Source organism: Xanthocytophaga agilis, assembly GCF_030068605.1.
Lineage (GTDB): Bacteria > Bacteroidota > Bacteroidia > Cytophagales > 172606-1 > Xanthocytophaga > Xanthocytophaga agilis.
Genome location: NZ_JASJOU010000025.1, coordinates 1 through 57,671, shown reverse-complemented (window position 1 = coordinate 57,671; position 57,671 = coordinate 1). Strand labels below are relative to the sequence as shown.

Sequence of the window (57,671 nt, the reverse complement as noted above, 5' to 3'; positions counted from 1 at the left end):
CCACAGGTGGTTAAACAATCATTATTCCTACCTGATCAGACTTTGCTGTCAGTCGGCTATAACCCAATCATAAAAAGTTTATATCTCAAATTGAGTGCTTGCCTTTAAAGTGGCCCACTGAAACATAAAGAGAAATGATTTTATTTATTTTACATTGCTGGTTTGTATGAACAGATGAATTTTGCCGAATCTCAGATTATCTATATTCTTAAACTATAGAAAATTCTCAGGCTGGAGCAATAAGGCTAGACTGTTGTTTTGGATGCAAGAGAAAATGGGAGATATAATTCGTATCTGGTTCATTTGCTTCCTTTCCATAATTGGAAAATCTTAAATCAACAGCACGATTAACTACAGCACGATTAACTACAGCATGATTAACGATGGATGCATAGAAGATGGAGTATGTCCACTTTGGTAATCTATCCTATTTCTTATAGACAAAAAATGAGACATCTGTATATGCAGCTATTACTCTAAGTGGGGATAGTATAACTTTGTATTCAACTATAACACAGCAATTATAACACAGCGTTTGGTATAAGTTACATTTCTTAATTAGTTGTGTTGGAAAAGTTGCTGTATGTTAGAGCAACTTTTTTGGAAAACGGGTTTATGAATAATTAAGCTCATCTAGCTTCTTAGAAAGAATACTGCATCTTGTGGTATTCTTTTTTAATCCTTCTTTTTCAACTCTTATTATGCCAAATGAATCGTAATAAAATGTATCTGGCAAAATATGGTTTGAGACAATTATCTTAGCCAAAAGAAGGAGAAATGCGCTAGCGAAAAATGTTACATTATCTGTTTCTGTATAAGAAAGTTATACTAGATTTTAGTTGAAAAGTCACAGGTATAAATTCGTTATCTTACTTTTAGCCAGTAAGAGAAAACCCTGTCATCGCCTTTTGAGTAGTATCTGATTTCTTTACAATTATTTGTCAAATATGCCATATCTAGTCTTTCTAAAAGATAGTCAGCAATTCTACTTGTATACAGACTATACCTTTGTAGGAATTCCCCAGGAGAAATTATACTGGCATTTTATTAAACGAAAACCAGATGTAATTACAGTATTAAATGAGATTGGTTATAAGGTAAGTCCCTCAGGCAGCAAAAAAACAATAATAAAGACATCATTCTTATTTTATACAAAATTATATGTCACTCTTTATGATCAACAGAACCAAAAAGAGATTTGTGTAAGCTCTAATTCCTGGCTTTGTGCTTTAAATAAACTGACTACACAATTATCAGCTTTTATTTAACTACTGTTTACCAAAGAAATAGGAAAGCTGCTCCTTAAAGAATACTCCTTAAAAAATACTCTCTGCATGGTTGGCATAGTCCTGCGTGGTTTTCGTATGTAAGAAAAAGTAAAGACAAGTTATGTCTGTGTTGCTTTTATATTCCTCTGAAAAGTATACATCCTGAAAGTTACATCCAGCAGATGGTATACATACAACACAAACAGATTGAATCAACTAACTGCTTAACTATTAACTAAAGTTATTTACTATAGAGCCATTAATGGCTACTAAAACAGTAAGTGAAGAAGTGGACAGTAAATGGACAGTCTTACACTAACATCTTGATTCATGGTTTGCTCAAGAGCTACCTTGTAGACAAATAACACTTGTCTCTGTATTTGTCCTGCATTACTTATCCTGTTTCTAGTGCTATTCACCTAATTTTGTCAGGTTCGGTTTTCGCTTAAACAAAAACTGGTATTATCAACCTGTCTTTGGTATTATCAGTAAGAATGAACCCTGTATAAGCAGAAAGGATCCCGTATAATGTCCCGTATAATGCCCAGATCTGGTTGGTAAGACTCTAGAAAATGAAGCATCTTACCAAGGGTAAAAGGATGCTTTATTACCACTTACATTTAATCTGCGATTTTTACTTCCATACTATCTATCAATGATTAATGGTAGTAAAATCGTTTTCCCTCAAGAAAAGGAGTTGGAATATATAATTCTGAACTATATAGTTCTGCCTGTCATATGGCCTTCTTTAAAGCAGGAGTTATGCACAGAGCCAATGTGCTTACAAATAGAATATACCTTGTTAAAGAGCATAATCCAGGCAGGACACAGTTTTATAAGTTAGATCGGAAGATCTGTCAACTTTCTGATAAAAGCGATTTGATCAGACTTGCCACTATGCAACTTTAATTGATTATTCTAACTATACACCTTTTATCAGAATCTACTATACAATAAATCTACTATACAATAAATCTATTGTACAGATTTACTGCCAGAGAACAGATACAATTTAATACCATAAAAGACAAGCAGGTTACTTTGGTTTGGCGCATTAAATTATTATTAACCCCCAATATGATGAACATGTTTACAATTATTAAATCAAATCAGTTAAAAAGACTTTATTCAGCTTCAGAACAACTTACAGTAGCTCAAAGCCAAATTAGCAATGCGCTTCGATTTATTAAAGCCATACAGGAAGGCAATCTTACACTTGCTTATCCTGGTTTAAAAGATGATAAAACCGATTTTCCTCAGCAAGCCGATTCATTGGCTTGCTCACTGATGCAGATGCGGGAACAAATGAAAGCTATCGCCCTGCAGGAGAACCAGAGGAAATGGGCAAGTGAAGGACTAGCCTATTTTACAGACATTTTGCGTGATCAACAAAATAATGCCTCCTTGTATGATATACTGCTGGCCAGTCTGGTAAAATACATAGGGGCCAATCAAGGTAGTTTGTTTGTTGTGGATATTGAGCAAAATAGGCCAGCTCAGTTTTTAAGACAGGTGGCCTGTTATGCCTATGATCGTAAAAAATACACAGAACAGACAATACAAATCGGAGAAGGGCTTGTTGGGCAATGTTATCTGGAGGCTGAAAGCATACATCTGACTGATATCCCTGCTAATTATATATCGATAACCTCTGGCTTGGGAGATGCAAACCCACGTAGTTTGGTATTGATTCCTTTCAAGCTTAATGAACAGGTTCTGGCTATTGTAGAACTGGCATCATTTAATCTATTTTATTCCTATCAGATCGAATTTATTGAAAAGCTGGGAGAAAGTATTGCCTCCAGTATTTCTTCAAACCGGGTTCATCAGCAAACTCAACAATTGCTGTTGCAATCTCAACAACAAACCGAAGAATTAAAAGCACAGCAGGAAGAGCTCAAGCAAAACCTGGAAGAACTTGCTGCCAGCCAGGAAGAAGTCAGGCGGAGAGAAATAGAATCTCAAAATCTGCTCCTGGCTTTTCAAACTGTTACCAATACATTTGCCAGCATCGAATTTGATATGCAGGGAAATATACTGGAGGCCAATGAAAACTTTCTTCTGGCTATGGGCTACCGCTCAGAAGAAATCAGAGGAAAACATCATCGGATCTTTGTTGACCCGCTGTATGCACAATCGGCAGACTACATCCAATTCTGGCAAAACCTTCAAAACGGTAATGTCTTTATGGGACAGGTAGTTCGCTATTCCAAAGATCAACAATCAATCTGGATGCAGGTCTCTTATGCTCCTGTGAAAGACAGGGATGGAAAGTATACAAAAGTGATTAAACTGGCCAATGACATTACCCGTCAGAAAGAACTTGAAATTTTTTCTCAACAACAAGTAGAAGAGTTGCGTGCTCAGGAAGAAGAGTTGCGGCAAAACATGGAGGAATTAGTTTCAACTCAGGAGGAAATCGAACGACAGAGCAAGCAGCTGCACGCATTATCTGCAGCAGTTAACTCAACGCTTGCTACCATTGAATTCGATAGGAATGGCTATGTTATTTCTGCCAATGATAACTTTTTACATTTAATGGGGTATACCCTCTCACAGATTCAAGGTAAACATCACCGGATTTTGGTCAATCCCGATTACAGGCAAACAAAAGAGTATACTCAGTTTTGGGAAGAGCTCAGACAGGGAGTAGCTCAGGTAGGGGAGGTAGAACGTATCACATATGCCGGGGAATGTATGTTGTTAAATGCCAGTTATACACCTGTATTCGATCTGGAGAATACAGTAGTACGGATTATTAAATTTGCCCAGAAAGTCACTGCATTTTCTAGTCAGTCCTGAATAATTACTCAGAAATAATTACTCGGATTTAAAGTTGGTATTAGTTACGTAGTTAAAATGAGAGAGTAAAAAAGGTATAGTTTATGACTATACCTTTTTTATGGTATAGCCAAAGGATTTACTTTTTACTACCTTTTAATGGGAAATATCTCTATAATCACAAGCTTTTCTAAACCTTGGAATACATTCAAATGCTATCAGGGTCTTATCATCTTTCAGGTTTTCTTGTGCCAGACAGATGATAAGCAACGCTTTTATAGCTCGTAAATTAATCCTGCAGGATTGGATCTCGAAGATAACCTTTTACGTTATTTCCGGCCTAGTTAATATACCCCTAGTTAATATACCCCTAGTTAATATACCCCTGATTCATACTAACTAGCAGATATTCCCGATAAAATCCTACTGATTCTTTTGCCGGTATCACACTGCAGGAGTAAGAATATCAGAGTATCTCAACCTGGAAATCCATGACATAACGTCTACGGTTCTTTGTTGACATTTTATTTATTCAGTTACCGGAGTTTTTGCATCAAAAAAATCAAAACTGAAGAAGATCAATCTGGTAATAGCTCTAATCTGCTTGATAGAATTGTACTAAAAACTATACCTTATCCAATAGCTCTGCTCTACGCAAGCACTAAATGATCAGTTGCCAACGAAGCTAGTGTCTTAACTTTTTTACTTACAACTCATAGTGCAATGATAAGGAATAGTGTATTGATAAAGTATTGTAGTTGAGAAGCCTACTGATGATTTGTTTCTTATACTCAGGTTTGCTTGAAAAATCGAATAGGATTAATTACAATCTGCTATTATCTCCTTATAGGAAGCGAATTTATACATCCAAAGCTATCGCTCTTTTTATAGATCCTTGCTGGTTTATTTGCCATTATTTGTTGTTGGAAAAACAAGTTGATACCTCATTTGGGTAAGATCTATAGACTCACTTGTAAATAACTGAAAACGACTAAATAAAAGAAGACTAAAACAGGGACATACTGTGTTGCTATCATAAAAAGCCTTTATGTAAGTATTCTTTATGTTTGGACTTTTAAACTAAAGCAAGGATTGTGTTTTATTATATGAATATGTGTTTATAGATGTTATTTATAGTTATTTTTTTAAATGTATATATTTCTCTGTGATATATAAGGTTGATAAAATAAGTCAGATAATGTCTCACATCTAATAGAAGCATACGTTTGAATAGCCAGCTCATTGACACTGGATTTACAAGCATAGTGCTTTTTATCAGAACCAAGTGCTATAAAAGTAGTTCCTTTCTATAGTTCTAATAGATCTGCTTATAATACGTCAGATGGAAGGATGTTCTTAAATAATCTAATCAAAAGCACAATTTTCAAATTGACTCTGCTATACATCTTAGAACGACAGATCATGTAATATTCTGATTAGATGTGTAAGTTAAGAGAATGTGCTTAAAAATCTGACTACCTCAATAAGTACATTATAGATGTATATATGTGTTTTTAATGTGCACATTGTCAGGTTTATACATTACCTCCGCCAGGTGTCTACACTTTTGTCTTCATAGGGGAAAAGAGTCTGATTCGTGATCTCTATAACTTTGTTACTCCTTATGCTTTTTGTATTTCTAAACGAGCTTCGGAAGTTGTGTTTCCTTTTATACTCTACAATTCTTTTTCACCAGTGGTATGTTTGATCTTTTTACAAATAGTGGACGAAGGTTTATACTTTTCGTTTTATTTCTGATAGCAGATGCATTTGCCATGCTAACAGCTTCTGCCCAGACCACCTATAGTTGGAATGCGGCAACCCTCAATTCTGATTGGAATGAACCTGCCAACTGGACTCCTGCCAGAAATTCGCCAGCTAGCAGTGATATTATTCAGTTTAATGCAACACCTGTTTCGCCTATTATTAATGTGTCTGCTGATTCCATTGGAAGAATTATAGTCAGGAGCGGTGTTAAAGTGAGCTTGACTGCCAGTACAAATGCTAATGGAAAAACATTGGTGGTAACTGCTGGTAGTGGCAATAGCATTGATCTTAATCCAAATTCCTCTTTAACTTTTCTTGGAACGTCCAGGCTTAATCTGTCTCTGGCTGCAGATCTGAGCATTGGCAATGGAGCCATACTGGTTTTTAATGCCCAGGCTACACAGACTGTAACGGTAACTGGAAATTTATTGGCATCCAATGGAACAATTGATATCAGTAGTGGAGATTTAGATCATATCCTTAACCTGGCAGGCACATCCAATACAGTAGGCATTTTCACTACCAGCGCTACTTCCAATAGTACGGTTATCTACAGTGGCAATACTAACCAGATGGTGTTTGCCAGTAGTAACTATATTAATGTAAGCACGCTTGGTAGTAATACCAAAACTCTTCAGGGAGATACACAGATAAACGGAGATCTATCCATTGGAAAAAATACTACAGTAGATGTTACTACCTACAATCTGAATATTGTTGGCAATACTGTCATTGCAGGAAATTTTAAAGATATACACAATCAGGGTGTGAATACCTTTACAGGTACAGTAAATATTACCAACACAGGCTCATTCTCAATAACAGGTAGTTCATCCCTTATTTTTAAGGGAGGTATCACAAACAATGGTACCTTCTCAACTACTGGTTCCCAACTTACTTTTTCTGAAAAAGATCAGACTTTATCCGGCAGCAAATCTCTCTTAATTGGAGGCAATGTGCTCATTGTTGGCTCCATCAGAGTTACCAATCAAATTACTGAAGCTACAAGTGGGGTAAGTATATCGGGTATGTTGAATGGAAACGATGCCGGATCTGTCTTTGAAAATAAGACTTTACTTGTTTACAGAAATAGTATAATTCCTATGTCAACAGGAAGCCTTCTGGCAGGTTCCTGTCTAAATACAGTCCAATATCAAGGATCAAACCAGAGCATAAAGGCTACAACCTATTGCAATTTGTTTTTAACTGGAGCAACAAAATCCCTTACCGGTACAACAAGCATAACAAATGAGTTAACCGTTTTCAACAATACAGCTTTACAAATTGGAGGAAATGACCTGACTGTGTTTGGTAGGACTTCGATACCCTCTTATGGAAAATTACTTGATAATTCATCTGTAGGTATCACTAATCTTACAAATTTGGAGATAAGCAGTGGCAGTAGTATTGACAATGGAGGAGGAAGTGAAGCTGGTGTTATTAATATCAGCGGAAAATTTATTACTTCTAGCCAAGCTATTACTCTTGGTTCGGTTACTCTCACTGTCGGTGGAGAAACTATTATTCAAAATGGAGGGCTTCAGTTCACCAATGTTTTGGGAGCAAAAGTATTTAATAACATTACTTTGTCAAGTCCTTGGCTTGATAAGATCGGATGGAATAATAATGTCAATGAATCTATCACAATTACAGGTAATCTGACAATTAATGCAGGGGTGTCCTTCGCTGCGGGTACAGGAGTCTATACTTTTACAGGTACTAATAAAATCATTACCTCAAACATTATTTTATCCATTCCATTTGCTACTTTTAGTGGATCCTATACAGCCAGTAATGGCTCTGCGGTAGGAGCAGATATTCTGATTGCTAACCCAGTTATTGCTCCTGGTGGTAAATTTGTCAATGCCACAACTTCCTACCCGTTAACTGTTGCCAAGTCCTATACTGCCAGAGCGTTTAACAATGAATCGAGGGCATTTTTTAACAAATTTGATCGTCTGAGTGCAAGCGGTGATGAAGGCAACACTGTTAGTGCTACAAATACCACTAATTTTACTTTTACTCATTCTGGGTCAGGAGAAGTGTATGCACTTCGTAGCCGGGATCTGAGTCCGGTGCCGACGACAGCTATTGTACGATTTAGCCTACAGGGTACTACAAGTAGTGCCAATGGTAGGGCTCAACTACTTTTGGGAAGTAATATGGAAGATAATACCTCTTCTGTTAATGCCATTGCCGGACTTGTATTTAATCTTAAAAATAATAATACCTTATCTATTAGTTCACTTAATGGAAATTATACAAGTGGGGATTATACTAACCCAGATAAAGAGTTCTGGTGGGTAGTTAATCGTAGTGGAGCTGACCAAACCTACACAGGACCCAACGGAAACTCGTATCCGATAAACAGTAATACCTCAGACTTATGGTATAATGGAGCTATTGTAACTACAGGTATAGCTATTACAGCTGGTTCTAACCCTATTGGAGAAGTAAAGTTTGCTCTAACAACGGGAATTGCGAGCATCAAGCTGAATGATTTACGAATCAATCCTATTGCAAAACTAAGTATTTCCCCTATATGCTGGTATGGAGGGCAGCCTGTCGCTATTCCGGTGACACTAAGCACTATCGGCCCAGGTGGAGGATTTAATGCAGGAACTGTTTTCAAAGTACAAAGGTCTAACGCAAATGGAGTGTTTAACCAAGATCTTACACAGGATATTTATGGAACCTTAACCCCAGCTGATCCAACTTCTTCGACAGTTTTTACTATCAGTACGACTTTTCCTGATAAATATTCAGATGTAGGGATAAAAGATCTGGGTAACAATTATCGGTACCGGGTAATTAGTACGGATTTGCTGCTAGTAAGTGCTAATAATGATTATCCCATGTATTATATAGCTAATCCCGGACCTGAATCCATTGACCCGAACTTTCCGACTCTGTCTGTTGTCAGGGCTTATGAATCAGGGAAGTATGTTACAGCCTACTGGGGGTATACCTATGGCTCTACAGATACTAAGATCATTAAAATACCCTCTGCATCAGGGAATAGTTACACTCCCAGATTATCAGATTTTCCCGGTACGGGAGAATATTATCTGGTAGCCGTAAGTACATCTGGTTGTATGAGTAATGCAAAAAAGATTGTTGTCAATTGTTCAGGCACTGGCAATCTGATTAAAAATGGTGATTTTAGCAAAGTGGGCAAATATGGTGTGGGTAAAGGCATTAATGATATTAATGGAAACGGAATCATTGAATTTGATCAGGGTGATTTTGAATCTGAATTTAACCAGCACGATCCTAATGCTCATTCGTATGGCTGGCCAATAGGAGACTATACCGTTAGTACCAATCCAAACTGGTACTATGTTGGCTTTTGTGACATGAATAATGGCAACAGAGCTCCAACAAAAGATAGTAATGGAAAAACGATTGACGGAGGAAATATGCTTATCGCCGATGCACCCACTTCTGGGTCTGCTATTGCCTGGCGACAAACCATAACCAATCTGAAGCCATACACCAATTATGTTTTTACCTTTTGGGCCGCAAGTCTGGACCGGTATTCGCAAAATACACTTCAGTTTGCCGTGTATGTAGATTGCTACCGAATGGGAGATGATATTGTGGATAACTATGCTTCGTCCTGTAACTGGTCAAAATATTCTGTACAGCTCAATACGGGCAATCAGACCCAACTCACCTTAGGGATAGGAAATATCAGTGCATCGGGTTTGGGAAACGATGTCGCTTTTGATAACATAGAGCTATATGAATGTAGTAGTAAAACCAGTACTGGAAACAACTTTGCTGTAGTGAATAAATTTGTCTGGAAAGGATATACGTCCGATTGGTTTAATTCTGATAACTGGGGCGTGTGTGCTCCCAATCTGCCTACTTGCGGTGATGATGTGGTCATTCCGGCTACCCTGCCTGGTGGCAGGGTGTATCCGGTAATTAGTAAAAACTATCAAACACGCTCTCCTTCTTCTATTAATAGTTATGGGGGGACTAATATCAACAATAGTTTTACTGGTTCATTACCGAATACTGCAGCACAGGTACGAAATATTACCATAGAGACAGGAGCCACTTTGACTGTTAATGATTCCTATATGCTGCGTATTTGTGGTAATATGAACAACAATGGATCGGTCATTACCAATACCACAGGCACTATCGTTTTCTTTGGAAATGACATACAGAATATCTCCGGTAGTGGTGTGTTTAATAATCTGGCCATTGATCAGGGAAAATCTACTGATCAGGCAAAGTGGGCAACAACTGTGGTTAGTCAAACTAGTGCTATTACTGTCAATGGACTTTTGGATATTAAAAAGAGCTCGGACAAATTGGACATAAATGGTAACACACTTTATTTGAATGGAACCCTTTCTACCAGCTCGGGTACTATTAAGGGCAGTAATACCTCTTCCATTGTTGTTGGTGGTAGCGGAGATACAGGGGGGCGGCTCCTTTTCTCTCCAGGTGCACAGCAACTTAAATCCCTGGTAATAGACCGTGCTGGTGGACAAATTATATTAGGAACACCATTACAATTAGTAGGTGGTATAAATGCATTAACATTGACAAATGGAATCATTACTACCGATAACAGTAATTTATTGACGTTAGATCAGACTTCTACGGTCAGTGGTGCTTCTGAACATGTTTCCGGAGGGTCAAATGCGAGCCATATAAATGGTCCAATGGCTAAGATTACAGCAGGCACAACTGCATTCACCTTCCCTGTTGGTAGCAGTGGGGCACTTGGAGAGATTGGCATACAACCTTCTTCATCAAACTACAACACCTTTAAAGCTCAATATTTCAGGCAGAATCCGTATGAGTTAGGCAGGGTAGTCCAACTCCCTCTTGGCTATATAAGTGCTTTGGAATACTGGCGTATGGAACGTGTTTCTGGCACTAGCAAAGGTAAAATTTCCTTGCACTGGTCGTCCTACAGTGCTGTTTCGCCCCTTGCTGCTGGTTGGAAAGATCTGCGCGTGACCCGTTATAGCGCCCTTCCGGATACAACACAGGAAGGTATATCGCCTGCTGCAGGGATTTGGCAAAGCCGGGGCAATAGTGCTATTGGAGCTGGGGCAACGAAAGAAAATGGGTATATAACTTCAGCTGAGATTGGTTCATTCAGCCCTTATACATTTGGGACTGTGTCCGGATACAATCCACTACCTGTACAGATGCTTACCTTTACAGGTAGCATAGAAAAGCAGACAGTACACTTGAACTGGTCAACCACAAATGAAAAAAATAGTGCTTACTTTAATGTGATGCGAAGCAGTGATGGAATTCATTTCTCTGTAATCGGGAAAGTTCCTGCTCAGGGAGAATCTTCGTCTGCATATAGTTATGCTTTCGTCGATCAAAATCCAATGGCAATTAATTACTATCGTCTCGATCAGGTAGATACCGATTATCAGACTACTTTATCGAAAGTAATTTCCATTCAGTTAACTCTTTCTGAAATCAAAGTGGATATATTCCCTAATCCTTCCGATGGTAAACAGTTGTATCTGTATACAAACTATCAGGGTAAGGTGCAGATTAGCATAACCAATCTGCTTGGTGTAAAATTGGGAGAGCAAACAGTAATGGCTAATGGCAACACCTTAGATATTTCTCCATCAATTATACTTCCTGCTGGTTTGTATGTAATTACTGTGCAGACAGGTACAAAGGTTTCTTTACATAAGATTGTCATAGAGTAATTCATTGCTTTCTAAAGCAAAAAATAAATTCTTACTAGAATTTGCTCTTAGTTGGTCAATGCTCTTAGTTGGTCAAAAATAGTGGTTCATAATCCAAAGGGGATGTATGAGCCACTTCCCATTTCTTAATTATTATTATTGGTTTCTATCTATTATTCCCTACTTGTTTTCAACATACTTGGGTTGCCGAATATGATCACTCTAAAAATACGTCTTCAAACCATACAGTTAAAAATCAAAACGCGCACCATTCTCTTACTTCTAGGTTTTCTGCTATATAGTTTTCAGCCTCTTTTCGCCTCGGATACAAATATGTCAGGCTATTGGATTTCCTCATTATCGGAAAAAAGTGATAAACCCAATACCTGGATAGCCTTTCGTCAGGATATCATTTTGCCAGCGAAACCTAGTCAAGCAATAGCTATGATAGCTACAGATACAAAGTACTGGCTTTGGATTAACGGACAGCTTATCCTATTTGAAGGTGGGCTTAAACGCGGCCCCAATCCACAGGATACGTATTATGATAAGGTTGATCTGGCCCCTTACCTGAAAAAAGGAAATAACCAAATTGCTATCTTAGTCTGGCATTTGGGAAAAGATGGATTTTCACATCTAAACAGCGGACGTGCCGGACTTTTTTTCTCTATGCAAGCAGACAAAGTAACCTTTTACAGTGATAACAAATGGGTATGTCGGATTCATCCCGCTTACAGCACAACGGATGAACCGTCTCCTAACTTTCGGCTTCCCGAATCAAATATTCGTTTTGACGCCCGAAATGATATGGGCTCTTGGCAAACAATGTCGTTAAATTCCTTACCTGATTTTAAAGCAGCCCAACAGATTGGCCGGCCCGGCGATGCACCATGGAATGGTTTAGTAGAGCGTCCGATTCCCCAATGGAAAGATTTCGGAATTAAAAAGTTGTCCTTTAAACGGCATCATGGAAATGGGATAGATACAATTTTCGCTCCTTTGCCCTACAATATGCAAATGACCCCAATTATTATTGTAAAAGACAATACAGGTGGGCATAGGATTGGAATTAGTACAGATCACAGTGTAGCTGGTGGAACCAATAACTTACGGGCAGAATATATAACAACCAAAGGCTATCAGGAATATGAGTCATATGGCTGGCTAAATGGTGAGAAAATTTTGCTTACTGTTGCTTCTGACATTGAGGTCATCGCTATCAAGTATCGTCAAACAGGATATAATACAGAACCTGTTGGTAGTTTTACATGCAGTGATGAATTTTATAATCTGTTTTGGAAAAAGGCACTGCGCACCTTATATGTCAATATGCGTGACAACTATTTTGATTGTCCAGACAGAGAACGCGCGCAATGGTGGGCAGATGCAGTATTACTTATGGGGGAAAGCTTTTATACCTATTCTACCTCTACCCATGCGTTGATGCGTAAAGCCATACATGAACTGGCAGCCTGGCAGCGAACAGAAGGAGAATTATTTTCTCCGATCCCCGGAAACTTTAACAAAGAACTGCCTGATCAGATGCTTACCAGTATTGGATACTATGGTTTTTGGAATTACTATCTAAATACAGGTGACCGCAAGACAATAGAAGAGGTTTACCCTGCTGTAAAAAAATATCTTTCCCTGTGGAAAACTGATGATACAGGCCTTACCGTATTGCGTCAGGGAGATTGGCTTTGGGGTGATTGGGGAGATAACAAAGACATAAGACTGATTATAGCTGGCTGGCACTACCTGGCCTTAGATGGTGCGGCAAAAATGGCAGACCTGCTTGACAAAGATATAGATGCAACTGGCTATCGGTTGATTATGGCACAAGTAAAAGCCGGATACAACAAATGCTGGAATGGCTATGCCTACCGTCACTCTTCTTATCAGGGAAAAACCGATGACAGGGTACAAGCCATTGCAGTCATTTCCGGAATAGCTGATTTATCAAAATATCCTTCTATCCTTGCTATATTAAAAACACAGTTTCATGCCAGCCCATATATGGAAAAATATGTAATGGAAGCATTATTTGTGATGGGGCAAGGAAAATATGCCTTGCAACGAACGAAGGAACGTTTCTCTGAAATGGTGAAAAATCCGGATTACACGACTTTGTTTGAAGGGTGGGGGATAGGCGAAAGAGGATTTGGTGGAGGCACAACCAACCATGCTTGGAGCGGAGGCGCGCAGATTGTAATCGCCCAGTGCGTTTTTGGTGTTAAACCACTACAAGCAGCTTATAAGACCTTTCTTGTTGAACCCAATCCTGCTACCTTTACTTCAGGATCGCTTACAGTTCCAACTGTGAAAGGAATGATTAGTGTGTCATTTGAAAAAGAAATCAGCGAGTTTCAATTAAAATTAACTGTCCCGACAGGTACAACAGCAATTGTCCGTTTAGGTAAGGATGTAAAAGTTTATGTGAATAAGAAGTTGCTCACAGAAAGACAACTCTGTGTAGAAAAACAATGGCAGAAAGCCTCTTTCACAACTTTTAAGCTTTTCGCTGGTGAATATTTTATCACAACGAAAAAAGGAGTATAATCTTCTCTGTAGACAAGTTAAAAAGTAAAAGATTGCTCTACGAGAACTTTTCTAAGGTAATGATGCTGGTAAAATAGGCCGGAGATTTTCTTTATTCATCCTTTGTTTAACGTTAGATCTGGATTGTATAAAAGGTAAAGGATTGAGAAGAAACTGGTTTTGCTTTGTTCAATTAAAAACACAGGTAACTCAATCCTACTTGCAAAACCCAATTAGTGAAAATCAACGATCAAAGTTAATGGTTTAATTACCAGCTTCCAATCTTACTAAAATAGCCGCAATTAGGCCAACTTAACAATTAGACCACCTTAGCAGTTTTTATACTATAAGGCACTTTGACATTTGTACAATCCGGTCTGCTTACCCGCTTGTATTTTATCAAAAGACCTTCTTATACTCGTTTTCTGGTTTTGCCCGAAAGTGTCTAGGGTCCAGTAAAGTGTATGCTCTAGTGTGGTATTTGCCACAGGTCATAGTTTATTTTGGAAAAGATGTTTCTATTGTTGATCAACACCCTCGATGAGCTAAACATACTGTACTATTGGTCCGGGCACTACGGCTGTCAAGTTTGTTGACATCTCTATTCTTTTATTTATGATGCTGTAACAGCTCTTCTGTGTGCATTATTCCATTGTCCATACTCATTATCTTTATTGCCTCTTGCTCTATGACAGCAGACAAACCTCCCTGATTGGCTTTTACATATTTGATAAGAGAAGTCAGAATCTAATCATAGAGTTATTGTATTTCTGTTTGTATATCTGCATGGTGTACAAAATATCTACAAACTGCGTAAGCCCTTCAGTAATCCAGATGCATTGGTTTTTTCTGCCCCCGCATGCTCTCGCATTTGTATCAATGCCTCAGCAAGTGCCTTTTGAGGTCGTTATACTCTCTACCTGAATCCAGCCAAGATACGCTTCAAAATATCTTGTCAATGCTAAATAAAAAAGAACGCATATAAAGAAAATTCAGCCGAGAACAATACAATTTCAATCAAAGAACCCTACCAAGTATGATACAGAATGCTATGTCCCAAGATAGTATAGAGGTATAAAGGAAAATCTATAAGGGAAATATACTTATCGGATTAAAACCCAACCACACACAAGGAGACAAAAACAATGACTATTTTAAAGCTGACCTATATATAGCGAGAAGGAATAGTAAAGCTAATGTTGATAAATATCTATTACAAATACCTTGTAATGTATTGATAATGAGATAATTGTGTGCGTGAGGGTAGATCCATATTTTTTATAGCTTGTTTATATTCCTGTTAAAAAATCAATAGGGATATAAAGTTTATTCTCATATATATCTGATACCTATGCCCTTTTTTGTTATTCTCTTTACAAAGATTTATTGTCCTCATTTTTGTCTAGATGGAAAATCCAAGAGTACAAACCTATACTTTTAGCTTTGTATCATCGATTGCTAACAATCTGTTCGCTACATTATACTATTTCATATTTAAAATTAACAACCAAACCACTGCACCTACATACGATTACACCTACATACGATTACATTTTTGCCCGGATCCACTAATGGTGTTATTGCTTTCCCGCCAAAAGAAAATTATCCCTACTGATTAATTATCCAAACTGGCCTAAAATGAAGACTATACTAACCATTAATTTACTTTACTAAGTATAATTAATGCAGAGTTGATTGTGCTATTTCGGAGCAAATGGAATCTCGTTGGGCAATCTATGTGACTGATTTGTGTGATAAAGTTAACTTGTAATGCGATAAATTATACTGAAGATCAGCTTGAGAGCACAACCCTGACCCTGAGAGCACGACCCTACAGATTACTATTGAAATAGCGTAGTTGTGTGAGGATAGTCATCTTGTGCAAAAACGTAAAAAAATCCTATATTTCTTAAATAGTTAGATTCACCCTATCCGAATGTCTCATTTTCATACATTTGATTTCTTCCTGAGAAATTTCTTTGGACATCCTATTCCTTCACAGAAGCGAGCAGGTAACCAATTCAGAACCATTATAACATTTCAGTTTACTTTAGTTTGTACAGGTGTTTTCTTACTAGCTGCTATTCTTGATTTTATAGTTGCCGAATATATGTTGGGATATGCAATCCTGATGGGCCTTTGTATTTTTTTATGGATTTTGTGTGTTCAGGATGAAGGGTATTATACCTTTACTTCGACATTATCTATTCTGATTATTAACGCACTTATTTTTGTACATGATGCTCGGTATGGTATACAGGCTGGCGTATATTTCTTTTATTTTCCATTGGTATTTGCAATCTTTTCCACCTTTTCCTATAAAAATAAACTCTTTATAATTTGCCATCTGCTAGTCACAATTGCAGGATGGGGAGTAATGGAATTGACATACCATTCACTCTATTATTCAAAAAAACATGGTTATGAAACGCTGCACGGACTTTTTATTTTTTGCATGGTTACATCATTGTGTATTACAATCGTATTTGTGTATTTGATCCTGCAACAAATACGGACGAGTTCTATCGTACATGAGCAGGAAAAGCTAAAATCAGTCTTGGATAGTAACAATCAGATGTTGATGCTGATTAACAAGGAGAGGAAGATAGAACTTTTTAATCGGCGGTTTTTTGATTATTGTCAAACTGTATATGGAAACACGTTGCAGATAGGAGGTAATTATCCAGATTATGGAAATCCACAAAATCGGGAAATGGAAGCAGATGCTTTGGATAAAGCATTTTCTGGCCAGACTATTCAAAAAGATATGTTGGTGATGATGGGAAATGTTCCTACCTGGATGAGTTTGAATTTTGTTCCTGTTGTAAACAAAAGAGGCGAAATACATAATGTAGCCTTTTCTGTTTTAGATATTTCTGAGCGTAAAAACTATGAAAAAAATCTTAGTGAGACAAATGCGATTCTTACCAAGTTAAATCATGAACTGGATCATTTTATCTATCGGTCTTCACATGATATGCGAGCTCCGCTAGCATCTGTATTGGGGTTGGTCGAATTATTTCAGACGGAGGAAGATGAATCAGAACGGGAGGAGTATATAGCAATGATTGGTAAGAGTGTACATAAGTTAGATCAGTTATTAATTGACATTACTCAATACGCCAAGAATAGAAAACTTGAAATCAGAAATCAGCCATTGTATTTTTCAGAAATAGTTAATGAATTAATAGAGTCATTGCGATTTGCTAAAAATGCACAAAGTATTGACTTTAAAGTAACTATTATCCAGGATAAAGCCTTCTATAGTGATGAAGAAAGAGTGAGGTCAGTGATTGGTAATCTGTTGTCTAATGCTGTACGGTATCGTTCCTTACAAGTGGCCTCTTTTGTAGAAATAACAGTTGTTGTCAATGATGATAAGGCAAAGATTACTATTACTGATAATGGTATTGGAATAGAACCAGAATATCTGAGCCGGATTTTTGATATGTTTTTTAAGGTTTCTCACAAATCAGTGGGATCTGGACTAGGCCTTTACATTGTAAAGGAAACAGTGACTGCTTTAGGTGGCTCTATACATGTGAAATCCGTAGTTGGATTGGGAACAACATTTATAGTTGAATTAAGATAGTTCTGAGAATGGGATACAAAACTTGTCATAGCATTTGTATGATTGTGACATAGTGCTATTTAAAATATAGGGCTAATTTCAAAAGTGAAATAAATCTCATACGTTTATAAACCGACTCAAAACATTGCTTCCTGATAGATAAAGAGTAAAGGTTCAAAAGATGTACTATAGTTAATTTCCTTTTAAAAATTTTAAATTATTGCTATTATAGTGGTGTACTTATAAGTAACTCGATCGAGTTGTCCATAAGTACACCACTTTTTTGCTTTTAGCACCTTTTATTTTCTGTTCTCCTACTATTGACTCGTCTATCCAATCCAAAGCTCACAAGGTAGTAGCCGTCGATATTGGCTCAAAGTCTACCAGCAGCTAGAAGATACCAGCAGCTAGGCTCTGCCAGCAAATCCACCCAAAAATTTAGCATCGCCCGTTTAACCTTACAGCGATGGGTCAAACCAGAGCAGTAGAAGGGATTGGAAGACTTATCCCGTAGACCCGATTACCTGTCCAGATAAAAATGGGGAAGATGTATGTAATTGAAGACCAATTTCAAAGTGTGCGTACAGTTTTATTGTGCCAGATTTCACTGTGTTATATTGCGCCTACTATTGGGAACAGTCTCAAAAAAGGGGACTATTTCAACTTAATCCCACGTCAATGTCTCCTTTTTTGTCTATGGCCAGAATTAACCTTCTACACTAACTTACCCATAACTTTGCCTCACCCTTCCACTTACCGAAATCTTTTGTCTATCCAGTATAGATAAGACAGTTTAAAAATTAAACATAATTTCCCTTATAGCATTATCTGTATTTACAAAGTCAATCCTTTTTTACTGAGTTTGCACTCTAAGGATGGTAATCCTCTACCGGGTCAGGTACCTATTCGGAAATAGTTTACTTAGTTTCCATTCAAATTAGTTTCCATTCAAATTAGTTTCCATTCAAATTTCTATTATGAGAGAGTTTCTCCAACGCTTTACTGTGGCCCGTCGGCTTTCTATAACACTATTTATTACCCTTTTCTTTTTCTGCGTAATCGGAATGCTACTTTATCATATGTCTGTACGCAATCAACAACTCAGACAACATATTATCTCTTATGGAAGTTTTAGCAGAGACATTTCCGAAATCAGAGGTATGTACAACTCGATGCGAGGCGATTTTGGTTTTGCTTTTATTATAAGCTCGGAAACTGATCCGGTAAACTCTGTCAAACTTGTCGATTGGTTTACTTCACGCAATCAGAGTCTGGTTCGTTTTATACAAAGGCTTAAAGGATATACGGATTTACCTGTCAATCTTTTGCAACAAAGAGATAGTTTTCTGATCAGTCTGGAGCACTTCCAACAATTGAATCAAAGTAAATTTGACCAGGTCTTGTCAGTAACTGCTGCAGATTCGAGCACAACTAATTTTATTGAACTGAAGAGCTTTCTTTTTGACCAGTACACTACTTCGTTTCAAGAGTTGACAGATCAGTCAAATAAACTTGAACTGGCGTTAAGCAGACAAAATGAGATATTAATTAAAGACGCAGATCATAAGAGCAAACAAATTCTACTGTTAAGTGCCATTTTTATCGTCTTGTCAATAGTAGGAATCGTTTTTTTCTTCAGAATAATCACGCAATCAATCGTTCAACCTGTACATAATGCCAAAGATTGTCTCCAACGCCTTTCCTTAGGAGAAATACCTTCTATTCACATGGTACATGGAAAAGATGAAATTTCAGACATGTTACGAGCCTTATTGGTATTACTAGACAACCAGAAAAGACTCGTCCGCTTTACAGAAGCTGTGGCACAGGAAAACTTTGGTGTGGAAGCAGACATGTTTGGTGGCAATGGTCCGGTAGTGGCATCACTCATACGTATGCGAAACAGTTTAGAAGAGTCTGCTGTGCAGAATGCTAACAAGAACTGGTATAATGAGGGCATATCTAAGTTAAGTCTGATTTTACGAAAAAAAGAGGAAGACTTAAACCAAATGGCCTTTTCTGTGCTTCGGTTTCTGGTTAAATATGTGGGAGCTAATCAAGGATCGTTCTTTATTATCAATAGTTCCGATAGTGAACAGGAATTGGTATCTGTGGCAACATACGCCTACGATCGTCAAAAATTTGGGCATACACGCATACAATGGGGGGAAGGATTACTTGGTGCAGCTTGTCTGGAAAAGCAGATGATCTATATGACTGAAATTCCGCAGGGATACACCCAAATTACCAGCGGCTTGGGCGAGGCTACTCCTAGTTGTTTGATTATTTTACCACTTTTGTATGAAAATCAGGTCGAAGGAGCCATAGAATTAGCCTTGTTTGAAACGTTGAATGAGCATCAGGTCAACTTTCTCAATGACGCTTCCAATGTAATTGCTTCAGAGCTGAACGGTGTAAGAACCAATTTGAAAATTCGACTGCTACTCCAGCAAACACAACAGCAAACAGAAGAACTCAAAGCTACGGAAGAAGAAATTCGACAGAACATGGAAGAACTTTCTTCAACGCAAGATGAGATGTCTCGCCAGCAGAAACAAAATAACGAACTACTCCAGCGGTTTGATCTGGCAGCTAAAACCACCACCGAAGGTCTGTGGGATATGCGTGTTCCGGCAAATTTAGAATTTACCGATGAGACTCATTTTGAATGGACTGATAATTTTCGCAGAATGCTTGGGTATGTCAGTGTAAGCGATTTTCCCAATAAACTCGGATCATGGTCAAACCTACTGCATCCAGATGATAAAGAAAGAACGTTAACTGCCTTTTCTGCACACTTGCTTGATTTTACTGGAAAGACGCCTTATGATATAAAATATCAGGTAAAAACACGTACAGCAGATTACCGTTGGTTCCGCGCAGTAGGTAATACACTACGGGATGAAACAGGAAAACCCCTCAGGGTTGCGGGTACACTAATTGATATTCAGGAGCAAGTGGACTTACTAGGGTTATCGGCTGCTATTGATTCAACGCTGGCTACTGTTGAAATCAGTCATGAAGGTATAATCCTTTCGGCAAATCAAAATTTTCTCAACTTGCTTGACTACCAATTAAATGAAATCCGAGGTTGCCATCACTCATCTTTGATTGAGAGTGAGTACAGTCGTAGCCTAAACTATAGTGAATTTTGGGAATCATTAAAAAAAGGCATCTCTCAAGTTGGTAAACTTGTCCGAATTACTCACAGTGGTGAAGAAAAATGGATAAGTGTAGTTTACTCACCTGTATTTGATTTTCAGGGAAAGCTAGTTAAAGTGATTGCCTTTTCTCCTATGCTCCATTCATTTGAGAATTAGTAAAGTTCTTTACAACTATAATAGAAGTGGTCGAAGTGTCTCATTGATGCGGAACCTGACAAAGCGCATATAAGCTATTTTTTTAGAAAAGTTCATAGCTGACCTGTCTTTGGCCGATCCATTCTTTGACTGATCGAATGTAGAGCGTATAACCTGTTATTCTTCTAATGGATAAAGAATAACAGGTTACAAATAACAGGTTATAGACAACAGGTTACAGAAAAGTGCTTTTTGATAGACAAAGAAGAGATATTCGTTACGTAACTATGGGCTCTAACGATGTAAATAGTTTTGCCCTACAACTTTGCTGAAAAAACACGCAAAACAGACTAATTAAAATAACTAATAATAGTAACTACTAAAGGTATACAATAAGTTAAATCGTCAGCGTTTAATACAAGCTTTTAGTAATGTAGGCTTCCCTATAAAGTGAGCCAGTGAAAAATAAAGAAAAATGGTTATTGACGTCCACCCAAATTTAAGACCGGTCAGAAGTGGAAAAATCGGTGGTATTGAACACTTGCGATTGTTCTTCTATCTGGCAGGGTGTAAGTCCAGCGTCTCAGCTCAGATAGTGAACTATGAGGTCTGATTTTTTCTTAACGGCATCACCCTTTCCATTCGATGATTGGCTGACCGATTACGAGCGTCTCAGTTGTGATCGGAGGTTTGTTGCGAAGATTCAGGCCTTCTTCCTTGTATAACCGATACACTCGTTTAACAGATCGGATATGATCTGCATTATCACGCCATCCTTCACGACGTAAAAGAGTATAGATCCGCAGCATCTCTGCGAAGTCATATCCATCTCTAATCCGCACAGCTGCTACGGATCAGAGATGATCCGCTCCTTGATCCGCCTTTTGAGTACTGTATCGTCTAGCTGCTACGTGAATAAAGCAGATCTGCTTCATAACATCGGATTTGCGTTTTTTCTTTTGATAGTACCACACTGACCGCTGCAAGCCTAGCACTGAACAGGCTCTGCGGGATGAAATGCGGTAACGGGTATGTGAGAACATCGTCCATCACTTGGGTACCCAGCTTACGCAGCTACTTTGCGAAGTCAAGCTGGTTTTAAAAATTTTTTTTACCGGAGCATCTTTGATCCGTTCACATCCTGTAGCATTTGTTTGTCCAGGCTCGCATATCAGAGATGATCCATCGGCTACCAGTTGCTTGAGTTTGGCATTTTCTTCTTCCAATTGGCGCAGATGGCGTAATTCAAGCCCATGTGGTCCCAGCCAAAACGCTTTGAAGGTATCAGATTGAAACGCCTAACCCACCAAACTTCTTCTTCCAGTTATAAAATGTGGCATGTGAACCAGATACGGTTCATTAATACCCATTTTTCGACAGACTTCTTCAACTGAGACCCCTCTCTCGGCCTGCTTCAATGCAAACGCGATTTGTGCTTTAGTAAACTATTGGATCTGAGATGATTGTTTATCTGAGATGATCTGGTTTTCATGGCGATTTTCTTTATGTGTACACTAAGTAAAATCACTTATTTTTTCTACTTCCCTATGAAATAGCAGCGTAGGTCCATTTTTATGGGGGGAGGCCAATGACTTTAAGCAATCAAGACTTAGTCACTGAAAAGGGAGTTAATGGTAAATAGGAATATTTCTTTTGTAAAAAATCGAGTTCCTCACGCAATTTGAGGATTTGTTTTGATAAGCGTTCGTTTTCCGTTCTAGCAGCAAATAGATTTACTTGTGAATGCCTGATCATAGTAAGTATTTAATCAGAAATCGTTTATATTAAAAAGGTCTTTTGTTCTTATTAGATGCGTCAATACAGACAACTAGATGAGTTTATACCCAAAAACTTAGTACTTACAAACTTATTATTCAAAAAAGTTGCTGTAACATACAGCAACTTTTCTAACACAACTAATTTGGGAATGTAACCTAAATGCACTGTATGGACTCCCTAACAAAGCTAGCATATTGCCAGGTAAACTTACAGCTGTATATACAGATGTCTTCTTATTTGTCCATAAGAAAGTTGTCTATAAGAAAATGGTTCAGATAAATCTACTGGCAAAAAATCTCTGGTCCGCTTATGGTGAGTAGGACATTTGGCTCAGGTGGCAAATATATAGTGAAACTGGTCAGGATTGAATGATGAGCTAACCAAAATTATTTCAGAATGTGATAGTGATTATGCTCGGATAGATTTTTCAGTTTTCTTTAGTGGAGTACCGTTCCGAAAAAATTGATGAGAAGGTGAATCAGTGGAGGGGAATTAGTGGAAATAACTAAAATAACGTAAATTCCGGACTAATGTAAGCAGCCAGAATCACTTTAGGACTTAGTATTTGGAGAAAGAAAACTAATCTGAGAGCGAAAGTCTTTTCATATCTTTTAGAATCTGTTCTATCAATGCTTTTGTCATGGGTTTTGTTAGAAGTTTTCTTACTCTGGGAAAGTGAGTGATTCGCTCTTTATCAATAAAACTTATTGAGTTAGTGAGTACATACAAAATGCAATTTTCATTCAGTAAAGAAGGATTGTTTTTCAAAATGGCTAAAAAATCATATCCGTCCATAAAAGGCATATTCAGATCCAGGAACATGACTTGTGGAAGGTCTCTATTTGTTAGATCAGAAAGAAAATTTACGGTAGAGACAATGGAATTCTGAGTAATGACAGTGTTTGCAAACCTGGTTTTAATGAAAATTGTTTCCCCAATTAATCTATCAATTGGATCATCATCTACCAAAAGCACTGTTGTATGTATAGAAGGCAAATCTGGACCTGATACTTTCATCATATGTGATCTATGGTTTAATGAATTGTGTTATTGTGAATCGTCAATACCATGTTTGAACAGTGCTGATCTGATTCGTTGTTTTTGAGCGTACAGAGACTATAGTTTAAGTGTATTCAACACCTTGTCTATTCAAAATATGATGTTTTCAAAGCATTGTCTGATCTGATACAGCAAAATGAGTAGCCGCCACACTATATAAATTCTGCTAGTTGAGATACTATCTAAGTGGTGTTTTAGACTTTTATTGTAATCCTAAATGGGAAAGGTTCTCCTTTTCATCCAAGGAGAAAAGCTCGTCTATATTCAGATACATAATAAAGTCATCTCCAATTTTGAAAGTGCCCTGAATGAACTTGTCTTGGTATTCAGAGTTAATAATTGGCAAAGATTTAATCTGATGCTGATCTGCTTCAAACACTTCTATAACTGAGTCCACCAATGCGCCGATGGTAATAAACTCACTTTGCTTTTCATTGCTTTTTGTAATTGTCAGTACTAGTAGGCAACTATCCTGTGTAGTTGGTACTGAAACCATTCCACATTTTATGCGGGTATCAATTACTGGCATAATCATTCCTCTCAGATTGGTTATGCCTCTGACAAAGGGAGGAGTGTCAGGAACAATAGTAATTTTGGTTACTTTCAATACTTCTCTTACTCTTAATTCATTAGTGGCAAATTTTTCCTCACCTAAGTTAAAAGAAAGATAGGATTGCCTTTTTATTGGCACTGTACTCATACTAAATCAATAGGTAGATTCAAAATTGTCCTTATTATTAATAAACTAGCCTCTGCTAGTGCGATCAACAGACCCTTTACTGCCCTATGGTAGGATAGAAGAGACTTGGTATTGGATTCGATCTTATTTAGCTATATTTTCAAAAGTTCTAATTTCAATTTCTCATAAAAATTCAAACATTGAGTTAATCATACCTTTATTGAAGACTTTGCTTGTATTTGCCGGCAATATTTCTAGCTGAAAAGGTTTTGTATCATGGATGCAAATTCAATTTTCTTTCAAATGAATCAATCCTCAGTGTTCGCCCTACCGTTTAGGATCAGAAATCCTTTTTAAGCGTTTTCTCTACTAGATTTAATGAACGCTCAGCATCATATGGTAGGGTCTTGTGTAAGAATTGTTCTCTCCATAGTGATTCAAACTACTCCAAACTATTGTATTAATGTAAATCTGCTTGAAGCTCTTAGAAGGATCGCTTGAAATTACTACTGTTAAACTACTGTTTTTAACAAAATATAGAATCCATATATAAAGTGAATCGACAAGTAAAATAGGATGCAAATCTACCAACAAGCTGGGATAGGATGTTAGCACGGTATATAGACAAAAGAGAGTACATCATCTCTGGGGAAACTATGTATCTGCCAATGTATCTACAGAGGAAACAATGTATTTACAGGTATTTATATCTATATCCTATCGGGCTCCTGTTAAGCAGAAGTCTGAGATACAGAATATGCCTGATTAATACGATGGATTACCTTAGTAAGAAAGAACTATGTCACGCTCATATCAAGCCCATACTAGTAAGCTGACAACGGATATAAAGAGATCTGGGTACATTAGGCTTTATCGAAAAGAATATACAGGTCGGATAGGATAGTCATTTGGAATGACTGGGTATGACCGATAGAAACAAAAACGCCAGGAGAAGTTTGATTAGGGTTAAGCCAATCAGCACAATAAGCTGGTAAACCTGAAGCAGCGAGTATGAAGCTAATATATATGGTAGAGTAACTGCCTAACTATCATTTTCTATCTTTTCATATTTAACAGATAAAGGTAGCAATAGGATACAGATTCAGGCACAAATGATAATTTATCTAAAATCATAACTTATCCGACAATATACTGGGATAAGCTATCATTTTCTCAATAGGATGTTCTTTTAAGAAAGAAAGGCTACTACAAAATGTAGTAACCTTTCGGATTAGTTATACTTTAAACCCAAATAATTACAAGAAAAGTTGCTGTATGTTACAGCAACTTTTACAACACAACTTGTTTGAATACATAATTAGATATGTCCTTAGAGGAGGGCACTCTGACACAAAGGTATTTGTATAATCTATATGGTAATGTTGTAACAACAGATGTCCATTCTTTTGTCTATAAGAAGGCTTGTAAATAAGGCTCGTGAACTGGGAGTAAATTAGTGGCTTCTCTGGTCAATACTAGAAACAAATACAGCGGTTACAACCTTTGGTAGTTAATTAACCTATGGTTAGAGAAAATATAAAAATGCTTCTATCGTTACATACACAGCATTAGTCATATCAATAAAATCCATCTCTTTGTCCGCTCTGCCTTCATTGTATTTGACTATATTCTCTTTTGATTGTATAAGGTGTAAGATAACTCTTTCTTTTGTGGAAGAACTACCCGCTGTTTCGATAACTGTCCGAGCCTGGTCAATAAGTGACAAAACCATAGTTAAATCAATTATTCCGCTTTCAATTTGTTCTATTTCTTGTTGTTCTATTTCTTGCAAAATCGTCTGCAGAGTTAATCTTTGGTTGCGGTATACCATCTTTTTAAAATTTTAGATTCATCGATTATAGATTTTGAACTTGCAGATTTTTATGAACAGGTGCTGTCAAAACACAAAAACAACCAGATTTGATAATACAAATGCTGTGTGATAGTATTGAGGTCAGAAAGCAGATACATAGTGTTTTGTCTAAGCATATTTCCTTTATGGGAAATTTGCATGTACTTTACGGCATTTTGGTAGGAAAACTGCAGGCCGCAAAGCAAAAAAAACTTCTTTACATTTCAATCTCTAGTTAACTAGACAAATGCAGAGACATTGAGTTTGTATTGAGTTTGTTTGGCTTGGCCGAACACGTCTCAAAAAATTATCTGTCACACTTTTTTCCTTACAGGACGGATATAAACTGAGTGAATCTTAATTAGAAGTTTTAGATATGAATTTAGATATGAACACTCTGCAAGCGATCAGAAACCTTGCAAGTGAAACATTGGACATATCTATGTTCAAATAGGAAGTTGATAAACTTAATAAGTCTTCTTTTTTGTCTAATTATCTATCTGCTCTTTTTCAGATTACTGTTCTACCTTTACTTAAATTTTCTGGCTGGTCAGAGGAGAACATATTCTTTTAAGATTCTGAAATGGTCTAACCCGGATAAGTGGGAAATCTATTATAGCCTGAAACTGGTCAGTCGTTAAATTGGTCAGTATTTGGCAACCCACAAACGTATTGACTAGAAGAAATAATTGGAAATTACACTAGTTAAGTAAGCTGAATGCCTGCTAAACAAATTCCCTGCTTTCACTTCTATTTCGTTGAGTAAATAATAATTGTTTTCTTCTATATAAGTAAAGGCCTGGTGAGTAAATGTGTATGGGAGAAAAAGACTACTCCAGGAGATATCTTGCAGTAATAACTTACTGGCAATCAATTTGCATACCCTTCATTTCTAACTCTGAGAAATCACCACAAAAGTAAATCGAAAATGCAGTGATTTATTACTGCAAGCATGGGTATTTCGACCATTTACATGGTCGTTCATTTACATGGCCGTTAACCGTTTCTTACGTGTTCTATACAATACAAATGCTTTAGTCAATTCAGAAAAAGACTATCTGTAGAAGCTATCCATAGTAACTATCTATAACATACAGGATACTATGTAATGCCAAAAAAATAGTTGTTCAGCTTAACTCTGACTATAAAAAGTTCAGATGAATATTCATCTGTTTTTATTAATAATTCAAGCTTGTAAAATAAATGATATGAAGATTTTCGAAAAAATTCAAACTGTTCTGGTTGTAGATGACAACGAGGTAGATGCAATTATAGCCCAAAAATTGCTGCATCATTCTGGATTGGTAACTACGGTAATAGTGTATAATTCTGTTGATGCAGCCATTAGATTTCTTTCCACTTGCTCTTTGGCTGAGCAACCCCAGGTTATGTTTTTGGATCTGGATATGCCTGATAAAAATGGCTTTGATTTTCTTTCCATTTTATCCGAAAACCCTTCTTTGCTGAATAATAATTGTATACTTTATATATTAAGCAGCTCGATTCACTATTTAGATAAAGAGAAAGTAAGTACTTTTCCAAGAGTGCGACAGTTCTTACACAAACCGATGACAAGGCAACTATTAACAACTTTATTTGTAAAACATGGACAATAAATGCGATTATGTGCTGACTCAATACATAGCCCGTGTGATTGCAGGTATAAAATATTAGTCAGAAAGGTACGATAATGTGTTTTTTACCCTTTTTAAAGGAAATGAAGATACGAAATAAACCCTGCTCCATACTAGTGAATAGTAAGTGATGATCAGTGAATAGTAAGTGATGATCGACGAATCAATGTTCAAAAGATTACTTTTTGCAGCTGTAGGGAGTGTAACAGGTATAGCCAGACAGCCAAAATGTAGGGCAAACTTTATGCGGCTATTTAGTATACATTCAATTTAGGGTTAGATACACATACCTGTTGAATGAATGCAAAGGTAAAATCTGTAATCGAATGGTAAAATTTTCAATTATTTGCATGCCATTTTAGACAAAAAAGAGGACAAAAAGATATACACAAATACATCTATCAAATTCCGACTTGCCTGCAATCATATTATATATTTCAGGTAATCTGCAGACAGTAATGGGATGAATATAACATGGGAATTTACTTTACTCTTCCAGTCTAGTTTGATACTCAACAGATTGATGCCTGGATAACTGCTCGTTTTTGATATGTACTTCTCTTTGCTTATCCCTGCAAACGAAAAAAAGCAACTTGTCGCTCTTTTTGTCTCTATGCAGTTTTATTATCTTTTACTCAGATCTGTTTTACTTTGTCAACCATCCCAAATTGGGACAAACCATTCTACAAGCAGACCTGTTATAAGTCCTTCTGCTACAAACGAATCAGTTGATTCGCTTGGCTTGCCTAAACTGCTTTGCAGCTCTATAAATTAAAAGCTTTGTAGTAAGTGAGTCTAAGCTTTTGAGTTGTCATCATTGTAATCTTCCAGGAAGAATTTTGTCGCCTATACAAGAATGTATAGTTTCTAAATTGACACGATTGCATCAGTTAGGACCCTGTTTTGGATAGCAGGGTAGAGCACAAGGTCAAAACAGGAATATACTTTCATTCTATATGGTCGCTGGCACAGACAAACATTGACAGCCCAAGTCTTATGGCTTACTACATTTTTGAGTAATCAATTGATTGCTTGATTGATTACTCAATTACAAGTCTGATTGTTCACCCTATATAACTTAGCCCATGCGCTTTACAATTAAAATTAAACTCATACTTGCTTTTACATTTCTTCTTTTTCTGTCAGCTATCATTTTCTTTCTTGGTAACAGCAACCTGAACACACTTAATACCCGTGTTGACAACATTGTTCATGTCAATGCCAGATTAATCAGCCTTTCTGCCAAGGTTGCTGAAGATATACAGTTTATTACCAAGCGGGAAAAGGATTTGATCATTAACAGGGACCAGGAACAAATGGAAGAGTGTCTTGAGGACATAGATACCCGAACACCTCAAATGAATAAACGGATTGAAGAATTGCAGAATCTGTCCAGTCCGCAAGATAAAGAATTGCTTGAGCAGTTCCAGCTTGTATGGAAAGACTATATCCGGCTTTATTCCAGAGTGAAACATCTGGCTTATATTGTGAATACAGATTCAAGCAATCAGGCAGCCTATAAGTTATCTTCAACCGTCACCAGGCGTGTTTCCGATCAGGCTACAGACATTATGAACAAAATAGTGAACCGTAATGAAGCTGCATTGGTTAATGCCAGCCAGGAAACGGCAGCTCTATATACACAAGGCCAAAGAGATATGCTTGTTATGATTGGAATCAGTGTAGTAGTAGCTTGTGGTATTATTTACTGGATTATATCCTCATTGCAAAGATCTCTTACACAGGCATATGTTGCCATTACGCATTTGGCATCCGGTAATTTCTCCATAACAGTAGAAGATTATAGTGATGATGAAATAGGCACTTTACTGGATCAGATAAAATATATGATTGCAAAACTGAAAAATAGTGTAGATCTGGCCAAACGGGTTTCGGCTGGAGATTTGACCATAACGCACAATCATACAATAGAAGGTGAGCTTGACACAGCGCTGGGTGAAATGGTTATCCGCCTGCAGGAAATGATGGCAAGTATCGTGCAGGGTGCAGATACAATTGCAGCTGCCAGCTTACAGATGAGCATAGCTGCTCAACAAGTATCCCAGGGTGCAAGCGAACAGGCTGCTTCCATTGAAGAAGTATCCACTTCTATCGAACAAATGTGTTCGAATATCGATCAGAATACAGATAATGCGCAGCAGACAAAAAAGATTGCCTTAACAGCTGTCAACCAAATAGAGGAAGGCAATCAATCTGTAAATAATACGGTTTTCTCGATGAAAAATATTGCATCAAAGATTGGTATTGTAGGGGATATAGCCCGTCAAACCAACCTGCTGGCCTTGAATGCGGCGGTGGAAGCTGCACGAGCGGGTGAACATGGAAAGGGATTTGCCGTTGTTGCAGCCGAAGTCCGCAAACTGGCTGAGCGCAGTCAACTTGCAGCCACTGAGATTGATGCAATTTCGCGTTCAAGTGTAACCACAGCTGAAAAGTCAGGAAAGATATTGGAACTACTTGTACCCAGTATTCAAAAAACCTCTTTGCTGGTGCAGGAAATATCGGCATCCAGTCAGGAGCAGAGTTCGGCAACAGGACAGATTAGTCAGGCGATCGAACAACTCAATCAGGTAATACAACAGAATGCAGCTTCATCCGAACAGATGGCCAGTAGCGCAGAAGAACTTTCCTTACAGGCTCAGCAACTCAAACAAGCCATGATGTTTTTTAGAATTGAACATACTTTTTCCCAACCTGAAAAAAAACTCACAAAAAACAGTATAGCTACTAGTAGTAACTCTGTTGGGCTCTCTGTCGTTGCCCCAAAATCTAGCAGACAAGGTGTCAAACTTTCGCTCAAAGAAGATTCTCTTGACAAAGACTATTGTAAATACTAGTAGGTATTAGTGAAAAATAAGTACGTATTAGTGAAAATACTAGTACCAGTTAGGGCAAGAACCTAAGACAGAACACACAAATCAAGCTGCATACTCTTTTATCTGTTCTGATTTAGGGATAAATACTTGCCTATGTAAATTTATGTATTAATTATACTTAAAAGTAAATTAGTTGAAAATACAATGGTTAGGCACGTGTGGATACGTTATCTCTTACAAGCAGAACGATATAAAGTAACAGTATAAGATAGCCAAATAAGGTTATGAGGGCTATAGACGAAACCGAATGCTTTTTACAATAAAAAAAACTGATAAACAAGTAAACCACCTTTCTTAAAATGAAAAAGAACATACTGATAGTAGATGATTTTGAAATCTCACGCAACTTACTTGACAAACTACTCACAAAAGCAGGATGTCTGGTTATGAGTGCTGAAGACGGAGTAGATGCGCAAACGTATTTGGATGGGCGATGCTTTGATTTAATTATTACTGATCTGAATATGCCTAATATGGATGGAATCGAACTGGTTAAAGCCATCCGAGCACACGCCATCTACAGATATATACCGGTAATTATGCTCTCAACCAAGTCGAATCAAGACCGGCCTGCCATCGAGGCAGGAGTTACGGTATTTATCCAAAAGCCTTTTCAGGTTGAAACCTTACTTGCCAGTGTAAAAAAAATTGTCAGATGCTGAACTTGGCCGATAACAAAGCGATAAAAGATATACATACCTGTTTATTATATCTGTTTGTTACTTCTTTAACAAGTTCACGTGTGAAAAAACAATTTAATCTATGAAAACAGAATTTACATCAAGTTCTTCGTACTTGTCTTTCAAATTGGGAGAAGAGATGTTTGCTATTAACGTGTTGAGAGTTAACAAAATTGTTCAAATTGGTAAAGTTACCTATACTCCACACACACCTGCTTGTATTCGAGGGATCATTCATCTGGATGGGGCTACCTTACCTGTAATTGACTTGCATGTAAAGTTGGCAATCCCTGTCATGGGTAAACCTGCTATACATGAACCTGCTATAAAGAAGTCTGATTTCGATAGCTTAGAGAATAATTGTCTTATTGTTGTAACGGTTCATTATCTGGAAGCCAATAGCAAAATTAAACAAAATTATACTATAGGTGTACTTGTTGATTCTGTAGTAGAGGTATTTGACTTATCCGAAGATCAGATCAAACCATTACCAGATCTGGGAATTGACTTGAATGCCACTCCAATCAAAGAAACTTGTCAAGTTGGAAAAGAGCTTATTTTACTGCTGGATACAGATAAAGTTTTTTCTCCAACTCAACTAATCACTGTTTCGGATCTGGATTCATTGCTTTCTCACCTGTAAGATTTTCTATGAAGATACTTCTATGAGGATACTTATTGGAAGTATAACCTGTAAGGGTTACACTATAGAATCCTTGTAGCTGATGTAAAGATTAAAACGGCTGACATCAAGTCTATTCACATTGATCAAGTCTATTCACTCTTTTATCCCTTTTGGGATTAAAACGTTTACAGGACTATAAGCCCGACAAGCCTTTAGTACTGGATTGAATGGAATACTGGTCGTAATGGAATACTGGTTAATGGTAAACCCAATGAAATCTACCGAGGTGTAAGCATGTAAATAACTAGTAGAAAATATCAGAGAAATGTTTCTTCCAGTACGATTAATTATTTTGCTTGCTTGTTTGTACTGTTATGGGAACAGCTTAAAAGCACAACACCTCAATGGACAAACTTATTCAGTAAATTATTCAGTAAATCATTACCAGATAAATAGTCGGAACGTATTTACTTTTACAAGCTATAAAGAAAGGCAATCTATATTTTATATCCATAAAACCGGTCTCATTCCTGAGAAAAGGCAATATTCTTTCCTTTAAATAAGACTTCTATACCATCCTTGATAAGTAGGTTGTTAAGCATTCCAATTAAGCAAGTATCTTATCAGGTCAAGCTTGCCTATACACCTATTGGGCAGGAAAAGTTTTACATTCAGGCTATTTCCAGGGTTATTTTTGATCCGGAGGCGGGGATGGTCAGGTTCTCTTTTCTCAAAAAGGGTTTCTACAAAAGAATTGAAATGGAATACGTGGTTGATTATTACTATTAAACTTTACTATAATTGTGTTAGTACAATGGATAAGTATCAAGTTGGATAAGGATTAAGTTTGAATACCTCTCTTTGGTAAGTGAATACCAACTATTATACCGGGCAATATGTTTCTTTAGTAAATATAATCCTTTAGCAAAGGATCATCCCGCCTTTGTAGGATTGTTTATAAAATTTGACCTTTTATAAACAAAAAATATCTATCGATATAGAGCAATAGTGTGAATAAAATTAAGCATCAGCTTTACCCCAATTCTCCAGCAAGGGATAGTTGGGGTAATTTTTTACTAACTCAGAGAGTAAATCTATCTTTGCAAATCCACCTTTGTAAATATTGTTTGAAGATAGTTTCGATTAACGTATTGGGCTTCCATCCGATGGCAATCTTTATATACCATTCTTTAATTGAAGATTAATCTGATAAGGATGATTATCTGGTAAGAATAAAATGGCAGATCTTATGTGCTGTATACTTTTGTAACAGGCATTATTCAGCTTGTGTCCCTGTCAATACTCGAATTTGGTTCTTAAAGAAAGGATACAGCATTATGCCGTATCCTTTCTGACTTATTATACTAAATCCAACACTTACAAAAAATCATCTCACACAGGTTTACATTTTCTGCTTCAACCCTATACCTTACGAAAGATACATTGGGTTGTCTGAAATTTGTTTGTGCATAAACCATGTTTGGAGATAGTCAATCTTCCAACTTCTACATTACAAATGTAGCCTTTGGTTTTTTTTCCTAAAAGCTGGTGGCTAAATGTCTGCTTTTTTGTCGTATCCCTATAGACTTTAACTGATTACCTCGCAGCCAGAATGAGTAATGAGGACTGAGTAATGAAGACAATTTTTTCCGGAAGATCATTTTCCATATGATCAACAGTTCTATAAGACTTAAGAAACATGTGTTGGCAAAAATGATGACTGATAAAATAGGTATTTACCATTGAGAAACTTTTATAATCTGCTTGTTGTAGCGTTCATAATTAAAAAGTTAGTTTATAAATTTTGTTATAATAGATGACCATAATTTATGTGTTTTTAGCTATCGTTTTGCTCTAAGCGTTGTATGAAAGTTGAAGGATATTGGAATACCAAAGCTAATCATGCCATGGATTGGCTTTGATTAGAGGGAATGGTATACATCACTGGTAGCTGAACAGACAGATTATAGAAACATCTTTTGAGAAAAGTCTTTTTGGGATTTAAGACTTCGCAGTTTGCTGTGAAGTAACAGCGAACTTAGCTACTTTTGATGCTTGTTTGTTCTTTACACTTTTTTTGCTCTTTGTATTTGCCTGAACAGGTACTGGTTTGCTTGTTTTTTCAGCTTCTGCTGAGTTGTCTTTTTCTACAGGTACTGTTGGGTTGTTTGTTGTGTTCAGATCGGTTTTCTTTTTGATAACCACTTTTGGGGTATCTACTTTTTTCACTTCCACTTTCCTTGCCAATTTTAGGAATTGCTTACGGGCCGCTTTACCCGCTTTTTTAATAACTTTTTTAAGCTTTAAGTCTTTAAGTCTAATCTTACCTGAATCATCAGTTTGGCTGTTTGTATTCAATACTTGTAGGATCTGGGTAGTTAGTTGAGACAGAAGTTGCTTTTTAAGGGAGCTTTTATTGACAGCCTTTTTCTTCTCTTGCTCTTTTTTACTCATAAGAAGTTGGTTTTATGGTAAATTGTTGAATAGAATACGGATCAGAAATACCGTTAATTTTAATGAGTAATAATATTTGGTAAATTGTATTTTGAGGATTTGGTACTATTGGTTTGTGATTGTGTCATTAGATAAAATTTTTTGATTCTTTTTAATGCATTAATAATTTGAGAATAATACTCGATCTATAATTTGCTGGTTTAACTTTTGATTACTATTGGCTTTGTCTGTCATGATAATTCGGTCTTGGACAGCGAATAAAACTGGCCTGAGAGCGATTAAATAGTACTTCTCCGTGTGTTTTCAACTGAAGGCTCATACACTTTGCTACCAGTTGGAGTTTAATTCTCATAATTTTTTGCCTTAGGTAAAACAAATTACCTTACCCTTTTAGTAAAGAGTAACTTTTGTTTTTCGTTTGTCGTAGCAAATGATAATGAAATACAGCATCCAACAACCCCATATGAATAGTAGAGAAAATATCATCTAAAGGCTTGAATCGACAAGCTATTAAACTAAGAAACATAATCCGATTCAAACAACTGCAAACTGTTTTATAACCGGAAAGATATAGAAACCACTTTGACCCAAATTATAGAATATAGGTTGAATTTAAACTTGTTCTCTTGTTTTTGAGCAAAGGCATTATAAAATTGATAAACAATGATAATTTCTTTATCTGTTACGAATTAGAATCCATACTGAAGAGTTGTCTTTACCAACCTAATTTATCGATAATACATTTCCATTTTAAGTAAAGACAAAGTTAGTAAAGACAACTTTAGTAGAGATAAATTTGGTAGAGACAAAAGAGAAGACATCGAATTGGTTGCCTATGATTCTTCTTGCAAAAGAATAGATTTGCCTTATCTGAAGATACTAATCTACAATAAGGATTATAATTTGATAGCTAGTAAGATTCGCCAAGTTACAGAGGCAGCAGAAGAAGGTTGGAAAGAGTTACACTTATCCTATGTAGCAGAGCAGGATGGATATGTGCAGATTCTGGTGGCTAATGAGAGTGCAAAATCTGCCTAGTTTGATGATATCAAGATTAGCGATAGTAGAGATCTGATAGTCTAGGAGAATCATTATGATCCGTGGGGATTGAATCTGGCTGGCATTGAGACACAGGGAAATGCAAATCACAAGTTTCAATATAATGGGAAAGAAAAGCAGGAAGAGTTTGGGCTGAATTGGAGTGATTATGGAGCTAGTATATAAGATGCACAACTTGGCCGTTGGCATGTAATTGACCCGTTGAGTGAAAAGTATCCTGGATACTCACCCTATAATTACGCATTTAACAATCCATTAAACATAATTGATCGAGATGGTAAAGAAGGTGAAGAGGCAGATGATGGTCCAATAGACATAAAGCTAGAAGAAACCAAAAACGTCAGACAAGGCTAAATAGTGCAATTAATCAACTGAGTGCAATGGCAAAAAATCACCCGACACCTGATCTCGCGACCCCTTTGGCCGCTGCGGTTCCAGAGAGTGCGGAGGTGTATATCGGGAACGTCAGCGGGGTGTTACTGGCGGCCTTGATCGCCGTCTGTAGTTTGATCGCGTGGTACAACTTGGCAGAAGCGCCGCCCAGACCGGATCAAACCCTTGCCTTGATGAGAGCCCTGCTGCACAAGCACTTGCGGGTGGAAGGGGTCGTCATCACCGACTGGCTGCATCGGGAAGCTGAATTCCGCCGTGACATGTACGGCTGGGGCACGCGTGGCCAAATCACATATCTTGAGGACGAATACCTTGAGGACGAAATAAACGGACTGGAAAACGCCCCGGAAGCCTTTATTGGAATGTTAAGGACGAAGCTTCGGGAAGCTCGAGGTGCGTGTCGCACCCTGGATTTCTGTGAAATGCCGCTCTGGCATTCACCCTCACTCGCAGCCCTGATCCGAAGGTCGTCCTTTTGAGAGTAAAGCTCAACGCCGAGCTATCCCAGGTCTGCTATAGGTACGGAGCATGACCGCTTTTCGCTCGCGCTCCATACCGTTGCCAGAGCCAAATGGTGGCGAGAGGAAAAAGAAGGTATTTGGAGATGATCGCCATCACTAGACTCACAGTTCCATAATCACCTCCTACCGCATCTCCCACGAAGAAGACAAAGAACCAATAGGACGTCACGGCGACAAGAAAGGCAACCTTAGCGCTGGATTCGCCTGCAATAATCACAAAAGATCGCGCGCACATACGCTGGAAGAAATGCCAGACGACGAACAACGCCGGAACCAGCACAAAGGGGAACTGCACCCAGGTAGACACCCCAAATCCGCGAGCGGCAAGGGCGATGTCGGCGTGCGTCGTCAATGCCCTGATAGGAACGTAGCTCCAGACGTTGCCTGCGCACATCAGGGAGAGCCAAAACACGATCGACATCCTCGCCGCATTCCCAGCCGCCCAAGACGATTTGGCAAGGGAGTACAAAACAAAGTAAAGAGCAGCGTTACCGAGCACCATGCCGGCTAGGGCAATGGTTGCAGCTTGCATGCCTGTCCACCCGCAAATATCTGATCATAGCTGACGTTGTCGCTTACATCTCTGAGGAAGAGAATATTGCTGAGCGTGGCGGGTCCGTAATCAAGCGCAAGAGGGTTCGCCATCCACCCAAGCGCCCAAGCCGTGAAGCTATGGCTATATTCGTGCGTCATGTAAGCGACTGCGTGCGCGATTATGATCAATGTTGATGTCATAACGCTGAACAAAGTCAGGTCGCGATAGGTCGTCTTAAAGCAGATTTCAGAAGTACTGATTTCCGTTTTCTCGTCTCGAAGAAGTCCTATCTGTTTTTCGAGTTTTTCTTCTTTTTGTTTCAGACTGGTTTCCATGCGTTGATTGGTTAAATAGGGATTACTTCTTTTATAATGCAATTATTCAAATAGATAGCGGCAAAATTAGCACTATGAAGATACTAGCTATTTGCTCTTTTTTACTTACTGACTTTATTCTGTTATTTTTTATTAAAAAATAACAGAATAAAGGATCAAGAGTTGATGACTTCAAAAAACAACGATGATTTCAATATTCTATATTGTCGAGTCCCCTGTTTTCAAACAGATTTGAAATAGAAAATTTGAATTAATTATTTTTTTCAATTACTACTACCAAGGCTGTGAATTGTGGGAAATTCCAGGACTGGTTTTGTGTCTGGCAATTTTCTGATGCTTTTTTCCACTCTTCACCGCCCGCTGCTGATCTTGCCGTTGTTTAAATTAGACTGGTGATAAATTTTCTAACGCTTCATGGAATTGTACATTAACATCAACACCTTTTTAATAGGTAAAGTTACTTTGTACTAGGCTTCAGGAATTACAACTAAATTTCAACACTCATAAAAAAAGTAGCTGTAGATTACAGCTACTTTTTCAACATAACTATATACAACACTCCTGTAAAGAGAATGAGACAAAGCTATTCTTTCGTTCTCTATAATAGGTGCTTATTTACAGATGTCTTCACTTTTGTCGCTGCATTCCTAGCTTTAATTCTATCTTTTTTATTTGTGTCTTCTTCCTCTGTACATAAGACTCTATATAGATATAGAGTAAACTTGTGGTGATACTGCAGGCGAAAAATGCCCACACTATGCTTGGAAACTAAAGATACGGACTGAATGGCTTTGGTAGATAGGATTATCCAGCCAGTTGTTTGCAAGTTCTTAGTGCTATTGTATATATATCTTTAATATTGATTGGTCTAAGTACAGGACAAAAGATGCTCAAGGCATTCAAAGTGGTTGATATTCAGGGCTAAATTTCGTAAATAGTTTAATCCTTGTCTGAATATAGAAACTATGGGTTGGCTGGCAGAGTTAAACTTTTTGATGGGAATAGCTTTTCTTTACTAAGTAACCATACTACGAATCGCCCAAGTTAATCTTATACTCTCCACAAAAAGGAATGTATTAATTCGTTTATAGTTATTGACCCCAGCAAGATTCAAGCCTCTGGATTTAAAAGCACCAAATAAAGTTTCAATTTGCCAACGTTGTCTATAAATCTGAGCAATAGTAGGTAAATACTCGCTACTCATTAAATTTACATGTTCGCCATTGGGTAGTTTGATACCTGCTGTATAAATACTTTGTCCATAAATCCAAGGGGGTTTTCGTAGTAAGACCCATCGATTTTTGGTGAATATTTGCTCCGCTCGATAGAATTTAACTGTGACTTTAGAGAATGCCTTCTCCGGTTTTATGTTACTAAGTAAGGCATTGGCTCACACTCGAATCACCACATGAAAGGCTGTCTTGACAAAGGTCTGTCAAATATGCATACCAATAAATTCCCAATCAGCAGTCAGATAGATATTTTGTCCTTTATCCAATTGAATCCATTTTTGAAAATTACTTAAAAGATCCCTGCTGGCCAACTGGCTACAATTGCCTTTTCGGTTGGCCGTATGCCACAGTAAAGCAATACTCATCCCTTTATAAGCAACCCCAATCATGAGGATCTGAACCCATTGGCCTCTCTGTTTATATTCGGTTCGATCCAATGTGAGCGCTACCTGCTTGGATTTTCCATACACTGACCAGCAACCCTACATAGATACATCGATTAAAACGAAACTGATATAGACAACGCTGAAGCCGTTTATATTTTTATGAAAGCAGCTAGGCAGTTTATAGCTAAGTGCACAGTTTCTCTGTAAAGCAACATCTAATTAGATAGCTATTGTCAGGTTAGATAGCCCGTATCAAGTTTTCTGATTTTGTAACAGGGATAGAAAGCCAGGCCTGAAAGCATCCATTTTGTATATATAATTCCAGAGACATTTGCTGGATTGTGGCAAGCTGATTGGCAATCCAGAGCCCCAGACCAAACCCTTCTCCATCCAAAGGTTTGGAATGATAGAATTCATTTTTCAGATCAGCCATCACTGGATTAATATCGGCATGTATATAATTTTCTATACATACCATTACTCTTGTTTCACTCTGCTCAAACCGGATCGTTATTTTTTCTTTATCCGGAGAATACTTAATAGCGTTCTCAAGCAGATTGTTGACAATGATTGTTGTTTTCTCGGCATCCATTACCACATCCCAGTCTGCTTCCAATGAAGAGTATTCAATTTTAAAGGTTGTGTTTTTCTGATCAGCTTTTGATTTAAAATAGGTGAGTGAGACAGCTACCAGATCTGATAGATTAGTTACAGTCCCGGTAGTGAGTATCTGTCCGCTTTTTAATTGACTTAACAGCAGAAAATCATTTGTCATCTTTGTCATGCGTTTTACTTCTGTAAGCTGCTGTTCAAAGAGCGATTTTATTTCTGGTGAGATTGCTTCACTTTGTAACCAGACCTGCAATCTGGTTTGCATCACACTCAGAGGAGTGCGTAACTCATGGGAGGCCGAAGCGAAAAAAGCGGTTTGCTTATCGGATTGTTCTTTTATGCGCAACAGCATACGGTTAAACGAAACGACCAGGTCATTGATTTCATCCTTTGTAGAGGGGTCATCCAGCAGGGTTATTGTTTTAAAATTGATGGCTTGGGTTAATGCAATCACTTTCTGCAACGGACTTAGTAAACGTCCGGTCAGCCAATTGGCCACTACCAATGAGAGTAGAAAGCCGCATACAAGCAATAACCAGTTTATACATGTGAGTGAACGAATTTCTTCTTCAACTGCATTGGCTGGCACCCCATAGACTACAATCAGGTACCCTCTGTTTTCCAGATGTGTTTTCTGGCGGATAACCCGCCAGTGATTTTCACTAAAGGCAGAGTCTGACCTAACAGTAAAAGGTAAGGAAACCGGTTTAAAGACTGTATCCGTTAGATTAGGGTGGTAAAAGTCCGTATGCTGATAGAGAATAAGAAAAGATTCATTGTTTTGGGGCAACGGTACTATTTTCGGGTGCAGACTTGTTTTTTCAGTCACGATAGTAGCCCTGGCTTTCAACTGGCCATCCAGGGTGGCATACAATGTTTTCTTTAGTCGCTGAAAAAACAAAAAGCTGGCACATGACCAGAGAACTAAAAAAGCAGCGGCAAAAAAAACAGCCGCTTTTTTCCGAAGGTTCAGGGTCGGCCAGTTGAGTTTCATTATCACAATTATGTGAGATGACTTATGTGAGATGACTTATGTGAGATGATTTTATGATTTTTCTCCTTTTAAGCTATATCCTAATCCCAGTACTGTTTCTATCAGGGGATTGTCTGACCCCTTATCTATCTTTTTGCGCAACCCATGAATATGTACCTCTACGATATTGCTTCCTGGGTCAAAATCCATTTCCCATACATTTTCCATAATCTGATTTTTACTCACAATCCGGTTGGCATTTCTTGCCAGGTATTCCAGTAATACAAATTCCTTGGCTGTGAGTCGGATCTCCTTCTCGGCCCGTGTCACTTTCCGACTGCCCAGATCAATGGTCATATCCTCAATAATGATTTTAGGTGTCTGTATATTGATCAGTTTCTTTTGAATCACTCGGATGCGGGCAAGCAATTCTTCCCAGTCAAACGGTTTTTTTATATAGTCCACTGCTCCCATGTCTAATCCTTTTACCACATGTGAGCTATCACTTAATGCACTGATTATCAAAACAGGGATAAAGATGTTAAAGGAACGAAGGTTGGTGAGTATATCGTATCCATTGGTTCCAGGGAGCATCAGATCAAGCAGGATGAGATCAAATGTATCAGAGCCTGCAATTTCCAATCCTTTTGCTCCATTATGAGAAACTTCCACAATATGGCCGGCCTGAAGTAATCCTTTTGCCATAAAATCGGCCAGATTTTGTTCGTCTTCAATGAGTAGTATTTTCATATAAGATATCTTCTGCGTGCTAGCAGATTCTTTACAACAGATAGTCTGTGTTGTCAATGATCAGTGAGTAGGGTTTGATCAGTAAAAGCCTGCTGGTATTGACAAATCCATCTTCGGGGCTTCTCACGTATCCATTGACACTCAACTCTTTTGCATTTTTTAGTAACGAGGCCATCGTTTCTCCCATTCCGGGTGGTAAATCCACTATATACTTATCGATAATAAAGCCCGAAACTTGTCCTTTCTCGTCCAGCTTAAATTGTTTGATTGTGCCAGACAGCGTAATGGATTCTCCTTTGACTGGTGGTGGTGGAACTATCCGGTCAACCTGCACACTTTTTTCCAGTGACACAGAATGAATAAAAACCAGTTCATGGATAAAAATGTTTCCAAAAAGTTTAGCCTTTCCTTTTCTTACCTGAGCTACAACATATGTTTGTTCAGGTGCTATGTTCAGAACTTGCCTGGCTGTATGAGGAGGGAAATGCAGCCAGTGATCTACCTGGTTGACCCTGATAAGGATCTTATCAATGTCTCCTATACGATTACTGCCATATTCTACCACGTTTCCCTTCAGCGTATTTTCTACTCTATGGTGTTTTTCCTGTCCGGGTAATGGGTTTGGTTCAGACTTTACACCCAATTTGCTGTAATGCAGAAGCAACAGCAGACCAGATACAAGAAAAATCAACCAGATTATATTTCTACTATGTGGTGGAATGTCAATCAGCATAGGATCTAGTGTGATCAGGCCTAAAATTACTACGCTAAAAATAATCACTTTTATCGTAGAAGACGTCAGTATGTTCATACTATTGACTGAATAGAGAAAAGGTTATCTTCAGAATAACTTTCTTTGAAAAAGAAAATCGATAAAAGAACAGGGAGTAAGGCAATACTTGCCAGACATAGAAAGGCTACAGGAAACGAGTATGATTCTGCCAGCCAGTTACCTGTCAGGTTACTCATCGATGCGCCAAGTCCGATAGCTGTAGCGACGAGTCCGTTAACCAGATTAAAATGACCTGTCCCTTTTGTCAGATCGGACAAGATGAGTATAGATACTACCCCAAAGATCCCGGCAGATACTCCGTCCAGTACCTGAATAGAAACTATATAGAAGGGATTGCTGCTTAGTAGATATAAAAAGCCTCTGAAAGGTAAAATCAAAAAGCAGAGAAAGAGTAACGGTTTTCTACCCTTTTTAGCCTCTTTGCCACACCAGAAAGCAACAGGGACCATTACCAGCTGGGCAATAACAATACAGGCAGACATATAAACAGAAGCATCTACTTTATTTGCAATCACAATATATTGACCTGCCAGAGGTAACATAGCCGCATTGGAAAAATGGTAAATCAGACAGCACAGAGTAAAAATTACTAGCTGTTTGTTTTGAAGAAGGACTGGCAGATTATTTTTATCTGCCAGTCCTGAACTATTCACCGTTGAGCTATTCATCATTGAATTAGTCACGTATCCTCGTGCCAATTGGCTGTCAACTTGTGTTTTATCAATCAGCTTTAGTGAGCAGATACTGGCCACACACATAAAAACGATTAAGACAAATACTGCCTTGATATGAAAGAAATATCCAAGAAATCCGGATAAGCATGCGGCCACAACATTGCCTGCATGATTGAATGTTTCGTTTCTACCCATGCGCTTTTCCAGTGCAGCGTATCCAAAAATTCCCAAGGTTAGCGATGCAACAGCTGGTGCGAGAAACGCTGCCGCTATTCCTATAATCAGTTGTGAGATTACTACATATGCAGGGATAGGGTCAAGGAGCATCCATACAACGGAGCCTCCAATCATCAGGCTGGCAATCACAATAATGGAGTGTTTACTAGCCAGTCTGTCTACCAGCGCTCCGGCCGGGGTCTGAGCCAGTACACCTGCAAGTGAACCCACGGAACTGACAATACCAATATCTTTTAAGCTCCAGTGATGTATGGATAGCAGATAAATACTCAGGTATGGACCTATACCTGCCCGTACATCAGCCAGAAAGAAATTCAGATAGTCAAGCCCTTTTTGTGAACTGGACTTTATGTGCTTTTCGTCTACCATGTGACTAACCCTTTCTGAAAATGAAATATACAGATAGAACCAACAGGCCAAGCCCTATCAGATGGTTATAAGAGAACTTTGTGTTTTTAAATACAGTCATGGCAAAAACCATAAAAACAGTAAGCGAAATCACTTCCTGAATTACTTTTAACTGCAATAAAGAGAAGGGGCCTCCATTTTGTTCGTATCCTATCCGGTTGGCAGGCACCTGAAAACAATACTCAAAAAAGGCGAGTCCCCAACTGGATAGCACAATGAGTGCAAATTTGGATGGAGTTGTCTGGGTTTTGTCAAAGAATTTAAGGTGTCCATACCAGGCCAGTGTCATAAAGGCATTGGACAGAATGAGCAAAGCTATCGTGATTATACTTTTCATCGAAAAGGGTATGTTTGGTGAAAAAGAAAGGGATAGGTAGAAGGATCTCTGCCGGTTCAAAGGAACTTTGAATACCTTCTACCATCAGGACGGCACAAAACAAATTTCATAAGAGAACCTATTTCCCGTACTCTGCTTTAGCGGGTTATATACGAAGTTCCGTTGAGAGTAATTGTTTGGCAATGTACTACCATATAGGCATCAGCCACCGCTTCTCCAACTTGGCGGTTGTTGATTAGTCCGGTAAATTCGACTACTCCGCCTGGTTGTACACTAGCCGCCAATTGTCGAAGCAGATGAGGCGGAATGCGTAATATCATTTTATGGGAAAGGACTAGTCCCACCATATCGCCTTCTCTGTTCTTCTGAACACTGACAATATTTTCTTTTCCGGTTGTAAACTTTTCGACAACTGGAGCTGCCATCTGTGGAGGGGTATCGTAAATGGTATGTCCATTGACGCTTACATCCATCATCCGGAATTCTTTTATTCCTGCTGGCGAAATTTCGGATAGGCCATTGACCCGTATTTTGTTTCCCACTTTCAGCTGACTGGTAATCTGGCTGCCCAAATGCGGAGGAAACTTTACAGGGATTTTCTCCTGTGAGGTTTGCAGATAAAATCCCTCATAGAGGTAATCCTCATTGGTTATCCATTCGGTCAGGGTGCCTTCCTGTGCTATCATAGACTGCAACTCCCGTTGCACTGGCGGTTGTGGGGGGACAGGAGGTTGTGCAAAGGTTCTACCTGCAATGAAGACAAATCCTGCTATGATACTAACAAACTTTTTCATGGCTTTATAGATTTTGGTTAAACATTGATTGTTGATCCAAAAGTATAATAGCCAGATAAAGGGCAGCTTAAGCTCAAATTAAGATTTCTTTAGATGGATTAAAAAGTTATGAATACTGAGGTAAGGTTTAACTAAGCAGACAATGCTGTAATAGACATTTTCCTGTTGTAACCCCATCTGCAGTCAAATCATTACTTACCAGTTAAAGCACCCCCTTGATTTGATCTCCGTTTTTGAAGATTTGGTTAGTCACTATCAGCGGAAAATCCACTTCTTCCAACCAAACGAGTTGGGATTGGTTCTCTTCCAAAAGGAGTGATTCGATCGGCTGATGGCGTCCCAGAACTTTCTCAGATTCAGACAAGTATACTCGTCGATTCGACCTGAGCGGAAAAATAAAAAAGGATTGCAAACTAGCTACCAGCTTGAGGTTCCCAATTTGATCCTATGCTTGGTGCAAAATTTTTTTGGGTCTGACCACTACTTCGCCAGGCTTCTATCAGCGACAGCATTTTTTCTCGTTTGGCTTGTGAACTATTCATACCTGTGTTGGATTCATACCCACAAAGCTAATACCTCTTTTTGCCTAGTTCAATATGTATCTGGCCGGCTGCATACCATTTTTTGAAGACTCTAACTTTTATTCATCCATTCCACCTGAGATCAATTCAAAATCAAATGCTAACTTTACAGTATGATAGATAGATATTAATTTGGATGAGTAAAAAAGCACAAGAGAAAATACCGGGTTGGGTTGCTTTTAAAGAAGGAAGCACAGAAGCTTTCTCAGCTCTGTATTTTCAGTACTTTAAAAGCCTGTATGAATATGGTATGCGACTCTGCCAGGATGAAGATCTGGTCAAGGATTGTATTCATGATTTGTTTATCAAACTGTGGAGTAACAAAAGTAATCTGGGAAATGTCTCCAATATAAAATCCTATCTTTTGGTTTCCTTACGAGGTCTTATCTACGATACCTTTAACTCCCAGCGTCGACGTCCAGCAACGGAGCTTGAAGAAGATTACCATTTTGAAATGGTGTTTTCTGCAGAATCTGAATGGATTGACAAAGAAAACTTTACTCAGCAAACCCAGGGAATATTAGATGCATTGAATCAGTTAACTCCTCGCCAGAAAGAGGTTATCTATCTGCGTTATTTCGAAGAACTTAGCTATGAGGAGATTGCTGAGGTAATGCAGCTTTCTGTCAAAGCTACCTATAAGTTGGTAGGGCGAGGGATGGAAGCATTGCGGGAAATTTTGAATGTTTCAAAAAAAACGCTTTTAATTTTATTGGTGAGTACTTTCATGGAAGTTCGTCAATGGCTAGTTGTACACTAAGAATAGATTTTATTAACCATGTTAGACCTTAGTAAGTCAAAATAGGTTCTAACTGCCTTACTCTTTCTTTTTAAGAAAAGATTATTTACCAACTTTAAAATAATCTATAAAGAAAAGTCAACTATTGTTTCGTGACTGCCTCAATAACTCTTTTCCGTTTGAAATAATATTCTGTGTTTTCTGTATTGCGTTGTGTGTATTAATTGTCTGCTGCGTATATATGTAGCCTTTCTTTCTGCACTTGCGAAAAAAATAAAAAATATTTTTCTCTGTGTGGGGTAAAATCGTTTTTCATTTCGTCCTTACTGTGAATTACTTGTAGGAGACAGCACTGAACTAATCTGATTTCAACTGCAGAAAAGTATAATTCAACCAGCTATGTGAAAGATTCAATCATTTATGAGACCTCAGTACCATCTGTTTACTATAGAAGATTTCTTAGAAGATGACTTCTTTCTGGAGTGGGTAAAATACCGTACACAGGTATCAGAAGAGTTCTGGAATGAGTGGATCTTACAGCAACCAGCAAATCTTAGTGTAATGCAGGAAGCTGAAGCTAGCTTACGGTTTTTATTATCCGTTCAGCGAATTACTCCTGAAGAGTCATTGGCGACAAATTTGTGGGCTCAGATACAGAAAGATATTAATGATCAGGAAGAGCAGGTCATTGCCTTACATCCGCAACCCAGAAAATGGATACTGGTAGCTGCCTCAATAGTTGCGTTGCTTGTATGTGTATGGGTACTCAATACACAGTATTGGGGGAATGAGTTTGTTCGGACAGGATATGGGCAGACCCGTACTATAACATTACCGGATAGTTCCATTATAACCCTTAATGCTAATTCGTCGGTGAGTTATCCCAAACGCTGGAAATGGACAGATGACTCCCGTACAGTGCACCTGAAAGGAGAAGCGTTATTTCATGTAAAACACCTCAATCAGGATACCAATGCTATCAAGGAGTCTGAACGGTTTGTGGTGCAGACAGATGCTATAGAAGTAGAAGTTCTTGGAACGGTGTTTAATATAAAAGAGAGGAGGGGATTGTCTCAGATTGCTTTGCAATCGGGGCGTATTCAGGTAAAAGGGCGTCGTAGCCGGGAAGATTCATTTGAACTCAAACCTGGTGAATCCGCAAAATATGATATACAGCGAAGAGTGTGGGAGAAAAAGGATACCGCTGTTGAGAGCGCTACCGCTTGGACAGAACAGAAACTGGCCTTAAGCAACACAACGGTCAGTGATATTATCCATGAATTGGAAGATACCTATGGGTATACAGTTGTACTGGAAGATGAGCAATTGGGCCGTCGAAGGATAGATGGGGCTATTCCGATGAAAAACGAAAAAAGTATTCTATTTGTACTTTCCAATATACTCAATGTAAAGATAGAACGCAAAGACAGTGTGTTGATCTTCAAAAAGCGAAAAAGATAGTGACTATGATATAAGTAAGCCCACCACTTAACCAATTCATCACATAGCAAATGCTTGTTTACACTGCCTTCCGGGGGCAGCATGGCACCGCTTTGTCTGAATAGTAAGTGAAGGATGTATTGACCAGAGTATCTTTGGTAAGAAACAACCAGCTATGTTTTTTAGTGAAACGTATCAGTGAAACCAACCATTTGTTTAATGATGAAAAAATCTACCAGATTACTTTTACGAGTTTGTTTTTTTCTCGGGATCATCCAGGGAGGATGGTATAATACCATTTATGCGCAAACAAATTCAGACAATTCATCCAAATCTGCTCAGATTCCACTTAAATCTGCACTGAATAAGGTTAGTGCTATCTATGGAACTCAGTTTGTTTATGAAAGATCATTGCTGGAAGGAAAGACAACAGGTGTGGATGTGGAAGCAATGAAGAAAAGCGGAGTAGAAGAGGTATTAAAGAGCGTATTGTATCCCAATAACTTGTTGTTTCTCTATGTGGACAAAAATCATTACACCATTATCAGTAGAGATAACAAAGATTCGTCGCCTGTTTCTCCTGCTACAGGAGAGAGTACTTTTCTCAGTAGTGTGAGTGAAATGCGCACTGTAAATGGCCGGGTAGAAGATGATTTGAAGAGGCCTGTTGTTGGTGCCACTATCTATGTTGCAAATACCAAAGCTGTATCCGGAACTAATGCTAATGGTGAATTTTCTATTCAGGTTCCTTTGACTGGCGGTACATTGCTTTTTTCACATGTTGGTTTCAACACCAAAGAAATTCCTCTTTCGACAGCAACACATTATGAGGTTTCACTGGAAATGAAAATAGAAGAGCTGATGGAAGTAGAGATTGTCTCTACCGGATATCAGAATCTTCCAAAAGAAAGGGCAACTGGTTCTTTTAGTACTATTACCGCAAAAGAACTGGAGAAGATTCCGGTTCCTAATATTGCTCAGCGTCTGGAAGGAAATGTACCGGGACTGTTATTAACTATTGGTGAGTCTGATAACTCGTTTTTGTACACAACTACTTCTAACAAGTTGTATACAGGAGTGGAGAATGCCAATACTTCCTTGAGTATGGCTTTGCGAGGGCGTAACACCATCAACAGCAATCAGGCTCCTTTACTGGTTATCGACGGATTTCCAAGCCAACTGGATATCAGAAATCTGAACCCCAATGATATTGAACAGATTACAGTTCTAAAAGATGCGGCAGCAGCTTCAATATGGGGTGTGAGAGCAGCAAACGGGGTAATAGTAGTTACCACCAAGAAAGGGGCCTCTCTGTCTGCACCCAGAATCAGTTTTTCAGTTATGTCCAGTATCTCCGGAAAACCTCGTTTAAGTTCATTGCCTATCATGAATTCTGCCCAGATGATTGATGTGGAACAGGAACTTATTCAGAAAAAGCTATTGAATGATCCATACAATGTGGCTTACGCTTTGCCTATTACTTCTGCTGCTGAATGGATTTTCCGAGCACGGCGGGGTACTATCACAACAGATCAGAGAGATTCAGCTTTGAATGTATTGAGAAATATCAATGGATATGATCAGATTCAGCAATATTTGTTACAGAAAGCTGTGTCCCAACAATACAACTTGTCCATGAGTGGTGGGCATGACGGATATACATTCTACATAGGAGGTTCTTTTTCCAATGAGAGAAGTTATGCCGTAGGTACAAGTGGTGATCGGTATACGCTGACTGTAAATCAGGACTTTAAATTATTCAAAAAAGTTGTTCTGACAACATCTCTAAGAGCTACTTTGTTTGATCAGAAGAATAATGGTTTGGGACTGACTCCATTAGCGGGTTATAGTGCTACCACATTTATGCCATATAACCTGTTGAAGGATGCGAATGGACAAAGTATTAATTATGCCAGAGGATATTATTCACAAGTAACTGATTCCTTTGAAAAGCAAGGCTATTTGAATTGGAAATACAATTATCTGGATGAATTACGATTATCGGATAATACGATAAAAGACAATAACTATAGCGCCAATATTGGTTTGAATATACCAGTATATAAGGGTATTACTATATCAGGGCAGTATTATCTCGAAAAGGCGTATGTAAAAAACCGGATATTCCAGTCTGTAGAAACCTATTATACCCGTGACTTGATCAATACCTATACAAGTATTAGTTCTACAGGTGCTCTTAGTTACGGAATCCCCAAAGGAGGCGTTTTAACCTATAACAATTACGGTTCAGATAACTATAGTCTTCGTGGGCAGATCAATTATACTAGTACATTTAATTCACAACACCTGATAAGTGCACTTGCTGGTGCTGAAATCAGACAGACATGGATTACGGGTGATGGAAATAAATTATATGGTTACAATGATGATAATTTGTTGTCTGTTCCTGTGCCAAGTCAGACTGCCACTTCATTCCAGGGATATTCTGTTTCAATTCCATCCGCTCAGTCTGTATTGGATCGCCGTAATCGTTTCCTGTCTTACTTTGCCAATGCTTCCTACACGCTGAAAAACAAATATATCCTTTCGGGAAGTGTTCGATATGATGATTATAACAATTTTGGTCTGGATCGTAAATACCGTGCTATTCCATTGTGGTCTACAGGGATGGCCTGGAATCTGTCTGAGGAAAACTTTATGCATAAATTTTCTTCCTGGCTGGATAATCTGAAACTTAGAGCTACCTATGGTTTTAATGGAAATATCAGTTTAAGCAGTTCTCCATTCACTCGTATAGCCTTAATGGGTACAGACAATATGACTCAGTTACCCTATGCAAGTATTATTACCCCAGCTAATCCTGCTCTACGGTGGGAAAAGACAAGAGTATTGAATTTTGGCTTGGACTATAGCCTATTTCAGGGGCGTTTGGGTGGTAGTTTTGAAGTGTTTTATAAGCGCAGTACCGACTTGCTGGCCGATTTTCCTGTTAATCCAACCTATTTGGGCTCCAATATTTCGAGTGTGACCCGTAACGCAGGTTTCATGAATGGGCATGGTGTTGAAATAGCTTTGAATGGTGTCATTGTTCGAAGCAATGATTTTCAGTGGAATGCTTCTTTTATAATGAGTTACAATACACACAAAGTGACAGATTCCAGATATGCTGTTGCTACATCCCGTTTGCAAACGGCTGGTAACCTGGGCGCCTTGATAAATTATCCGGTTGACAATCTGTTTGTATTCAGATGGGCAGGATTGGACGATGCAGGTAAATCCACAATTTACAATGAAAAAGGGGAAGTAATCAAATCGGCTGTGTATAGTGCCAGTGCTATTCAGAGTTTAAACGATCTAAAATACGCAGGTCGCATTACTCCTCAATATTTTGGATCCTTTAACCATACGATCAAATACAAGCGCCTCACTTTCTTTATTCAGACAGTGTACAAGATGGGGTATGTTTTCATGCAACCCTACTCTCCAATGTCAACGAGCCGATATGGTGGTGTTGGATATAGCTTATACAATACCATTGACAAACGCTGGCGTCAGGCTGGAGATGAAGCTACTACCAATGTTCCTGGTCTGGTACAAGGAACCTATGGGAATATTTATTACCAATATTCTGATATCAATGTCGAGAAGGGAGATCATATTCGTTTGCGTGAAGCTTCACTGGGATATACTATTCCAGAAAGATGGTTTGGTAGAGTGCCTGTAAAAGGTGTTACCATAACAGGGGTTGTACGTAATCTGGGTATTTTGTGGAGAGCAAATAAAGCTGGGATAGATCCGGATTTTATTCCAAATGTTGGAACTTCCAATCTGCAGTTACCACCATCAACATCATATGGACTTAACCTGAATGCTAATTTCTAACGAAATGCAGTGATTCTTACTTGCGATTATTTCCACTTGTAAATCAGTGAATTATGATGAGAAAATATATAGTACTTTTTATACTTGTGTGTTTGACCATATTGCTCGAAGGGTGCAAGGATTATGTGGACATTCGTACTAAGGGCACCTTGGTTCCCAAAGAAACACAAAACTACCGGTATCTGATGAATAACCGCTCAGGGTTAATAAGCTCTGTAACTCTACCAGATGTGTGTTCGGATGATGTGGATATCGTGGATAGTGTACAACAAGCTGCCCTGCTTGTACCGCTTTCCTCTTCCTCTTTAAACACCGTATCCCGGATTAATTTTGCGAATGGATACTTGTGGGGGGCATCTTTCTATACAACATTGGAAACGGATATGGATTGGGAACCAGTATATGGGGTTATTTACAATGCAAATGTTGTCATTTCAGAAGTATTAAGTAGCATCAATGGTACAACTGCAGAAAAGAATCAGATATGGGCAGAAGCCCTTGTACATCGGGCAGATGCATATTTGAGTCTGATATCTACCTATGCAAAAGCCTATGATGCGACTACTTCAGCCTCAGATCCGGGAGTTCCGTTACTTTTAGAACCTTCTCTGGATGCAAAACTGAACAGAGCTACTGTGCAAACTGTATATGACCAGGTAATTGACGATTTGAAAAAAGCGCTTCCTTATTTACCCCAAATTAATACGGTGAATTCATTGCCATCTAAAGCTGCTGCTTTTGCACTTCTAGCACGGACGTATCACCGGATGGAGAAATATAATGAAGGTGCACAGTATGCAGATAGTGCGCTGGCGATTCAGAATACCTTACTGGATCTCCAACAATACCTGAATGCTACCTATCCAATGGCAACCAGCGATCCGGAGATTATTCTATCTAAAACAGCTTCAACCAATTTTAGATACAGTCCTACTGTTTTGCGGTTAAGCAATGAAATGCTGGATCTTTTGGGAACTCAAGACTTGAGATATGTGCTATTTACTGCTCCTACATCTTCACTGGCTTATGGATATAGCGGAAGGGCTTACTACAAAGACTACCTTACGTTCGAAAACCGGAATACAGGTCCTTCTGTAGGTGAAATGATGCTCATCAAAGCAGAGGCGCTGGCTCGTAATCAGGATGCTTCAGGTGCTATGAACCTGATTAATCAGTTACGATTAAAACGATTCAAATCAGAGGAGTATTCAGACCTGATAGCCACTGATGCAATGGATGCATTGGTGAAAGTACTGGAAGAACGTCGAAAAGAGCTATTCTGCCATGGTGGTTTCCGGTGGTTTGATCTGAAGCGGTTAAACAAGGATTCTCGCTTTGCTAAAACACTGAAACGAAATTTTCAGGGAACCGAATACACTCTTGAACCCAATGGCAACCGATATGTATTTCCAATAGGAGAGAAATATATACAGTATAATCCGGAAATAGAACAAAATCCAAGATAACTCATAATTGACAAACCAATTTCAGATATGACAAAGAACAACTGGCTATGGATACTTATGGCTTTGCTTATAAGTTATACACTACAGGCACAAGATACCCGGCACCATCTGACAATAGATCCTGAAAGGCCCAAACCTGGAGATACATTTACACTCAGTTATGATCCCAAAGGTACTCCACTGGAGGAAATGACTAAGATTAGTTGTGTTCTCTATTTGTACAATCACTACCAGTGGGATGTAAAAGATATTCCACTTACAGAAGAGGGTAATGTCTGGAAGGCACACGTCACTGTGCCTGCTACAGTGGGTTTTGTTGCTTTCAAATTCAGATCCGGAATTGTGGAAGATAAAAATTTGGGAGGAGACAAACTGGCAAATGGATATACCTATATGATGGTTGATAAAAGTGGAAGAGTAGCTCGTGGCGCGTATGCTGGTTATGGTCTTTTCCGTTCTCCTAATTATGGTCACAGTGTACCCGAATATTTTGCTGAGGAAACAATCATCAGTGATACTGCTACCTTTCACTGGCTCAGTCAGGAAATTCTAACCTACCCGGATGCTGAAAACAAGATGAATCTACTTGGTTTGTATGCCCGGGCTATCAAAGCTTTCAAGGGGGAGGCTGCTAATGCTGATATTCAGAGAGGGGTGACTTTTGTGAAATCACAGCCAAATGCAACAGAAAAGCAGCTGATCGAGGTTTGGGACATACTTAAATATAATTTGCAAAAAAACGCTTCTGCTGATTCGTTAGAAGCTGTCATTCTTAAAAAATATCCTAGTGGGATTCTAGCCCGTCAGAAAGCCTATGATGCTATCAAAGGTGAAAGAGATTTTAAAGTTAGAGTAGCCGCTCTGGAGAAATTTCTGAAAGACTATCCCGCTCTTGTTGCTAAAAGTGGAGAAGCTGCTTCTCGCGATTTTGATTATGGCAGAGTCTATCAGGATATAATGTTACAGGCTATTATTACCAAAAACTATCCGGCACTAAAACAGTATATCCCTATTGCACCAATAACTGCTTTAATTTTTACGTATTATAAAGGGATTGAACTAGCAGTCAAGCATAAGCAAATGGCAGATGCTGATTTATTACCTTATTCTTCTTTATTGATAGAAAGAATGGATGCATTAGGAAATCAGCCAACCACCAATGAGTGGTATTATTCTCCACTGGAATGGAGAGCGAAAGTGGATACGATGATCTGTCAGTGGCTGCCTATTCATGTAGGATTGCTACACCGAACGGGTAATGTGAAAGAGGCTCTTGCTTTTGCCGAAAAGGCAGAAACTATTTATCAGTATAAGATGGCTACGCTTAATGATGAATACATTACTCTGCTGGAAAAAAATGGAAGAGCCAACCAAATTCCAACCGTGTTGACTGCCAGTGTACATGCAAATGCAGCTACACCTGAAATGCTGGATCGATTGAAACAAGAATATATCAAACAGAATAAGTCAGACCAGGGATTTGATAAATACCTTAGTTCTCTGAAAGACCAGCAATCACTTTCTGCTATGAATGAAACCCTTTCTGCAGAAATGATAAAAAAGCCACTTCCTGAATTTAAGATGATAGACATGAATGGTAATCTGGTAGAACTATCCAAACTCAAAGGTAAGGTGGTGGTACTTGATTTCTGGGCTACCTGGTGTGGACCCTGTGTCGCTTCCTTCCCTGGAATGCAGCTGGCAGTCAATAAATATAAAAATGATCCAAATGTTGTGTTCTATTTTGTAGATACTCAGGAGTTTAAAGTTAATTATCAGGAAAGTGTTAAGAAGTATATTACAGATCATAAATATACGTTTAATGTTTTGTTTGACAATAAAGCTGCCGGAAGTAAAACCAATGAAGAGGTGTATGCACAATATTCCAAAGGATTGGGTATATCAGGTATTCCTTTAAAGCTGATTATTGATCAGAATGGCAATTTGCGTTTTGTAGCTACAGGGTACAAAGGCAGCGCCAGTGCTTTACTGGATGAAATGTCAGCAATGATTGAAATGACCCGGAATGCCAAATAAATTCTTTTCTGATAAATGACAAGGTGCGTTTCTTCTGACAACAGGATTATTTACTCTTAAACATAATCCTGTTGTCTTTTTTCTTGTAGCCTCTAAATACTTGTATTCTTCTTCCTCACTGATAATGAAAAGCGTTTTCTTTCTATTACTTGGTATAATTTCTTCACTATTCAGTTTTACCCCATTGCTGGCTTTCTCTTTTGCTCCTTCAGATTCTGTTATCTGGCAGGGACAGACAGGGATGAAACGATTGATCCTGAGATGGCATACCTCAATACAAAAATCATTTCCAGTTGTAATACTACAGCCTGAGAGCTATTATTCTGTACCTGATACTGGTATTGCGACGCTGAATGGAGATAGTATTTCAGTTTCCTGTAAAAGGTCGGGGATGGGATTTAACGGGTTTTTTTCGAAAAGAGGTGCTCAACTACAGGGACAGGCGAGTCTGGGAGACTCTAAGGTTTTGTTCTCCTTACACAGGGTTTCTAAAATAATGGATATTTCAACACCTCAGGACCCCAAACCTCCATTTCCCTATCAGATAGAGAATGTTCACTTTTCAAACAAGGATTCTTCCATTCGGTTTGGTGCTACTGTTACTGTACCTGATAAGAGTAAAAAGAACCCAGTGGTAATCTTGGTAAGTGGTACAGGTCCACAGGACAGAGATGGGACAATGGCAAGACATAAAATGTTCTGGATACTGGCAGATCATCTGTCACGAAAAGGAATCGCTGTATTACGAATGGATGATAGAGGAGTAGGAGAGACTACTGGAAACTATATAACTGCAACAACAGCTGATTTTGCGGCAGATGTGAAAACAGCTATTGAGTATCTGAAATTGCGGAAAGACATTGATCCCAAACAGATTGGTTTGATTGGGCATAGCGAAGGAGGAATCGTGATTTCTCTGGTGACAGCTTCATCCCCTGATGTGGCATTTATGGTATCACTGGCAGGAGTGGGGTTAAGCGGACTGGAAGTAACGATTACTCAAAACGACGCGCTACTGAGAAAATCCAGACTTTCAGAAGAACATATTGAAAAATTCAATGAACTGTTTAAAATTTGGTTTACTACAGTGCGAGACAATGCCTCTGCTGCGGACCTGGATACCAAGATAAAAGATGCTTTTGCATCGTGGAAAGCTACACAAGATCGGGAGTTGCTTTCAAAGATGAATTTGCTGGAGTATAAAGGGGATAATTTTACACAACGGTATGTCCGACAGGCTATTACACCCTGGTATCGGTATATGATCCAATACGATCCCGCTCGTGTGGTGACCAGGATTACAGTACCTGTACTGGCATTGAATGGTGATAAAGATCTGATGGTGCTAGGAAAAGAAAACCTGGCAAGCTTTGATAAGTATCTGAAAGAAGGAGGGAACAAGGATTATAAAACGGTTTTATTGCCTGGATTAAATCATCTGTTTCAACATTGTAAAACCTGTACTAATGAAGAGGAACTTGAACTTGAAGAAACTTTTTCGCCTGAAGCTTTACAGATAATCAGCAATTGGATTTCTCAGCATCTTACATCTGGTAAATAATGTGAGTACTTTTTCGGAGAAAGCCATCTGGCACAGCCTCTTTCGCTGTTTATGAGTAAGAGTACGAAAAACTACCTTATTGAACTTTTCTTTATTGCTTTCTATCCATATATGTTCTTGCAAAAGAAGCATAAGTACTCATCTCTATTTAATTTATAGTATTTTTCATCGTAGTCTGTGGCGCATATACTATTCAACAGGCTGACCATCAATGGTATGCGGCATACAAACCACGGGAATTTAAGGTAAACTATTTACCTGCCAGTACTTATCTACTCAGATTGTTCAATTCTGATGGATTCATTCTAGGGGTTTCGTTACAAATGGCCTGATTTTTACTCTAAGCTCGAAAAATTTCCTCATCAAAAAGGGTGTATAATTAAAAAGGTGTTTTTGGTGGCAGAAAGCCGATTTTGAACGCCTTTAATCCATTTTGTAAAGGAACTCCGATAGGTAAATTAAATGAAAAAACAGGTTAATCAAACTAAACGGGTAGCATTATATGCAGGGGTATCTCCCTGAATAAGAGACAGAATCCAGAAACTCAGTTAACGTAGTTGATCTGATCTTGCCCGTCATTTCATCGAGTTTAAATTAGAAGGAAATCTTACCCAACTTGAGTACAACTTGGGAAAAAGAGCTATTGATAATCCTAATCTTGTAAAGAACAATTCATTCAATTGTAGTTCGTATTCTAAATTACTGCCGAATTAAGTCAGTACGAAAACAAAATTGTGGATGAGGTATCTCAGATTGTTGACCAAGCATTCAAAGACGAAGCATTCAAAATGGTTAGCTTTCTGCAAGAATTCCTTGCGTCAATAAAAAAATCTGTCGTCAAATTTTTATGGACAAAATGTTTATTTTATTCGTTTCATCGGAAAGGTTTGTTTCCTTTCCTTTCCGTTGCTTACTCCCGAAATTTCAGCGACTAAACTATCAGTACTTATTTTTATATAGGAAATGATTTGTGGGAAATCGTGATGTGCATTTTCAAAAACCAATTGAGTTGCCGATATGATTTTGGCAGCAAAACGAACAGGCAAACCGTTATTTTGATCTTTAACCGTTGGGCTATAAAACAGCTCATCTTGTTGCTGAACCAATCGCACATTTTCAAAGACAATCGTATCCTTTCCTTTTACGATATAGCTTTTTCCTAACAATTCATTGTCGGTTATCTTGCTCCACGTTTCATAGATGCTACCTTTAGAAGTTTTATTTTCCCAAGTACCGATAAGCCATTCCACTTTATTAATGTAATTGGTTTGCTTTATGGTAAAGGTGCACAACAAAAGAAAACTGCCAGCGATACCTATAAGTTTTGTTCCTGTCTTCATACTTTATTATTACACAGCATTATTATTATTACACTGCATTATTACAGTGTAAAATTGG

General features: G+C 38.2%; 34 protein-coding genes and 1 pseudogene. 18 read left to right on the top strand and 17 right to left on the bottom strand.

The genetic code is table 11. The features are described from left to right. The first annotated feature begins 947 nt into the window (after positions 1-947). From QNI22_RS38510 to QNI22_RS38485, 6 genes are all read left to right on the top strand, one after another. Positions 948-1,268, top strand: coding sequence for a hypothetical protein (locus tag QNI22_RS38510; protein ID WP_314519731.1), 321 nt, complete (start codon positions 948-950; stop codon positions 1,266-1,268). A 1,086-nt stretch (positions 1,269-2,354) separates the two neighbouring features. Then, positions 2,355-4,070 (top strand): PAS domain S-box protein, encoded by a 1,716-nt coding sequence (locus QNI22_RS38505; RefSeq protein ID WP_314519729.1) that lies wholly within the window; start codon positions 2,355-2,357, stop codon positions 4,068-4,070. Between the two features lie 1,679 nt (positions 4,071-5,749). Beyond that, complete coding sequence (locus tag QNI22_RS38500; RefSeq protein WP_314519727.1) at positions 5,750-11,521, top strand: T9SS type A sorting domain-containing protein; 5,772 nt, start codon at positions 5,750-5,752, stop codon at positions 11,519-11,521. Between the two features lie 312 nt (positions 11,522-11,833). Further along, the gene (locus QNI22_RS38495; RefSeq protein WP_314519726.1) at positions 11,834-14,059 is read left to right on the top strand and encodes an alpha-L-rhamnosidase-related protein; all 2,226 of its coding nucleotides are present in this window, start codon (positions 11,834-11,836) and stop codon (positions 14,057-14,059) included. 1,915 nt (positions 14,060-15,974) lie between these two features. Then, positions 15,975-17,630, top strand: coding sequence for a PAS domain-containing sensor histidine kinase (locus tag QNI22_RS38490; protein ID WP_314519723.1), 1,656 nt, complete (start codon positions 15,975-15,977; stop codon positions 17,628-17,630). A gap of 956 nt (positions 17,631-18,586) precedes the next feature. After that, positions 18,587-20,929, top strand: coding sequence for a PAS domain-containing protein (locus tag QNI22_RS38485; RefSeq protein WP_314519720.1), 2,343 nt, complete (start codon positions 18,587-18,589; stop codon positions 20,927-20,929). A 608-nt stretch (positions 20,930-21,537) separates the two neighbouring features. Here QNI22_RS38485 and QNI22_RS40470 read toward each other — a convergent pair. From QNI22_RS40470 to QNI22_RS38465, 5 genes and pseudogenes are all read right to left on the bottom strand, one after another. Then, a complete protein-coding gene (locus QNI22_RS40470; protein WP_419836274.1) occupies positions 21,538-21,750 on the bottom strand; it encodes a hypothetical protein in 213 nt (70 codons plus the stop codon). Between the two features lie 272 nt (positions 21,751-22,022). Then, positions 22,023-22,338 (bottom strand): annotated as a pseudogene (locus QNI22_RS40465) (transposase); the annotation flags it as partial. Between the two features lie 928 nt (positions 22,339-23,266). Then, positions 23,267-23,707, bottom strand: coding sequence for a response regulator (locus QNI22_RS38475; protein WP_314519715.1), 441 nt, complete (start codon positions 23,705-23,707; stop codon positions 23,267-23,269). 241 nt (positions 23,708-23,948) lie between these two features. After that, positions 23,949-24,446, bottom strand: coding sequence for a chemotaxis protein CheW (locus QNI22_RS38470; RefSeq protein WP_313989548.1), 498 nt, complete (start codon positions 24,444-24,446; stop codon positions 23,949-23,951). A gap of 1,504 nt (positions 24,447-25,950) precedes the next feature. Beyond that, positions 25,951-26,217 (bottom strand): hypothetical protein, encoded by a 267-nt coding sequence (locus QNI22_RS38465; protein WP_313989547.1) that lies wholly within the window; start codon positions 26,215-26,217, stop codon positions 25,951-25,953. Between the two features lie 1,217 nt (positions 26,218-27,434). Between QNI22_RS38465 and QNI22_RS38460 the strand changes: the two genes are divergently transcribed. From QNI22_RS38460 to QNI22_RS38445, 4 genes are all read left to right on the top strand, one after another. Beyond that, the gene (locus QNI22_RS38460) at positions 27,435-27,893 is read left to right on the top strand and encodes a response regulator (RefSeq protein WP_314519712.1); all 459 of its coding nucleotides are present in this window, start codon (positions 27,435-27,437) and stop codon (positions 27,891-27,893) included. A gap of 1,103 nt (positions 27,894-28,996) precedes the next feature. Then, positions 28,997-30,769, top strand: a complete 1,773-nt coding sequence (locus QNI22_RS38455) for a methyl-accepting chemotaxis protein (RefSeq protein ID WP_314519711.1) — start codon at positions 28,997-28,999, stop codon at positions 30,767-30,769. Between the two features lie 338 nt (positions 30,770-31,107). Continuing rightward, complete coding sequence (locus QNI22_RS38450; RefSeq protein ID WP_314519708.1) at positions 31,108-31,470, top strand: response regulator; 363 nt, start codon at positions 31,108-31,110, stop codon at positions 31,468-31,470. A gap of 100 nt (positions 31,471-31,570) precedes the next feature. Further along, entirely contained in the window at positions 31,571-32,131 is a 561-nt protein-coding gene (locus QNI22_RS38445) for a chemotaxis protein CheW (RefSeq protein WP_314519706.1), read from the top strand. A gap of 1,983 nt (positions 32,132-34,114) precedes the next feature. Here the strand turns inward: QNI22_RS38445 and QNI22_RS38440 are convergent. Continuing rightward, on the bottom strand, positions 34,115-34,471 hold the full coding sequence (locus QNI22_RS38440; protein ID WP_314519705.1) for a hypothetical protein: 357 nt from the start codon (positions 34,469-34,471) through the stop codon (positions 34,115-34,117). Between the two features lie 999 nt (positions 34,472-35,470). Here QNI22_RS38440 and QNI22_RS38435 point away from each other — a divergent pair. Together QNI22_RS38435 and QNI22_RS38430 are read left to right on the top strand one after the other, a co-directional pair. Beyond that, positions 35,471-35,605 (top strand): hypothetical protein, encoded by a 135-nt coding sequence (locus QNI22_RS38435; protein WP_314519702.1) that lies wholly within the window; start codon positions 35,471-35,473, stop codon positions 35,603-35,605. A gap of 401 nt (positions 35,606-36,006) precedes the next feature. Then, a complete protein-coding gene (locus QNI22_RS38430; RefSeq protein ID WP_314519700.1) occupies positions 36,007-36,498 on the top strand; it encodes a hypothetical protein in 492 nt (163 codons plus the stop codon). 34 nt (positions 36,499-36,532) lie between these two features. On the opposite strand, the gene QNI22_RS38425 is transcribed toward QNI22_RS38430, so the two are convergent. The 10 genes from QNI22_RS38425 to QNI22_RS38385 all read right to left on the bottom strand — a co-directional run bounded on the left by QNI22_RS38425 (position 36,533) and on the right by QNI22_RS38385 (position 44,606). Continuing rightward, a complete protein-coding gene (locus tag QNI22_RS38425; protein WP_314519698.1) occupies positions 36,533-37,072 on the bottom strand; it encodes a hypothetical protein in 540 nt (179 codons plus the stop codon). Next, entirely contained in the window at positions 37,048-37,410 is a 363-nt protein-coding gene (locus QNI22_RS38420; protein WP_314519696.1) for a hypothetical protein, read from the bottom strand. The genes QNI22_RS38425 and QNI22_RS38420 overlap by 25 nt, the downstream gene beginning before the upstream one ends. A 1,015-nt stretch (positions 37,411-38,425) precedes the next feature. Next, a complete protein-coding gene (locus QNI22_RS40460; RefSeq protein WP_419836273.1) occupies positions 38,426-38,614 on the bottom strand; it encodes a transposase in 189 nt (62 codons plus the stop codon). A gap of 231 nt (positions 38,615-38,845) precedes the next feature. Continuing rightward, a complete protein-coding gene (locus tag QNI22_RS38415) occupies positions 38,846-39,079 on the bottom strand; it encodes a hypothetical protein (RefSeq protein ID WP_314519695.1) in 234 nt (77 codons plus the stop codon). 187 nt (positions 39,080-39,266) lie between these two features. Further along, the gene (locus tag QNI22_RS38410) at positions 39,267-40,634 is read right to left on the bottom strand and encodes a histidine kinase dimerization/phospho-acceptor domain-containing protein (protein ID WP_314519692.1); all 1,368 of its coding nucleotides are present in this window, start codon (positions 40,632-40,634) and stop codon (positions 39,267-39,269) included. Positions 40,635-40,685: 51 nt separating this feature from the next. Further along, complete coding sequence (locus tag QNI22_RS38405) at positions 40,686-41,363, bottom strand: response regulator transcription factor (RefSeq protein ID WP_314519691.1); 678 nt, start codon at positions 41,361-41,363, stop codon at positions 40,686-40,688. Positions 41,364-41,394: 31 nt separating this feature from the next. Next, positions 41,395-42,174 (bottom strand): hypothetical protein, encoded by a 780-nt coding sequence (locus tag QNI22_RS38400; RefSeq protein WP_314519689.1) that lies wholly within the window; start codon positions 42,172-42,174, stop codon positions 41,395-41,397. Then, positions 42,171-43,436 carry an MFS transporter gene (locus QNI22_RS38395; protein ID WP_314519687.1) on the bottom strand — a complete coding sequence of 422 codons (1,266 nt, stop codon included), beginning with the start codon at positions 43,434-43,436 and terminating at the stop codon, positions 42,171-42,173. The genes QNI22_RS38400 and QNI22_RS38395 overlap by 4 nt, the downstream gene beginning before the upstream one ends. 4 nt (positions 43,437-43,440) lie before the next feature. Then, on the bottom strand, positions 43,441-43,812 hold the full coding sequence (locus tag QNI22_RS38390; RefSeq protein ID WP_314519686.1) for a DMT family protein: 372 nt from the start codon (positions 43,810-43,812) through the stop codon (positions 43,441-43,443). A gap of 137 nt (positions 43,813-43,949) precedes the next feature. Beyond that, positions 43,950-44,606 carry a hypothetical protein gene (locus QNI22_RS38385; RefSeq protein ID WP_314519684.1) on the bottom strand — a complete coding sequence of 219 codons (657 nt, stop codon included), beginning with the start codon at positions 44,604-44,606 and terminating at the stop codon, positions 43,950-43,952. Between the two features lie 717 nt (positions 44,607-45,323). Here QNI22_RS38385 and QNI22_RS38380 point away from each other — a divergent pair. The 6 genes from QNI22_RS38380 (at position 45,324) to QNI22_RS38355 (ending at position 56,273) form a co-directional block, all read left to right on the top strand. Then, on the top strand, positions 45,324-45,947 hold the full coding sequence (locus tag QNI22_RS38380; protein WP_314519681.1) for an RNA polymerase sigma factor: 624 nt from the start codon (positions 45,324-45,326) through the stop codon (positions 45,945-45,947). A gap of 399 nt (positions 45,948-46,346) precedes the next feature. Further along, positions 46,347-47,387, top strand: a complete 1,041-nt coding sequence (locus QNI22_RS38375) for a FecR family protein (RefSeq protein WP_314519679.1) — start codon at positions 46,347-46,349, stop codon at positions 47,385-47,387. A 198-nt stretch (positions 47,388-47,585) separates the two neighbouring features. After that, positions 47,586-51,209 (top strand): SusC/RagA family TonB-linked outer membrane protein, encoded by a 3,624-nt coding sequence (locus tag QNI22_RS38370; RefSeq protein ID WP_314519677.1) that lies wholly within the window; start codon positions 47,586-47,588, stop codon positions 51,207-51,209. A 92-nt stretch (positions 51,210-51,301) separates the two neighbouring features. After that, complete coding sequence (locus QNI22_RS38365; protein WP_314519675.1) at positions 51,302-52,675, top strand: RagB/SusD family nutrient uptake outer membrane protein; 1,374 nt, start codon at positions 51,302-51,304, stop codon at positions 52,673-52,675. A gap of 27 nt (positions 52,676-52,702) precedes the next feature. Then, entirely contained in the window at positions 52,703-54,712 is a 2,010-nt protein-coding gene (locus tag QNI22_RS38360; protein ID WP_314519671.1) for a TlpA family protein disulfide reductase, read from the top strand. A 124-nt stretch (positions 54,713-54,836) separates the two neighbouring features. Beyond that, entirely contained in the window at positions 54,837-56,273 is a 1,437-nt protein-coding gene (locus QNI22_RS38355; protein WP_314519668.1) for an alpha/beta hydrolase family protein, read from the top strand. A gap of 860 nt (positions 56,274-57,133) precedes the next feature. Here the strand turns inward: QNI22_RS38355 and QNI22_RS38350 are convergent. After that, positions 57,134-57,613, bottom strand: a complete 480-nt coding sequence (locus QNI22_RS38350) for a DUF6265 family protein (RefSeq protein WP_314519666.1) — start codon at positions 57,611-57,613, stop codon at positions 57,134-57,136. Positions 57,614-57,671 lie beyond the last annotated feature (58 nt).

Coding starts and splice junctions, on each gene's coding strand:
- QNI22_RS38495 (WP_314519726.1), top strand. CDS start 11,834: ATGTCAGGCTATTGGATTTCCTCATTATCGGAAAAAAGTGATAAACCC.
- QNI22_RS38370 (WP_314519677.1), top strand. CDS start 47,586: ATGATGAAAAAATCTACCAGATTACTTTTACGAGTTTGTTTTTTTCTC.
- QNI22_RS38510 (WP_314519731.1), top strand. CDS start 948: ATGCCATATCTAGTCTTTCTAAAAGATAGTCAGCAATTCTACTTGTAT.
- QNI22_RS38420 (WP_314519696.1), bottom strand. CDS start 37,410: ATGGAAACCAGTCTGAAACAAAAAGAAGAAAAACTCGAAAAACAGATA.
- QNI22_RS38350 (WP_314519666.1), bottom strand. CDS start 57,613: ATGAAGACAGGAACAAAACTTATAGGTATCGCTGGCAGTTTTCTTTTG.
- QNI22_RS38455 (WP_314519711.1), top strand. CDS start 28,997: ATGCGCTTTACAATTAAAATTAAACTCATACTTGCTTTTACATTTCTT.
- QNI22_RS38380 (WP_314519681.1), top strand. CDS start 45,324: ATGAGTAAAAAAGCACAAGAGAAAATACCGGGTTGGGTTGCTTTTAAA.
- QNI22_RS38410 (WP_314519692.1), bottom strand. CDS start 40,634: ATGAAACTCAACTGGCCGACCCTGAACCTTCGGAAAAAAGCGGCTGTT.
- QNI22_RS38425 (WP_314519698.1), bottom strand. CDS start 37,072: ATGCAAGCTGCAACCATTGCCCTAGCCGGCATGGTGCTCGGTAACGCT.
- QNI22_RS38355 (WP_314519668.1), top strand. CDS start 54,837: ATGAAAAGCGTTTTCTTTCTATTACTTGGTATAATTTCTTCACTATTC.
- QNI22_RS38445 (WP_314519706.1), top strand. CDS start 31,571: ATGAAAACAGAATTTACATCAAGTTCTTCGTACTTGTCTTTCAAATTG.
- QNI22_RS38460 (WP_314519712.1), top strand. CDS start 27,435: ATGAATATTCATCTGTTTTTATTAATAATTCAAGCTTGTAAAATAAAT.
- QNI22_RS38360 (WP_314519671.1), top strand. CDS start 52,703: ATGACAAAGAACAACTGGCTATGGATACTTATGGCTTTGCTTATAAGT.
- QNI22_RS38470 (WP_313989548.1), bottom strand. CDS start 24,446: ATGAGTACAGTGCCAATAAAAAGGCAATCCTATCTTTCTTTTAACTTA.
- QNI22_RS38385 (WP_314519684.1), bottom strand. CDS start 44,606: ATGAAAAAGTTTGTTAGTATCATAGCAGGATTTGTCTTCATTGCAGGT.
- QNI22_RS38405 (WP_314519691.1), bottom strand. CDS start 41,363: ATGAAAATACTACTCATTGAAGACGAACAAAATCTGGCCGATTTTATG.
- QNI22_RS38475 (WP_314519715.1), bottom strand. CDS start 23,707: ATGATGAAAGTATCAGGTCCAGATTTGCCTTCTATACATACAACAGTG.
- QNI22_RS40460 (WP_419836273.1), bottom strand. CDS start 38,614: ATGAGTAGCGAGTATTTACCTACTATTGCTCAGATTTATAGACAACGT.
- QNI22_RS38505 (WP_314519729.1), top strand. CDS start 2,355: ATGTTTACAATTATTAAATCAAATCAGTTAAAAAGACTTTATTCAGCT.
- QNI22_RS38485 (WP_314519720.1), top strand. CDS start 18,587: ATGAGAGAGTTTCTCCAACGCTTTACTGTGGCCCGTCGGCTTTCTATA.
- QNI22_RS38490 (WP_314519723.1), top strand. CDS start 15,975: ATGTCTCATTTTCATACATTTGATTTCTTCCTGAGAAATTTCTTTGGA.
- QNI22_RS38375 (WP_314519679.1), top strand. CDS start 46,347: ATGAGACCTCAGTACCATCTGTTTACTATAGAAGATTTCTTAGAAGAT.
- QNI22_RS38395 (WP_314519687.1), bottom strand. CDS start 43,436: ATGGTAGACGAAAAGCACATAAAGTCCAGTTCACAAAAAGGGCTTGAC.
- QNI22_RS38450 (WP_314519708.1), top strand. CDS start 31,108: ATGAAAAAGAACATACTGATAGTAGATGATTTTGAAATCTCACGCAAC.
- QNI22_RS38430 (WP_314519700.1), top strand. CDS start 36,007: ATGGCAAAAAATCACCCGACACCTGATCTCGCGACCCCTTTGGCCGCT.
- QNI22_RS38400 (WP_314519689.1), bottom strand. CDS start 42,174: ATGAACATACTGACGTCTTCTACGATAAAAGTGATTATTTTTAGCGTA.
- QNI22_RS38390 (WP_314519686.1), bottom strand. CDS start 43,812: ATGAAAAGTATAATCACGATAGCTTTGCTCATTCTGTCCAATGCCTTT.
- QNI22_RS38500 (WP_314519727.1), top strand. CDS start 5,750: ATGTTTGATCTTTTTACAAATAGTGGACGAAGGTTTATACTTTTCGTT.